The organism is Azospirillum soli (assembly GCF_017876165.1).
GTDB classification, from domain to species: Bacteria; Pseudomonadota; Alphaproteobacteria; order Azospirillales; family Azospirillaceae; genus Azospirillum; species Azospirillum soli.
The window spans coordinates 1-55,380 of record NZ_JAGINQ010000003.1; the positions used below are offsets into that span (position 1 = coordinate 1).

The following is a 55,380-nucleotide window of genomic DNA, read 5'->3' on the forward strand; positions in this document are numbered from 1 at the left end:
GAGCAACGGTTCAATCAGTGCCCACAGGGCGTCGGAAACGAGAGGAGCTGCCATGCCCCTCCCAACAGCCAAATCCCGGTTTCGTTAGGCGCTCTAAGGGAGAGGACAATGGCGAGAACGATGAAGGCTGCTGTGGTACGCCAGTTCAGAGAGCCGCTGTCGATCGAAGAGGTTCCGGTGCCGGAGGTCGGCCCAGGCCAGATCCTGGTCAAGATTGCGGCTTCGGGGGTCTGCCACACCGACCTGCACGCGGCGGACGGCGACTGGCCGGTCAAACCGAGTCCACCCTTCATTCCAGGCCATGAGGGCGTCGGCACCGTCGCCGCGGTGGGCGCCGGCGTGACCGCCGTGAAGGAGGGCGACCGGGTCGGCGTTCCCTGGCTGCACACGGCGTGCGGGCACTGCCGGCATTGTCTCGCCGGTTGGGAAACCTTGTGCGACTTGCAGCAGAACACCGGCTATTCGGTCAACGGCGGCTTCGCGGAGTACACCCTCGCGGATCCCAACTATGTCGGCCACCTGCCGGACAAGCTTGACTGGGAAATGGCCGCACCGATCCTGTGCGCCGGCGTGACCGTCTACAAGGGGCTGAAGGAAACCGACACCAAGCCCGGCGACACGGTCGTGATCTCCGGCATCGGCGGGCTCGGCCACATTGCCGTGCAGTACGCGAAGGCCATGGGGCTCGACGTCATCGCCGTCGATATTTCCGACGAAAAGCTGGCGCTAGCCCGTGACATGGGCGCGGACGCCGTGATCAACGCGAAGACGACCGATCCGGTCGCCGAGGTTAAGGCGCTGTGCGGAGGCGCTCAGGGCGTGCTCGTCACCGCCGTTTCTCCGCATGCCTTCAACCAGGCGCTCGGCATGCTCGCCAAGCGCGGCACCATGTCCCTCGTCGGCTTGCCGCCCGGTTCGTTCGAACTGGACATTTTCAGCACGGTCCTGATGCGAAAAACGATCCGCGGATCGATCGTCGGCACCCGGCTGGACCTCGCCGAATGCCTCCAGTTCGCCGGTGATGGCAAGGTGAAGGTTCACTATTCGATCGAGCAGCTGGAAAACATCAACGACGTGTTTGGCCGGATGCGCAACAATAAGATCGATGGGCGCGTGGTCATGAGGATTTAAGGCACTGTCAACGCTTGCCGACATCGCTCTTTTCGCCGGCCGATGGCGAAAAGGGCGGTCGGTATTGTCACGGCAAGGGTGGCGATTTTCCGGTCGCGCCGGTATCGTATCCGCATGTCGCCGATTTCTTGAATCCGCCACCGTGGTGCATTGACACGAGCGATGCTGCTGGCGAGTTCTCCGACTGGTTGGCACTCGGGAGCAGGTTGCTGTCCGAATGGGAGTGGTCTGCCGCTGTTGTCGCCGGAATTTCCAATGGAGACTTCCATGTCGACGCACCCAAAAGAGATCATCCCGTCTCCCGAAGAGACCGCCGAATCGCTCGGGTGGCCAGCCATGACATTCGAGCGCTCTGGCCCCGGCAGCTAAAATGTTCTGATGAACGCCCACGTGTGCGGCAGATGATGCCGCGTCCGGTATATGGATGCTTTGCAGCCTATAGCTCTCATTATGGTTTGTCGCGATGGTCGCGACTTGTGATCGGAAGCTTCCAGATGCGCGACAAAAGCTCGCGCCTTCAGGAAGAGTTCAAGATCTCGTTGCGGCCAATCCGGAGCGGATCGCCCAGGCCGTCTCGCCCGCGGCAAAATCTCATTAAGAAGCTGCGGATTTCGAGTGTATACTATGGAATAAGCTGAACTATGCGCCTCCTTGATTTCGCTTCTGCTCCATAGAGGATTTTTGCGCCTTGCCTCACGTAGTATCGCGCATGCATCCTCCAACGATCTCCGCTTCCGTGTTCTTCTTCGCCAATCAGAGCTCTCATTCTCGCTGTTTTTCTTCAACTGCTCCGCCCATTCTGGTCGGGCGATCCCAAGCCGGACAGCTTCCCTCATCATGGTGCTTTTTGAAATTTTAAAGCATTTTGTTAATTTTTCAATTCCATATCCGTGATCAATGATACACTTGATGAACTCCTTGTCCCAAATTTCTCCAAAGTTGGTTGCCCATGACATCTTGCTCGTCCCGGCTACCCACTCCCTTGTATGGCTGCACAGCGGACATTTTGCGATGACCCATTCACCAGGATTTCTACCTTTATCAATTTTCTTTTTGAACTCTGCTTCGTAATGTCGACATCCGGGATTTGCGCACGGGTACTCTATGGTCACTATGAGCCTCTCCGCAGGTGGCACCTTCTTTTTGATCGGCTTTCTTGTTATTGGCCGCCGCGCAAAACGATCTCCAAAAAACTCTTGTGCATCAATGCGCAAAAACGACAATACCACAAGGTATTTTAGTGTCGGACTGCTTGTTCCTGGGGTCGGCCTATATAGAGTTGCCGGCCATTGATTCCGCGTCCATTTTTCTTCTGGGCGACAATCGAGTAATTCCAACACATCGTCGCCAACCCACCGCCTCAAAGATGCATAAAGCTCTGCGATACGCACGATGCTATTACTAGACCAACCTGCTTCATTCAAAGCGGATACCATGCGGTTTGCTAGTTCAACGGATGTGCATTTCGGCACTTCGTGCGTTAACAGCCAATGACTTTCCTTCGCAATGTGGTAAAGGCAATCATTTGAGCAATCACCACTCAAAACGTCCAGTTCTGGCAACATGGCATCATCGATCTCATAAAAAATTCGGCTCGAATCAGAATGCGTTAATGACGCCTCTGTATTGATCAGGTGAACTTGGTGCTGTGGGCAGATAAATACCCCTGGGAGCTGATGGACTCTTCGCCATGCATAGCGCCCCCGAATTTCCATATCCTCCAATGCACAAGCGGGACATACCCGTAGAGCCCGAGCGCGACAGTGGCGCAACCTCGTATTCATCAATTGAGAGAGCCTTGTAGTCTCTCCGTCAAGCATTGTGGATCTTAGAATATTGGCATCCGATGATGCCATGAAGGCGCTATGATACCTAAAAGCTGTATGATGGTACAAAAGGTGCTCGGGCGTGTATAGTGGCGACCCTAATCCTTCCGATAGCTTACGAACACCACATGGAAGATCAACGAACATCGTGCTATAGCGTGTTCCCATAAAATCGTTTAGAATCGCCCGGCTGTCAGGGCGTCCCATTATGCGCCACAAGTGCGCAAGCGCGCCATATAGAGGCTCTTCCTCAATGAGGGTTGGGAAATATCCTATCATAGACTTACCTTTTCCAAATCTCTTCGATGTTTCCGTTGCAGGGCCCTATATCGACAAACGCCTTAGAATGCCTTTCGACAGAGGCGATATAACATAATTACTTCAAATTTATATGGGGTAAATTTTAATTCGCCAGTCATCTCTGATTTGTAACTGATTATTTTAACTATGCACTAAGCACAGACTCGAAAAAATGGCTGCACACAGCCTACCACACCGGGATAACTCTTACTGAGTGTCTGGTCATACTATCTACCCATTCATCGGACATGAAGCACCAGAACCTGACAAACTTTTTTTTGCACGGGAAATTGGATAAGGCTGCACTCTCCCGTTCTAAGTTTTTCCGTAACGGGCTATATTTTTTCGACTGCGCTATGTTTTCTCATGGCTCAAAAGAGTTGATTTGCCTCAGTGTGACTTCATCACAGAAGGCTTATAAAAGAGGAACTAGGCTGGTTGACGCCGCGCATTCGCAAGGTGGTATGCCATGTCCCTCGCTTCCCATGTTCCCGCTGCCGATGCTGACGAGCCGGGAAAACGCCTGTTCGTTCAGCGCCCCAAAGTCTATCCCGCCGACATTCACGGCCGCTTCCGACGGCTGAAGTGGCTGGCGCTGATCGTCCTGCTGGGCATCTACTACGTCACGCCCTGGATCCGGTGGGAACGCGGGCCGGGCATCCCCGATCAGGCCGTGCTGGTCGATATGGTGGGCCGGCGCGCCTACTTCTTCTGGATCGAGATCTGGCCGCAGGAGGTCTATTACCTGACCGGCCTGCTGATCATCGGGGCGTTCGGCATCTTCTTCGCGACGACTCTGCTGGGACGGGTGTGGTGCGGCTATGCCTGCCCGCAGACCGTCTGGACCGATCTGTACCTGTGGGTCGAGCGCAAGATCGAAGGCGCGCGGACGGAGCGGATACGGCTCGACAAGGCGCCGATGAGCGCGGCGAAGCTGGGGAAAAAGGCGGCCAAGCACGCGGTCTGGCTGCTGATCGCCGTGGCGACGGGCGGGGCCTGGATCTTCTACTTCAACGACGCGCCGACACTGACGCGGGAGATCGTGACCGGCGAGGTGTCGTGGAAGGTGCTGGCCTTCGCCGGGCTGTTCGCCGGCACGACCTACTTCTTCGCCGGCTGGGCGCGCGAGCAGATCTGCATCTACGTCTGCCCCTGGCGCAGCTTCCAGGCCGCCATGGTGGACGAGGACACCCACGTCGTCACCTATCAGGACTGGCGCGGCGAGGGCCGCGCGCCGTTGCGCAAGTCGCAGAGCTGGGAGGAACGGACGGCCCAGGGCCTCGGCGACTGCATCGACTGCAAGCTGTGCGTCCACGTCTGCCCGACCGGTACGGACATTCGGAAAGGTCAGCAGATCTCCTGCATCGGCTGCGGCCTGTGCGTCGATGCCTGCAACGAGGTGATGGCGCAGATCGGCCGGCCGGGCGATCTGGTGTTGTTCGACACGCGCTCCAATCAGGTCGCGCGGGCCGAGGGCAAGAGCGCGCCGGTCCGCCTGCTGCGGCCGCGCACCGTGGTCTATGCGCTGATCATGCTGGTCGTGGCCGGGATGATGGTGGTCTCGCTGATGCTGCGGCCAACCCTGGACGTGAGCGTGTTGCGGGACCGGGCGCCGCTGTTCGTGACGCTGTCCAACGGCGACGTGCAGAACGCCTACACGGTGAAGATCCTCAACAAGACTCACACGGCGCGAGACTACCGCGTGACGGTCGAGGGACTGGGGAATGCGGAACTGTCGGTGGTGGGCGAAGAAGGCCGGAAGGGCACAGCGCTGACCCTGTCGGCCGAAGCGGACTCGGTGGCGACCTACCGCCTGTTCCTGCGGGTGCCGGGCGGCGCCGTGAAGAGCGGCTCCACCGACGTGGTGGTTCTGGCCGAGGATACTGTGACCGGGGAAGTGGGCAAGCACCAGAGCGTGTTCATGGCCCCGTGAGGTGGTTTCCACCCCTCTCCCAGCACCGCTGGGAGAGGGGAAACTTCGCTCAGTGCATGGAATGACCACCGGCAGCGGCGCCGGACAGGATGGTCGGGTCCAGCATGCCGAAGATCATGGCGACGTGGGCGACGATCAGGAAAACGCCCTGCGCGTTATAGTTAGAAAAATCCTTATCTACCGAGTCTGGGGGCATGTGCGGATGGCCGCGTTTCTCCCCAGGCCAGCCCCCAGCGCCCCCCGGCCACCAAGGGCCCCTACCCCCGCACAACGTCACGCACCGCATTCTTTGGTCGGCAACGAGCGGGGCTTGCGCGGCACGATCCGCCGCCGGACTGCCGGGTCCGGCACCAGCTGCCGCCTGGAGCGCCACCACGGGCGCACCGGCGGCGGGCCATACCCCCGAACACTGCGGTCGGGTGAATAGCGCCACACACCGGACACCAACCTTGTCCGAGACAGCTTCATGCCCCCCATTCAATGAAAGGCCGCCCGCAAAAGACTCGGCTGGTCCATTGAGGATCTGGCGCACCCTACAACCGCTTGAATCTACCTCGCTGCGGTTCGCCTCGCTGAGTTCCAGCAACCGCTTTTCGGATCGCCGCTCCGCTCGTGGTTTACCCAGTCAAGGACGTGTCATCACCGGTCAATCAGGTTAGCCAGAACTTGATGCCGAGGCTGACCGCTCCGGTCGTGCCGACGCCCGCGGCCCAGAGGCCGATGAACCACAGCCATCGTTTAAGGGTGGAGCCCGGTTTGAATTCGTCAGTCATCAATGATATCCCTCGTGACCCGTCTTGCCGCGGAACACCCAGTACGAATACGCGGTGTAGGCGAGGATGATCGGGATCAGCACGCTAGCGCCGACCAGCATGAACAGCAGGCTCGACTCGGGCGCTGCGGCCTCATGGATGGTAACGGCGTTCGGCACCACATGCGGGAACATGCTGACGCCCAAGCCGAGGAGGCAGAGGGCGAACAGCCCCAACGTCAGCAGGAACGGCCAATACTCCCAGCGGCGCCTCAAGCTTATCAGCAGAGCCACGGAGCAGAACCCGACGAGCAGCGGCACCTGGGCCGTGAACAGAACTTGCGGCCAGGCGAACCAGCGTTCGTAATAGGCGCCGCTCAGGAACGGGGTCGCCGCGCTAACCAAGCCGATGCAGGCAATCAATGCGATCGCCAGTCGCCCCGCGAAACGGAAGCTATGGTCCTGAACCGGGCCCTCGGTCTTCATGACAAGCCAGGTCGCGCCAAGCAGGGCATATCCGATCACGAGGCTGACTCCGACCAACAGGCTGAATGGCGTGAGCCAGTCCCACCAGCCGCCGGCGTAGGAGCGTCCCTCGACCGCGATACCCTGAAGCAGGGCGCCGAGTGTGATGCCCTGTGCCAGCGTCGCCACCACCGAGCCGGTGGTGAAAGCGAAGTCCCAGTAGCGACGGTGGCCGGGATCGCGCCAGCGAAACTCGAAGGCGACACCGCGGAAGATCAGGGCCAGCACCATGGCGATGATCGGCGCGTAGAGGGCCGGCAGGATGATGGCGTAGGCGAGCGGGAAGGCCGCCATCAGGCCGCCGCCGCCCAGCACCAGCCACGTCTCGTTGCCGTCCCAGACCGGGGCGACCGAGTTCATGGCGCTGTCGCGCTCGGGTCCCGGTGCGAAGAACGGGAAAAGGATGCCGATGCCGAGATCGAAGCCGTCCATCACCACGTAGGCGAAGACCGCGAAGGCGATGACGAAGGCCCAGAGGGTGGGCAGATCGAGAAGGGTTGTCATGGTTTACACCTCCGCGCCGAGGGTGCGGGCCGGATCGACCGAGGGAGCGGGCGTGATGCCGGCGGAGCGGATGGGATGGCTGGGCCCGGCATCCGGGCCGGTCTCGCCCTGATGAGGCGGCTTGCCCATCAGCTTGAGGATGTACCCGGCACCCGCCCCGAACACGATGAAGTAAACGACGATGAAGGTCAGCAGAGACGCGGCCACCGCCGGAGCTTCGAGCGGCGAAGCCGACATGGCGGTCCTGAGCAGGCCGTAGACGGTGTAAGGCTGCCGCCCGACCTCGGTGGTGACCCACCCCGCGATCACGGCAACGAAGCCCGTGGGTCCCATGGCGAGTGCCAGCCAGTGCAGCGGGCGCCATTCGTAGAGCGTGCCGCGCCACCGGGCGACGAGGCTCAGCGCCCCGAGCCCCAGCATGAGAAAGCCGAGGCCTACCATGATGCGGAACGACCAGAACACCACGGGCACGTAGGGCCAGTTGGCGCGGTCGATCGTATCGAGCCCGTCCAGGGGCGCGTTCAGGTCATGCTTGAGGATGAGCGAGGATGCCTTCGGAATCTCCACGGCGTGACGAACCGTGCCGGCTTCCTGGTTCGGGATGCCGAACAGAATCAGGGGGGCGCCGTCCGGATGGCTCTGGAAGTGACCTTCCATCGCCATGACCTTGGCGGGTTGGTGCTCGAGGGTGTTAAGGCCGTGCATGTCGCCGGCAAAGATCTGGAGCGGGGCGACGACCGCCACCAGTCCCATGGCCATCGAGAACATCACGCGGGCGCCCTTGTTGGTGCGGTCGCGCAGGAGATGCCACGCGCCGACACCACCGACGACCAAGGCCGTGGTGAGGTAGGCCGCCATCACCGTGTGCACCAGGCGGTAGGGGAAGGACGGGTTGAACACGATGGCCCACCAGTCCTCGGGCGCGAACTGCCCCGCCTCGTTGACGGCGTAGCCGACCGGGGTCTGCATCCACGAGTTGGCGGACAGGATCCAGAAGGCCGAGATGAAGGTACCGATGGCAACCGCGAGCGTGGCGGCGAAGTGCAGCCGCCGGCCGACCCGGCCCATGCCGAACAGCATGATGCCAAGGAAGCCTGCTTCCAGGAAGAAAGCGGTCATGACCTCGTAGGCCATCAACGGCCCGATGATCGGTCCAGCCTTGTCGGAGAACACGGCCCAGTTGGTGCCGAACTGATAGGACATGACGATGCCCGAGACCACGCCCATGGCAAACGCAAGGGCGAAGATCTTGAGCCAGTACTTGAACAGGTTGAGGAAGACCTCGCGCCCGGTCCACAGCCATAGCCCTTCGAGCACGGCCAGATAGCTCGCCAGCCCGATCGAGAACGATGGGAAGATGAAGTGGAAGGAAACCGTGAAGGCGAACTGGAAGCGCGCCAGGAGCAGGGCGTCGAACTGGTCAAACATGGAATTCCCCTCCGGACAGGGCGACGGCCGACTGGACCTGCTCGTTGACATGGAGGCGGAAGACGTCGGGGCGGGAATAGTGGCCAGCGACGTCGAAGTCGTACTTACCGCGGGCGATGTCACCACGGTCGAGTTCGGCGACCTGGATCAACTCGCCACCGAAGTTCGGCTTGACCAGCACGTTGCCAAGCGGGCCGACGATGCAGGAGCCACCGCGGATCAGCACGGTGGCCGGATCGTCGCCCTGGATGGCGCGGTAGTCCTCCGGGCAATCCGCACGCGTCAAATACTGGCACGCCGAGATGACAAAGCAGCGCCCCTCCAGAGCGATCGTTTGCATGGTGGGAAGCCACGTATCACGGTCGTCCACGGTTGGTGCGCAGTAGAGCTGGATCCCCTTGGCATACATCGCCATGCGCAGCAGTGGCATGTAGTTCTCCCAACAGATCACGCTGCCGAGCCGTCCCAGGGGCGTTTCCACCACGGCGAGGGTGGAGCCGTCACCGAAGCCCCAGACCAAGCGTTCCATCGCCGTGGGCATCAGCTTGCGGTGTTTGGCAAGGAGCCTGCCGTCCGGGCCGAACATCAGCGCGGTGCAATGGAGCGTTCCGCCATCACGCTCGATCACGCCGACGACAAGGTGCACGGACGCTGCACGGGCTGCGGCCCCAATCGCTTCCGTGGCGGGGCCGGGAACATCGATGGCGCTCTCAAAGTAGCGTCGGAAGTCCTCCCGCCCTTCGGGAAGGCGGAGGCCGAGCCGGGCACCAAAATCAAGCCCCTTCGGATAGCCTCCGACAAACGCTTCCGGGAACACGAGCAGGTTCGCCCCGCGTCCGGCGGCGTCGCTCGTCAAAGCGGCCAATTTGTCGAGCGTCCGGTTCGTGTCGAACAGAACGGGGCTCGCCTGAATCACAGCCGCGGTCACGGAGGGGAGCGTCATCGTATGTCTCCAAGCGTCTTGCGCTGAAAGTGAGTGATGAGCCGGCGACCGTCGCAAAAATCCTGGCGCCGGGCCCGGTGATGGGACGTCGGATTGAGCCGTGGCTGTCGAAGGTTACGGCGCGGGCATCCTTGCCACCGCTTCGCGGGCCAGGCGCTCAATGTCGTCCCAGCGCCGGGACAGAACCTCGCGCACGTTCCCGGCCGTCAGGCCGCCGGGCGGGCAAGTTTGCGGCCAGGGGCGTTGGGCTCGGGACGTGTCGGTGTCGACAAGTTCGACGGCTACTCGTCGGCGACGTCGAGGCGTTTCCATTCGGCAACGAGGTCGCGCGCCACGGCGCCCACGTCGTGGGCCGTACGTCCCGGTTTGTAAAGGGTGGTGCCGAACCCGAAGCCATCGGCTCCGGCAGAACGGTACTCGGCCATGTCGTTGAGGCCGATCCCACCGAATGCCAGAAGCCGGCTTCCCAGCGGCAGCACCGCTCGGACATCTTTGAGATAGGCGGCGCCAAGGCGGGCCGCCGGAAAGATTTTCAGCACGCGCGCGCCGTGGCGCGAGGCGACCAGCGCTTCCGTGGGCGTCAAGCAGCCGATCACCGGGACGCGGTCGGCTCGGACGGCGGCATCGATCACCGCGGGCTCGGTGTTCGGGGTGACGATCATCTCGCCACCAACCGCGTTTACGCGCTCTACGTCCGCAGCGGTCAAAACGGTGCCCGCTCCGATGCACACCCCGGGAGACCGCCGGGCGGCAAGTTTGCCGATGCTGGTCAGGGCATCGGGTGAGTTGAGCGGAATCTCGATAAGCGTGACCCCGGCCTCGACCACAGCGTCGAACACCGGTTCCGCTTCCTCAGGCGTTATGCCCCGCAGCACGGCGATCAGCGGCATCGCCTTGAAAGCCTGTTCAAACGCTTGCGCGGTGTCGCTCATGATCTTGTCGCTCATGATCTTGTCGCTCATGATCTTCATCACTCCCAAAAAGCCGCGTCGATTTCGCCGGTCTGAACCCGCGAGTTTCCACGCAGCGGTCGCGGTGCCGCTTCAAATGACCACACCGGCCAGAGCCGGACTTTGGTCGAGCGCTTCCGCAAGGATGTCCAAGACACGTTGCGTGTCGGCGCGGTTGGTCGGCGCCCCCAAGCAGATGCGCAGCGCCTCTGGAACCGGCTCGGCAACGGCAAAGGTGTCGCTGACCACGGCCGCGATGCCGCGGGTGCGCAGGTGTGTCGCAAACTCGCCACGCGTCCACGTCGCGGGCAGGTTGAGCCACAGATGGAAGCCTTCGGGGTGCGCCGCGTAGCTTCCTGGCGGAAGCGTAGCCTGTGCCATACGCTGACGGGCCGCCGCTTCCGATCGAATGGCGCCGAGCAGCCGGTCAGCGGTTCCATCGCCGATCCACTGTGTGGCAATCGCGGCCAGCAGGGGCGGCGTGGCCAGCATCGTCGCCCGTTGCGCTCCAATCACCCGCATCGCTTGCCGGGCGTCGGGAGCGGCGACGTAGCTGATGCGCAGCCCGGGGGCGACGCATTTGGCAAGCCCGGCAACGTGGTAGGTCAATTCGGGCGCGAGGGCGGCGATGGGCGGAACGCCTGTCTCCGGAAGAACACCGTAGATGTCATCCTCGATGATCGGCACACCGTGCTCACGCGCAATGGCCACGATCGCCCGCCGCCGTTCCAAAGACATCGTTGCTGTGGTCGGATTGTGCAGCGTCGGCGTGCAGTACAGGGCTTTGGGGGCATGCGCGGAAAACGCCGCTTTCAGCGCATCCGGGTCGAGGCCGTGAGCGTCCATGGCCACGCCAACCACCCGCAGGCCAAGCTGCTGCGCGAGCGCCTTGAAGCCCGGGTACGTCAAAGCTTCCGCGCATACGGTGTCGCCGGAGCGGGCCAGCGCGGTCAACAGGGAGAGCAGCGCGCTCTGCGTGCCGGGGCAAAGGACGACGCGCTCCGCAGACAGATCAGGCAAACGCCGGCCAAGCCATTGCACCCCGGCACCGCGATCCCTGAGACTCGCCCCCACGTCGGGATAGCGCAAGACGGTGCGTGGGTCGGTTTGCAAGACCGCCTCGGCCATGCTCTGGCGAACGCGCTCCAACAGCTCCGGCGAGTCCGGCAACGGCGGCTGGTTCATCGTCATGTCGACGAAGGCGCCAAAGGCGTCGCCGCTGCGTTCGGCACGCGCCGGCGCGGGCGCCGGCAGACGGACAAAGGTTCCCAGTCCGACGCGGGCGTCGAGCAAGCCGCGCTGCCCTGCCTCCTTGTAGGCGCGGGTGACGGTGGTCAAGTCAAGGTCCAAACGCTCGGCAAGCACACGCTGTGGCGGCAACCGCTGGCCGGGCGCGAGGCGTCCGCTGCGAATGTCGTCCGCGATCGTGTCGGCGATGGCCAGGTAGACAGGTTTGTCCTTGCTCCCGATTTCGGGGACCCAATCCTTTTGTTCCGCGTGCATGATCTTCCTTATGGGCCGTGTGGCGGACAGCTCTGACATCCAGTTGCACCCTATGACGGTCGAGCGAAGGCCACGCAAGGGGGCTTCCAATTGGCCCAGGGGAACGGGGCGCGGGGCTCCATGCGCAAGCGGTGCGGCACCTGGGCCCCAGTCACGCACAGGCGGAACGATGCACATTGGGCCGTGATGACGCGAGCCCCCCTTATCGGGTCAGGCGCACCAGGATCGCCAAGTTGATCCATGACGCGACCACGATGATGAAGACGGCCACATCCGGGCTTGCGAGCATAACGCCGACGTACCCGACCACACTCACAAGCAAAAGGACAAGCGCCCGGAGTGTTACCCGGTGATCTTCCATGACTGTGTCTCCACTATACGTTTGATGATTGCCCCAGGAAACGGGGCTGCACGGTGGGTTTGTCCGCTAACGGACGCTGACGTTCTGCCGCATCCGGATCATTGTTCCTTGGCTTGCACCAGGCGTCCTTCTTCGGCTTTGTGCACGTATTGAGAACTTACGATCCATCCCTTGAGTGGCCGCAAAAGGGCCAAACAGCCTCCCAACAACATTGGCAGGGAGGTGATGAGGTGGACCCAAATCGGCGGTTGGTGCTGGATTTCGAGCCAGCCCGCGAACGCCACCACGGGAAAGCTGACAATCGACATGACGAAGAACGCCGGGCCGTCCGCCGGGTCAGCGAAGGACAGGTCAAGCCCACACACGGTGCAGCGCGGGGCCAGATTCAGGTAGCCCTGGAAAATGCTGCCCTGCCCACAGCCCGGACACCGCCCGCGGATGCCTGTCTTGATGGGCGATAGAACGGGATAATGTTGCTCGGTCATTGCGGTTCTCCTTGCCGGCGTCCGATGATCCGCCAAGCGCTTCCGACCACCATCGGGATGAGCGGGGGCGCGACCGGGACTCCGTCCCCGCTCGACGACGCGGGTCACGCCGCACGCTGGCGCACCTGCAGGTCCAGGCGGCTCCACACGTCGAGCATGGCGTCGACGAGGCGGGCCATGTCGGCGTCGCTGTGCAGCGGGGTTGGGGTAAGGCGCAGCCGTTCCAGACCGCGTGGCACGGTCGGGTAGTTGATCGGCTGCACATAGATGTTGTGCCGCTCCAGCAACTCGTCCGAGGCGCGCTTGCAGCGGTGGGCGTCGCCGACCATCACCGGAACGATGTGGCTGGCGCTGGGCATCACCGGCAGGCCAGCCTCGGCCATCAGGCGCTTCAGCGTGGCGGCGCGCTCCTGGTGGCGGTCGCGCTCGGTCTGGCTCTGCTTCAGGTAGCGGATGCTGGCCAGCGCGCCGGCCGCGAGCACCGGCGACAGCGAGGTCGAGAAGATGAAGCCCGCCGCGAAGCTGCGGATGCAGTCCACCAGCGCGGTCGAGCCGGTGATGTAGCCGCCCTGCACGCCGAAGGCCTTGCCCAGCGTGCCCTCAATGATGGTCAGGCGGTCCATGGCGCCGTCGCGCTCGGCCACGCCGGCGCCGCGCGGGCCGTACATGCCGACCGCGTGCACCTCGTCCAGGTAGGTCATCGCGCCGTACTTGTCGGCGACGTCGCACAGGTCATGGATCGGGGCGATGTCGCCGTCCATGGAATAGACGCTCTCGAACGCCACGACCTTGGGCCGGTCCGGGGCGATCTGCGACAGCAGCTCGTCCAGGTGCTTGGGGTCGTTGTGGCGGAAGATGTGCTTCTCGGCGCCGGAATTGCGGATGCCGGTGATCATCGAATTGTGATTCAGCGCGTCGGACAGGATGACGCAGTTCGGCAGCAGCTTGCCCAGCGTGCCCAGCGTCGCGTCGTTCGACACGTAGCCCGAGGTGAACAGCAGCGCCGCTTCCTTGCCGTGCAGGTCGGCCAGCTCACGCTCCAGCAGCACATGGTAGTGGTTGGTGCCGGAGATGTTGCGCGTGCCGCCGGCCCCCGCGCCGACGCCGTCGATGGCGTCGTGCATGGCCTTCAGGACGGCCGGGTTCTGGCCCATGCCGAGATAGTCGTTGGAGCACCAGACCGTGACCTCCCGCTCCTTGCCGGAGGCGTCGCGGTAGGTCGCCTTCGGAAAGTTCCCCGCGTGGCGTTCCAGGTCGGCGAAGACCCGGTAACGGCCATCCTGCTTGAGGGTCGCGATCTGGGTGCGGAAGAAGCTTTCGTACGGCATTGGAGGTCTATCCTTGCCAAGGAGAACGAAGAAGGTTCAGCGCGAGAGGCACCGTGTCGTGACGGGCGGCGGGGCGGTAGGTCTTAAGGGCCCCCGACGGCGAGACACCGACATGGGCGCGATCGTTTCCAACGCTGTTGGCGCGGGCCGATGGATTGACGTTTCAGCGGCCCTTCGTGGCGGCTTGAAACGCCTCACGGACATCGCTTGCCAACAAGCATCCTATTTGTATGGCATCAATAAGCGGATTGCAAGGGTATTGTACGGATTATTGTCTGCGGTCAGGGTGGTGGGAGAAGGGAGTCCAGGGCATTCAGCAGGTGGATGTTTTGATCCGGCCGACCGACCGTCACCCGGAGGGCGTCGCGAAGCCGGTCCTCGTCGAAGTGACGGACCAGGACGCCCTGGGCCTTCAGCCCAGCGTGAAGAGCCGCCGCTCCTCCGTCGATGTGGCTTGGCACATGGCCGAGCAAAAAATTGCCCTGCGAGGGGGGAGAGGGGATGCCGCGCTCCGCGAGTGCGGCGCACAACCGGTCGCGTTCCCCGCGCACCAGCGCCCACGTGGTGGCGGCATCCGCACGGCTTTCCAACGCCGCCGTCGCCAAGCGCTGTGCGATTGCGTCGGTGTTGTAGCTGTCCTTTGTTTTGGTCAGCAAAGGCGCGATCAACGATGCGGCCCCGATGCCATAAGCAAAACGAAGCCCCGCCAGCGAGTAGCCCTTGCTCAGCGTGCGCAGGAGCAGAACGTTGTCGTTGCGGGAGATCAGCGGAAGGCTGTCGTGACACAGGGCGGGATCGACGAAATCAACGTAGGCTTCATCGACCAGCAGCACACCACGGAAGGCGCGGGCGATCACCTCCAGCCGGCCCACGTCGGTCAAGCGACCGCTTGGCGCGTGCGGGTTCACCAGGATGGCCAGCCGTGCATTCGACGAGCACAGGTCCTGGAGAAAGCGGTCCGGCAGCGCCCAATCATCGTCGAGGGGAATGCGCAGTGTGGAACAGCCGTGAATGCCGGCCAGAACCGGATACAGGGAATAGCTTGGCTGGGCGACCGCGATCGGCGTACTTGGCTCCGCAAAGGTCGTGATCGCGAGGCGGAGCAGCTCATCGCCGCCGTTGGTGGCCACGATGTTGTCCGGCTCGACCTTGTGCACGGCCGCGGCGGCATGCCGGAAGGCGCGCGCGGTCGGGTCGGGATACCGTCGGAGCGCGTCGGCGTCGATGCCACGCATCGCCTCGAGCACGGCGGTGCTGGGAGGATAAGGGTTTTCGTTCGTGTTCAGCTTGGCGAACACCGGCGTGTCCGGCTGCTCCCCCGGCACATACGGGGCGAGCTGCCGAATGTTGGCTCGTTCGTAAAACATGGCTGATTCCCGAAGACAATTTCAAACCTGACTCCCAGCCTTGCGCGCACCTGTCACGAGCGCGCGCTGTGAAAGGCCCAATCGAGCCAGGGAAGCAGCGCCTCCATGTCGTCGTTCTCCACCGTGGCACCCGCCCACAGGCGCAGGCCCGGAGGCGCGTCGCGGTAGGAGCCGACGTCGAACGCCGCCCCCTCCTTCTCCAGCAGCGCCGCCAGCGTCTTGGCGAAGTCGGCCTGCGCGGCGGGCGAAAGCCCGTTCACCTCCGGATCGGTGAAGCGCAGGCAGATCGCCGTGCAGGAGCGGATCGCCGGATCGGTGGCCAGGAAGCCGGCCCAGTCGCTTGTCTCCACCCACTCCGCGACGATGCGCAGGTTCTGCTCCGACCGGCGGATCAGGTTCGGCAGGCCGCCGGCCGACAGGGCCCAGCGCAGGCCGTCGATGGCGTCCTCCACGCACAGCATGGACGGGGTGTTGATGGTGTCGCCCTCGAAGATGCCGTCGATCAGCTTGCCGCCCTTGGTCAGGCGGAAGATCTTCGGCAGCGGCCGGTCGGGCTGGAAGGTCTCCAGCCGTTCCACGGCGCGCGGGCTCAGCACCAGCATGCCGTGCGCGGCCTCGCCGCCCAGCACCTTCTGCCAGGACCAGGTCGCCACGTCGATCTTGTGCCACGGAAGGTCCATGGCGAAGGCGGCGGAGGTCGCGTCGCAGATCGACAGGCCCTGCCGGTCGTCCGGGATCCAGTCGGCGTTCGGCACCCGCACGCCCGAGGTCGTGCCGTTCCAGGTGAAGACCACGTCGTGGCTGAAATCGACCTGGGTCAGGTCCGGCAGCTCGCCGTAGGAGGCGGTGAGGATGCGGGCGTTCGCCAGCTTCAGCTGCTTGGTGACGTCGGTCACCCACTCCTTGCCGAAGCTCTCCCAGGCCAGCATGTCGACGCCGCGGGCGCCCAGCATCGACCACAGCGCCATCTCCACGGCGCCGGTGTCCGACGCGGGCACGATGCCGATGCGGTAGTCGCCGGGGATGGCCAGCACGGCGCGGGTCAGGTCGATGACCTCGCGCAGCTTCGCCTTGCCGGGCTTGGAGCGGTGCGAGCGGCCGAGCAGCGCGCCCTCCAGCGCGTCCAGCGACCAGCCGGGCCGCTTGGCGCAGGGGCCGGAGGAAAACAGCGGGTTCGACGGCCGGCGGGCGGGTTTTTGAAGTGCGGAACGCATGGAGCCGATCCTTCCGATGATCGCCAAAGCGCGATGAAGGTTGCGTCGGGGCTGCTGCCTGCCCGATGCCACAGGACCGCCATACGCTGGCTCTGCCCATGGGCACGCTTGTATGGGACAGCGACGACATACACAAGCGGATTGTTCGGCCTTGTATGGATTATTCGCCTCACAAAAATTCCAAAAAACATCATGGTCTCTCGATGATCGCAGGGCCGACCATGACCAATGCGGGAGATGCAAACGCATCAGAATATCCATACACATAAAGCGGTTGCGCGCAAAGTTCTTGGTTTGTATGGTTGTTTCTCCATACAAAGGGCCTGCAATAAGCACGGCGCCCGGCTGTTGAACGCCCGCAAAGGATATCAGCATGCCAGTTCGGCCAAACTTTTCCCCAGTGATGGCGGCGCTCGCGCGGTCGGAAGTGGCGCCATGAGCGCCCTTCAGCCGCTTGCTCTGCTGCTCGTCTGCCAATTAGGGGGCGAACTGATCGTCCGCATCTTGGCCGCGCCTTTGCCCGGCGCGGTGGTCGGCTGCGCCATGCTGTTCGCTCTCCTGCTCGTTCGGGGACGCATGCCCCGTGGCCTGAAGACGATCGCCGAGGGGCTGCTCCGATACCTGCCGGTGATGTTCGTTCCGGCGGGTGTCGGCGTGATGAGCGATGCGCAGCACCTGCGGGACGAGTGGGGAGCGCTTCTCGTCACCTTGGTGCTCAGCACCGCGATCACGATCGCCGCCACGGTTTGGAGCTTCGGCGCCGTCGCCCGCTTGGTGTCGCAACCGCACGAGACGGACCATGAGGCACGCTGACGTCTGGGGCGCTCTGCTCGCCTCCCCGCTGCCATGGCTTACCGCCACTGTCGCTGCTTTTCTGCTGGCCCAAGAGTTCCACAAGCGCTGTGGGGGGCATCCGCTGACCCAGCCAGTCGCGGTGGCGGCGGTGATGCTCGTCGTTTTCCTTCTGGCCACCGGATTTCCCGTGGAAGCCTACACGCAAGGAACGGCTCCTTTGCGCTTCCTGCTGGGCCCGGCGACCGTGGCATTGGCCATTCCGCTCTACGAGCGGCGGCGCCTCATTGCCCACACTTGGCTGCCGCTCGGCGCCTCGCTGGTCGTCGGATGCCTCGTCGCGGTGGTGTCTGTCGTGTGCTTGGCCCGGCTGTTTGGGCTCAGCAACACCATGATCCTGTCGCTGGCGCCAAAGTCGGCCACCATGCCGATCGCCATGGAGGTTTCCCAACAGACGGGGGGCTTGCCGTCGCTGACCATGGTGTTCGTCATGGCAACCGGCGTCGTCGGAACCGCCCTCCTTGGTCCGCTTCACCGCCGTCTGCCTCGTGCCGATTACCGTGGCCTGGGCTTTGCGTTGGGGCTGGCGGCGCATGGCATCGGGGTTGGGCGAGCCTTCCAGATGAACCCCGTGGCGGGCGTCTTCGCCGGGCTTGCGATGGCTCTCAATGGCATTGCGACCGCCGTGCTGACTCCGATGATCCTGACGCTTTTCCGCTGACCCGCGCCGGTGGCACCCCACTCGCCGTCCGCTTCACACCATCCTTTCGCCGTCGGCGAATTGGAGGTTCCGCAGGATGTCCTGGGAATCCGTGTCGACGTCGTCGCCAAGGGCGCGTGGGTGGACGCTTCTCGCTTTGACCGTCGTCCGGGTGGGCATGCCGGTCCTCCATCCGCGCGCCACGGCGCAAGTGTCGCACCGCACCGGTGGGAGCCCGCCGGGCGTTGCGCGATCGATGGGCCTATTTGGCCGGCTTCAGCGAGTCGATCAGGTACATGCCCTTGGCGTCCTTGCCGACCGTGAAGGCGACGGTGTCGCCGGGCTTGATGGCGCCGAGGTCGATCGTCGGGGCGACGCCGAAGTCCATGGTCATCGCCGGCCAACTGAGCGCCGGAATGGGGCCGTGCGTCAGGTTGATGACGTGCTTGTGAGGGTCGACGCTGTTGACCTTGCCCGTGGTGCCGGCTGACGGCTCCGCCGTCTTCGCCGCGGGCACCGGAGCCGCGCCATGGTTGTGCATCTGCGCCTGCGCGGTGCCGACGATTCCCGCAGCGATGGCGGTGGTCGCGATCAGGGTGAGGGTGCGACGCATCGTCCGGTTCCTTCCGTTTCGGTGTGTGAGGGAATGAGGTCGCGATGGGGAGGCTGCGGCGGGGTGTTCGCCTTCCCCACCTCGCGCGCCTTGACCAAGGCGTAGATGGCCGGGATGACCAGCAGGGTGAGCACGGTCGAGGAGATCATGCCGCCGATCATCGGCACGGCGATGCGCTGCATCACCTCCGAACCGGTGCCGGTGCTCCACATGATCGGCAGCAAGCCTGCCATGATGGCGACCACGGTCATCATCTTCGGGCGGACGCGCTCGACGGCGCCCTCCATGATGGCGTCGTAGAGGTCCGCCTTGGTCATGGCCCGGCCCTCGGCGGCCCGTGTGCGTTTCACCGCCTCGAGCGCGTGGTCGAGATAGATGAGCATCACCACGCCGGTCTCGGCCGCCACACCGGCGAGCGCGACGAAACCGACCGCCACCGCGACCGACAGGTTGAAGTCCAGGAACGCCATGTACCAGATGCCGCCGACCAGCGCGAACGGCAGCGACAGCATGACGATCGGCGTCTCGGTGATGCGGCGGAAGTTCAGGTACATCAGCAGGAAGATGATCGCGATGGTCACCGGGATGACGATCTTCAGCTTCTCCGCCGCGCGCTCCATGTACTCGAACTGGCCGCTCCAGGTGACGTAGTAGCCAGCCGGCATCGCCACCTGCTCGGCAACCGCCTTGCGGGCGTCGGCGACGTAGCCGCCGATGTCGCGGTCGCGGATGTCCACGTAGATGTAGGCCGACAGCAGCGCGTTCTCGGTGCGCACCGTCGCCGGCCCCTTGGTCAGCCGCACCGCGGCGAGCTGGCCGAGCGGCACCGCACCCCCCATCTCCGGATGCAGCAGGATGCGGCTGGCGATGGCGTCGGGATCGCTGCGCAGATCGCGCGGGTAGCGGACGTTGACCGAGAAGCGCTCGCGCCCTTCCACGGTGGTCGTCACCATCTCGCCGCCGAGCGCGGTGAGAATGGTGTCCTGCAGATCGCCCACGGTCAGGCCGTAGCGGGCGAGCTGCTCGCGGTTGGGATCGATCTCCAGGTAATAGCCGCCGACGATGCGCTCGGCGTAGGCGCTGGTGGTGCCGGGCACCGCCTTGACCACGGTTTCGATTTCGCGCGCCAGGCGCTCCATCTCCTCCAGGTCCTTGCCGAACACCTTGATGCCGATCGGCGTGCGGATGCCGGTGGACAGCATGTCGGTGCGCGCCTTCAGCGGCATCGTCCAGGCGTTGGAGATGCCGGGCATCTGCAGCGCCGAGTCCATCTCCGCCACCAGCTTGTCGAAGGTCATGCCGTCGCGCCACTGGTCCTTGGGCTTCAGGTTGATGACCGTCTCGAACATCTCGGTCGGCGCCGGGTCGGTGGCGGTGGCGGCGCGGCCGGCCTTGCCGTAGACCGACTCGACCTCCGGGAAGCTCTTGATGATGCGGTCCTGCAGTTGGAGCAGTTCGGCCGCCTTGGTGATCGACAGGCCGGGCAGCGTGCTCGGCATGTAGAGGATCGTGCCCTCGTTGATCGTCGGCATGAACTCGCTGCCCAGCTTGCTCGCCGGCACTACCGACCAGCCCAGCAAACCGACGGCCACCAGAATCGTCAGAATCTTGGCCCGCAGCACCAGCTTGATGAGCGGCCGGTAAGCCCAGATCAGGAAGCGGTTCACCGGGTTCTTGCGCTCGGGGATGATGCGGCCGCGCACGAACAGCAGCATCAGCACCGGCACCAGGGTGATCGACAGGAACGCAGCACCCGCCATGGCGAAGGTTTTGGTGAAGGCCAGCGGCTTGAACAGCCGTCCCTCCTGCGCCTCCAGCGTAAAGACCGGCAGAAACGAGACGGTGATGACCAGCAGGCTGAAGAACAGCGCCGGCCCGACCTCCACCGCCGCGTCGATCAACACCTGGGTGCCCGAGGCCTCGGGCGGCGCGTGCTCAAGGCGCTTGTGAGCGTTCTCGATCATCACGATGGAGGCGTCCACCATGGCGCCGACGGCAATGGCGATGCCGCCCAGGCTCATGATGTTCGAGGTCATGCCCATCCAGTCCATCACGATGATGGCGATGAGCACGCCGACCGGCAGCGTGACGATGGCGACCAGCGCGCTGCGGATGTGCAGCAGGAAGACGATGCAGACGAGCGCGACGATGACGCTTTCCTCGATCAGCGTCACCTTGAGGTTATCGACCGCCCGCTGGATCAGGGTGGAGCGGTCATAGACGCTTTCCACCGTCACGCCGTCCGGCAGCCCGGCCTTCAATTCGCTCAGCTTGTCCTTGACGTTGCGGATCACGTCGAGCGCGTTCTGGCCATAGCGCTGCAGCACGATGCCGCTGACCACCTCGCCCTCGCCGTTCAGTTCGGTGAGGCCGCGCCGCTCGTCCGGGCCAAGCTCGACCCGCGCCACGTCGCGCAGCAGGATCGGCGTGCCGCGGTCGACCTTGAGGACGATCTCCTCGATGTCCGTGGTGCCGCGCAGGTAGCCACGGCCGCGCACCACGTACTCAGTCTCGGCCATCTCGACGACGCGGCCGCCAACGTCCTGGTTGCTCGTGCGGATCGCCTGAGCGACCTTGGTCAGCGGCACGCCGTAGGCCTGGAGCTTCTGCGGGTCGACGACGACCTGATACTGCTGGACGAAACCGCCGACGCTGGCCACCTCGGCCACGCCCTCGGCCTTGGTCAGCTGGTAGCGCAGGTACCAGTCCTGCAGCGTGCGCAACTCCGCCAGGGTGCGGTCCTTGGCGAGCACGACGTACTGGTAGACCCAGCCCACCCCGGTGGCGTCCGGCCCGAGCGTCGGGGTGACGCCGTTGGGCAGCCGCTTGGCGGCGAAGTTCAGGTACTCCAGGACGCGCGAGCGCGCCCAGTAGATGTCGGTGCCGTCCTCGAAGATGATGTAGACGAAGGACGCCCCGAAGAACGAGAAGCCGCGCACCACCTTGGACTTCGGCACGCTGAGCATGGCGGTGGTGAGCGGATAGGTGACCTGGTCCTCGACCACCTGCGGCGCCTGGCCGGGGTAGTCGGTGTAGAGAATGACCTGGACGTCGGAGAGGTCGGGCAGCGCGTCCAGCGGGATGCGCGACACGGAATAGGCGCCGGCCCCGATCAGGAACAGCGTGCTGAGCAGGACCAGCGCGACGTTGCGCGCGGACCAGCGGATGATGGCGGCGATCATGGTGACGGAACTCCCGCCGCTACTGGTGCTGGTGCTGGTGCTGGTCGCCGCCGAAGGCGCCCAGGGCCGCACGCAGGTTGCTTTCCGAATCGATCAGGAAGTTGGCGCGCACGACGACGCGCTCGCCCTCCTGGACCCCGGCTTGGACCTGCACCCAGCCGTCGGCGCGGGCCCCAGCCTTGACCTCGCGCGGCTCGTAGCGGCCCTCGCCGACCTCGACCAGCACGGCCTGCCGCCTGCCGGTGTCGAGCAGCGCCGACTCCGGCACGGCCAGCTCCGCCACGGCGCCGAGGTCAGCGGTCAGCCGCACCGTCGCGTAGAGGTTGGGCTTCAGCAGGCCATCGGCGTTGGGCAGCTCAATGCGCACCTTGCCGGTGCGGCTCTCGGCGGTCAGCGTCGGGTAGACGAAGCTGACCGTGCCGGTGAACGCCTTGCCCGGAAGCGAGTTGACCGTGACCGAGGCCTCCTGGCCCGGCTTGACGAAGCCGAGATCCTGCTCGAACACGTCGGCGATCAGCCAGACGGTGGACAGGTCGGCGACACGGTACAGCGCCTCGCCGGGCATGAAGCGCATGCCCTTCACCGCCCCTTTCTCCAGCACCACGCCGTTGGCCGCCGCGCGGTAGGTGAGCGTCCGCGACGCCTTGCCGGTCTTGCGCAGCCGGTCGATCTCCTCCTCGGGAACGTCAAGGTTGCGCAGGCGCTGCAGCGACGCCTCGGCCAGCCCATCGCCGCCGCCGGCGCGGCGCGCCACCAGATACTCCTGCTGCGCCAGCACCAGCTCGGGGCTGTAGACCTCCATCAACGGCTGGCCCTTGCGCACCGTGGCGCCGGTGGTGTCGACCAGCAGGGTCTCGATCCAGGCCTCGAACTTCGGCGCCACGACGAACAGGCGACGCTCGTCGACCTGAACCGTGCCGACCGCGCGCACCGGCCGGGTGATCGCGCGCCGGCTCACCGCGTCGGTGCGCACGCCCAGCTTCTGCACCTTGTCCGGGCTGATGGTGACGGTCCCGGACAAGGTGTCCTCACCCTCGTAGACGGGGACATAGTCCATCCCCATCGGGTCCTTCTTCGGCACCGGCGAGGTGTCGGGCAGGCCCATGGGGTTGCGGTAGTAGAGGATCTTGCGCGGGCCGGCGGGCTTCGCCGATGCCGGTGCCGCCGCCGGTGCCGGGGCTGGCTGGGCCGCGGGCGGGGCACCATGCCCGGCATGACCGGACTGCGCCCACGCGGGCGTTCCGGCGGCGACGGCGCCGGCCAGCAGAACGGTGAGAAGGGGGATGGCGCGGGTCACAGGTCACCTCCGATCAGGCGCTCGATCTCGGCAAGCCGGATCTGCTCCTCGAACGTCACGTTCACGACTTCGACGATGGCGCGGCGCAGGGTCTGTTCGGCGAGCAGCACGCCGGCAAACTCGTCGCGCGCCAACTCATAGCCGCGCATGGCCGCCTCCAGACCGATCCGCGCCTGCGGCAACGTCGTGCCGCGCAGGAGCCGCTTGCGCTCGGACAGGGCCATCAGAAGGGCGTGCGCCTCGTGCAGTTCGGTGGCCACCTCCAGACGCACCTGATCGAGCTTGGCGCGCGCCGCCCCGGCCATGGACGAAGCCTCGCTCTGCTCGGCCCGCCGCCGCTCGGCGTAAAGCGGGATGTTGACCTCGACCATTGCCTGGTAGGCCTCGAAGCGTCCTTCGCGGCGGATGGCGCCCACCCCCAGCTCAACGTCCGGGTACCAGCTGCGGTCGACGAGCTGGCGGGTCTTATCGGCGGACTCGATCTGGGCCTGGGCGGCGCGGACGGCGGGATAGTCGGCGCGCGCCCGCTCCACCAGGGCCTCCACCGGCAGGGTCTCCAGGGGCGGCACCGGGCGCGGCTGCGGGGCGGCCGGCAGCGGCGTCTCGGGGACGCGGGCGAGCAGGCCGTTGAGGCGCACCTGGGCGCGGTGGCGGTCGGCCTCCATGCGCGCCAGCTCGGCGGTCAGCGTGGCGCGTTCGGCTTCGGCGCCGGTCGCCTCCTGCTGCTTGCCGGGCCCCTGCGCGTAGCGGGCGCGCGACAGGTCGGCCAGCCGCCGCAGCGTGCCGAGCAGCTTGCGGGTCTCGTCGGCCGCCAGATGCGCGGCGTGGTACTCGGCGTAGGCGACCTTGACCCGGTAGGCGAGCTGGTTCTCGATGTCGGCCTGCAGGGCGCGGGCCTTGCGACTGTCCGATTCCGCGATCGCCCGCTTCAGGTCGCGCTTGCCCCACAGCGGGAACATCTGGCGGACTTCATACAGCTCCTCCTCGGCGCGGCGGTTCGGCCAGTAACCGGGCATCCGGCGCGGGAACATGACCTCGGCCTTGAGCTTTGGGTCGTCCAGCGCGCCGGCGGACCCGCCCCGCGCCGTGGCGGCGTCCGCCTCCAACGCCATGGCCTGGGCCTCCGGATTGAGGCGCCGGGCGGCGTCGATGAAGTGGCTGATGGTGCCCTCGCGGTCGGCCGCCAAGGCCACCGCGGGTGTGGCCAGCAGCAGGGCCGCCGCGATGACTGCGGCGAGGGGCTGCGCTGGTGAGCGTTGAGAGTTCATGTCCGAGCCTTGTCGCTGCCCGCCCGCGCGTGGCGCGGGGGTCGGGCAGGTCTTTTCGAGTCACGAGGGAGAGCGAAGCCGCCGGCCGGCGTGCGGCGCGACCGGGTGGCGCGCGGTCACGCCGAAGGCTTCGGAGGGGGAGGCTCAGGGGCGATGAGGCGGGTGCCGGGGCAGTGGGTGTTTCGTCGATCCCATGCCACACGGAGCCCGGCCGGCGCGCGGGTCGCCTCGGCGCGGGCCGGGGCCATCAGACCCGAGCAGCACGGGGCGGCCATGAGCGTCCTGGGGTCGTCCGCGCGTTCGGGGCACGGGGCGCCGGGGACCGCGGTCCGGTCATGGTCGGCAGCCGGGTCGTGGTCGGCGACCAAGGCCGGAAGAGCGGTGGCCGGGCTGGACGCTTGGTGGTCGGCCATGACGGCATGTGCCACCGCACCGCCCACCACGCCAAGCAGCACGGCGAGGGTCAGCGTCAGAACCGTCATCATACGGCGGAACACCCGCATTCCGTCTTCCACGCACCGCGGGACGCCAGGATGGAGCGCCGGGACTGCGACGCATCGCAGAAAAGGTCCGGCGTGCCGGCGTTGATCGAGGTCAACCGCCCCGTCCGGATGCGCCCATCGCCGATCGGCGGGGCTTTGCGATCACCGGCGGTGCTGGTCGCGCATCCAGGCCTCATATTCGAGGTGCGCGTGCGGCGTCCGGGTGCTGGGCGGTTCCTTGGACATCCGCATGTGGGTCGCTGAGTCGTGGATGTGGCAGTCGCTCGTTTTGATCACCTCGGGCGTGCACGCCGGCAGGTCGGGCTTGTCCTTGGTGTCGATCTGCGCTCGGGCGAACGCGGTGCCGCTGAACGCGAGCATGGCAACGCCGGCGGCGGCCAGCATCAGACGATGTGTGGTGTGCATGAGCTGTCTCCTGCGATGGCGGGCGCGGCCGGCGCTTGGACAGCGGGGCTCTGCCGATGCTATCGGTGTACGCCCGGGTCTGTTGCAGAGATGGGGTCGAAATGTAACAAACTGTTACAGCCGCGGTGTCGGCAGGCGCTTTACTGAACCACCGTCAATGCAGAGTCCGTCAAACGCGCCAAAATGCTTTGTCAATGCCTCGCCCGAGCCAAGTCCCCGCGTAGTTTCTCCAACGCCTGCGACGCCATGCCGCGCAATGACTTGGCAATCGCACACCAAAACCTGTCGATGACCACGCATGCCGCAACCGGCGGCCAAGAGGGCTGGACAGGCGGACGATCACCGGCCCGCGCCGACACGGCGGCCTGGGCGTTCGACGGCGTCCTGCCACGACATTGACCTGGCCGGCCGAAGCGACGAGGCGAACAGATGGGCACCGTCCCCGGTTCCTGGGGGCCCCCATCGCCGGCAGCAGGCGGAACAACCCGCCGGAGCGATCTCCTGATCGGCCCGACCGATCCACCAAGCGCGCGGATGACGATTGCGATGGCTGCTATGACCTGCGGCACCTGCGAACATTGAGCAGGCACTTGCCAGTGTGGTGGGGCCGGCGCGCAGACCTTTTCCGCCAAAGCCGCGTCATGAATTGACTGGCGCTTGAAATCTCTCCCTCACGGAACGCGTCGGTGACGGCCTGGAGCTCGGCGATGTCGCGCCAGCGGCGCAAACGCTTTCGGGCAGCTTGGCAAAGAAGCCACACCCTCCACGATGGTCCGCCAAGTCAAACCGTGTGCAAGCTTCTGTTGGCTTTTGGAAGGGTGCCGGTACGGGCGCCCACGAGTTCACCGTCGGAGGTTCACGGTGCACGCCCGTGACATGATCAGCACCCATCCGCCGGTCCGCGGCGACACCAACGACGCGCTGATCCGCGCCATGCTCGACGCCTGCGCCACGCCTCCCGGCTGTGCGCGGGGGAATGCGAGACCCACGCCGCGATGCACGACCACTGCCGCATCCGCGCCGAGGCCGGCCGGAGCTGTGAGGACCCCCGCCGCAAGGCAATGCAGAGCATGAGCCCCTGAGTGGAGAGGGGGCTCAGGCGGCAGGGGAGCACCAAGGGTTGAAGCCCATTGAAGAACCATCACCCCGACCGCAGCGCAGGCGTTCGGCCGCGCTGCGATCGCCACGGTTCGTCCGCGCGGTTACCGGATCGGGTTGTAGAAATCCGGGGTGAAGGCCTGGACGGCACCCACCGACGCGCCGCCCTGGACGGGCTGCCCCATGGCACCGCGTGCAATGTTCAGGTAGGCCTGCGCCTGATCCACTTGGCCCTGCTTAAGCAGTTGCTCGGCAATCACTAGGTTCTGGTCGGCGATCAGGTGCTCCTCGCGGCCGGCGCCACCGTACAGGACCGACCAGTGGGTCGCCTTGGCCTCGCTCACTTGGGCACCCAGAGCCGTCTGGGGATTGGCGAGGGCCGCCCCGGTTCCGAACACCGTGGTCGCAAGCACAGAGATCACCGCAACTTTCCGAATAGACATGATATCCTCCATAACTATTTCCACATCCTGTGGAAGTAGACTTCCCAGACCGGCGCTCGAAACTGCACGCGCCGCCGGTCGATAGGTGGATTTCACCACGCCAAGTTTTCTGTATTGTTGGGAGATGCGTAACGTTTTGTTGCGGCCACACGCGGCACCAATCAACGTTGCCGACAAAGCAATCAGCTTCCTCAGCGATGCACCGCCAAACAACGGTCTTACCGAGAGAGCGCCGCTGCGGGAACCGCGTGATGTCCGAGCGACTGGGGGCTATGGCTATGATGAGGTGCGCTCCTCGCCATGGGGCGGAGATCTGCCGCATAACGGTTTGCCCCAGGGGGCGACGCCGCGGCACGCCGGGCTTGTCCCGTCATCAAAACACAACCGAAAGACTTGGCCTGGGCGGTCACGCCCACGAGCATTGCAGCATCACTCGCATCGCGCCGCTTTGTTCTTGAAAAGAACGCGTCCACGCCATGTTTCAGGATCTTATCGGCTATATTTCGATTTGTAACGGGATCGGACGCGATTTCGCTTATCGGTTTACTCGGCGTTGCGGCGGCGCCATCATGCCGCCGACCGGACCGGCGGCCGCGCGGCAGTCCACCAGCCCCTTTCCGAACGCCATGGACCCCATGCCTCACATCCTCGTCGTCGACGACAACAAGGAAATCCGCGACCTGTTGGGCCGCTTTCTGCGCAAGCACGACCTCAAAGTCACCACCGCGCGCGACGGCTACGAAATGCGCGAGTGCCTGCGCAATGGTCCGGTCGACCTCATCGTCCTGGATCTCATGCTGCCGGGTGATGACGGGCTGAAACTGTGCCGGGAGTTGCGGTCGGAATCGGCCGTTCCGATCATCATGCTGACCGCCATGGGCGAGGAGACGGACCGCATCGTCGGCCTGGAAATGGGCGCCGACGATTACCTCACCAAGCCGTTCAACCCGCGCGAGCTGCTGGCCCGCATCAAGGCGGTGCTGCGCCGTACGACAACGGCGGGCGAGCGCCTGGATCAGCCCAACACCGGCGGCCGCATCCTGCGCTTTGCCGACTGGACGCTCGACCTGGTGCGGCGCGAGTTGCGCTCGCCCGATGGCGCCCTGGTCGAGCTGACGACCGGCGAATACGACCTGCTTGTCGCGTTCGTCGGGAACCCGCAGCGCATCCTCACGCGCGACCACCTGCTCGACGTCACCCGCAGCCGCGCCGCCTCAGCGTTCGATCGCGCGATCGACGTGCAGGTGAGCCGGCTGCGCCGCAAGATCGAGACGGAACCGGAGCAGAGCATGATCAAGACCGTGCGGGGCGCCGGCTACGTCTTCACGGTACCGGTCGAGCGGCTGTGATGCGCTGGCGCCTCCTGCCCGACAGCCTAGCCGGGCGCACCATCGCCGTGATGGTGGCCGGCTTGACGCTCTCGCACGTGGCCAGCATCGGCGCCTATCGCCTCGACCTGCTCAGCCAGTTCGACACGTCGATCGAGCATGAGGCGGTGGAGCGGATCGCCGCGGCGCGCTCGGCCGTGCTCAAGGCGACGCCCGACGAACGCGAACGGACCGCGCATCTGGTGTCCGGACGCCGGCTCGACGTCCATTGGAGCCGCCTCCCCCTGGTCGAAACCACCAGCCCCGACGACCCGACACTCCTGACCTTGCGCGCGCACCTGCACGAGGCCACCCCCGATCAGCGCGATCGGCCGCTCCAACTCGCCTTCGCCGCCGACCCCGATCACCCCGACAAGGCCCACCACATGCTGCTGGTCTCCGCGCAGCTGCCCGACGGGGATTGGCTCAACCTGCGCTACATTCTGGTCGAGCCGGCGCCGAGCACCCCACACGGCCTGCTGCTGTCGACGGCGTTGATGGCCGTGGCCGTGTTCGGGCTGTCCATCCTGCTCATCCGCTCCTCGACCGCCCCCTTGCGCGCCATGGCCCGGGCCGCCGAGCGCCTCGGCGTCGATGTCACCGCCCCGCCGCTTCCGGAGACCGGTCCCAGCGAGGTGCGCCAGGCCGCGCACGCCTTCAACGAGATGCAAAAGTGCATCAAGCGGCTGTTGGCCGACCGCACGCAGATGTTCGCGGCGCTCTCCCACGATCTGCGCACGCTGCTCACCGTGTTGCGCTTGCGCGCCGAGTTCATTGAGGACGAGGAACAGCACGGCAGGATGCTGGCGGACATCGCCGAGATGGAGACGATGATCGCCGCCACCCTGGCCTTTCTGCGCGACGACGGCGTCCAGGAGGAAACCGGGGTGATCGATCTGGCGGTCACGCTGGCCACGATCTGCGACGCGCTGACCGATGCCGGTGGTCACGCGACCTATGCCGGCGCCCGGCACGTGCCGCTGCGCTGCCGCCCGACCACCCTCAAGCGCGCCTTCATGAATCTCGTCGACAACGCCGTCAAATACGGCGCGCGGGCGCGCGTGGTCCTGAGCGCATCCGCCGGCCGCATCCGCGTGGACATCACCGACGAGGGGCCCGGCATTCCGGACGCCGAGATGGACCAGGTGTTCCAGCCGTTCTACCGCGTCGAGCGCTCGCGCAATCGGGAAACGGGCGGGTTCGGCCTCGGACTAACCCTCGCCCGGGGGGCGATCCGTGCGCACGGCGGCGACCTTGAGCTGGCCAACCGCCCCGAAGGCGGGTTGCGGGTGACCGTCGCGCTGCCCTGGGCGGATCATTGAGCCAGCCGGTGGCCGGCTTGGTTTGCGCCGTACGCACCGTTGTGCCCCGTCACGCCAATATCCTGCGGCCAGGGCGACGGCCCACAGCCGCCCCGGCCAGCCAGGGGACACCGCCGCGTCGGCGCCGGCGTCCCGTGCCGTCCTCGGGGGAACGGCGCTGTTGCCTGCGCCGGACCGGGGCGCCGCGAACCGGCCGGTCGCCGGGGCGACCGACCGGTGTGCTCTCAGAACCAAAAACGGACCCCGGCGACAAAGGCCAGATCGCTGGGATCCTCGCCGTGCTGACGCGCGATGTCGGCCGTCTCGCCAAGCTTGCGCTCCCACGTCACGCCGACATAGGGGGCGAACTCCTTGACGACCTCGTACCGCAGCCGCAAGCCGAGTTCGATGTCGTTGATGCCGCGGCCAAGGTGAAGCTCCCGCACGCGCTGCGCGGAAACACTGATCTCGGCCAGGGGCTGGATGACCAGCTTCTGCGTGATGAGCACGTCGTATTCGACCTCGAACCGGGCGCTGACGTTCGCATCCTCGCTCAGGAACGCCTGCGCGGTCACGTCGAAGTAATACGGCGCAACGCCCTTGAACCCGGCCACCGCGTAGGTGGTCTGCGGCTGCGGACGCACGTCATGCCGGACACCGGCCTGGATATCCCAGAATTCGGACACCATACGGCTGTAGAGGAATTGGAACTCCGCCTCCTCCACGGCTCCCTTGACGGGTTTGCTGCCGCGTGAGCTGAACCAGAACTTGTTGGTGTCGCCGCCGACCCAGCCCTCCAGTTCCCAGTCGACCGAGTTTTCGCCGTCCCGCCAGCGGTGCTCGAACTGGTCGACCAGGAGTGTGGCCAGAAGCGGCGGCTCCTCATGGAACTGTTGGGCGTCAGGCGCCTCGGCGGCGCGGGCGGAGCCGGCCGACAGCGCCAGCGAGAGCGCCCCCGCCAGGAACATGGCCTTGTGCAGGCTCATTCTTATCAGTCGCATTCGGTGCTCCGGATCAAAGGCTTGCCGTGCGGCGCTCGACGATGAACCGCGTCATCATGCCCGAGGCCATGTGATAGAGAAGGTGGCAGTGGAACGGCCACTCGCCGGGTTCGTCGGCGGTCAGCTGCACCGACATGGTCTTGCCCGGCGGCACAAGAACGACGTGCTTCCTGGGCAGCCGATCCTTCTGGCCGTTTTCGAGTTCCATGAACATCCCATGCAGGTGCATGGGGTGGGCCATCATGGTCTCGTTCACGAAGCGGATGCGGACACGGTCGCCGTAGGCCACCCGGATCGGATCGCCTTCGTCGAACTTCCGGCCGTTCAGGGTCCAGATGTAGCGCGACATCATCCCGGTCAGGCGCACCTCGATCTCGTGCGCCGGCTCGCGCAGATCCTTGGCCTTCGTCAATGACTTCAGATCGGCGTAGGACAGCGCTTTCGCTCCGGGTGGGGTGCCCGCGTCGGCCCATCCGGTTGCCTGGTCCTTGCTCCCCATCCCGCCAGGATTGTTCATACCCGGCATGGAGCCGTGGTCCATCCCGGCCATGCTGCTGTGATCCATACCCGGCATCGCGCCGTGGTTCATGCCGGCCATGGCGCCGTGGTCCATGCCCGCCATCGCCCCATGATCCATGCCGCCGTGCGCCATGCCACCGTGCGCCATGCCCATGTCGGCCATGGTCAGGACGGCCCGGGGGCGGCGTTCGGGAATCGCGCCTTCCAGGCCATCGCGGACCGCGAGCGTCGCCCGGGCAAAGCCCGTGCGGTCAATCGGTTCGGCGAAGACGGTGAAGGGCTTATCCCCCTGCGGGATCACGACGACGTCGTAGGTCTCACCAACCCCCATGCGGAATTCGTCAACCTTCACCGGCGCGACGTTCTGTCCGTCCGCCGCCACCACGGTCATCGCAAGACCAGGGATGCGGACATCGAAGATCGTCATCGCCGACCCGTTGATGATGCGCAGCCGCACCCGCTCGCCCGGCTTGTAGAGCGCGGTCCAGTTGTCCCGCGGCCCCTTGCCGTTGACCAGGAACTGGTAGCCGGTCACGTCGGCCAAGTCCGTGGCGTCCATGCGCATCTCGGCCCAGTCGAGGCGGTCCGTGACGGTGGCGCCCAAGCCATCCCGCTGGGCATCCCGGAAGAAGTCGACCAGGGTGCGCTTGTTGTTGTTGTAGTAGCCCTCGCTGACCTTGAGCTTGCGCAGCACGGCGTCGGGAGACTCGGTCGTGTGGTCGGAGAGCAGCATGACGTAGTCTTGGTCGGCCCGCACGGGATCGCGCTCGGCTGGCTCGATCACGATGGCGCCGTACATGCCCTCCTGCTCCTGCCCGGCGGAATGGCTGTGGTACCAGTAGGTGCCCGCCTGGCGCAGCTTGAAGTGGTACGTGTAGGTCTCGCCCGGGTGGATCGGGGCGAAGCCGTTGAAGCCGGGGGCGCCGTCCATGACGCCCTGCAGCAGCAGGCCGTGCCAGTGGATCGAGGTCGGCTCGTTCAACCGGTTGGTCACGTGAATGACCACCTCCTGCCCCTCGCGCCAGCGGAGGGTCGGCGCCGGGATCGACCCGCCGATCGCGATCCCGCGGCTCGTGTGGCCGTCGATGGTGATGCGGGTGCGCTCGATCGCGAGGTCGAGCGTCTGGTCGGTGGCGGCAAAACTGATGCGCCCGGGGTAAGCCGTGACGAGGCCCGCCACGCCCGCCGCGCCGGCGAGCTTGAGAGCGTCACGACGGGAGAAGCCGCGCGATGTGGGGTGCATGGTGCCGTTCCTCAGCGCTTGACGTCGATCGTGCCGACCATGCCGGACTCGTAGTGCCCCGGTATGTTGCAGGCGAATTCCAGGGCGGCGTCCTTGGTGAACTTCCAGGTCAGCTCCTTGGTCTCGCCCGGGCCGACCAGCACGCTGTTCGGGTCGTCGTGCTTCATGGAATGGCCCATCCCCGGCATTTTGGAATGGTCCATGTTCATCATCTTCTGGTTCACGCCGGTCGCGGTCAGCATGCCGTGCTCCATCATCATGGCCATCTGCCTTTGATGTTCGGCGTGCATCGCGGCGGTCCCGATGTTGAACTCGTGCAGGAACTCGCCCTTGTTCTTGACGACGAAGCGCACCGTCTCGCCGGCCTTCACCGGGATCGACTCCGGCTTGTAGAAATTATCGCCCATCTCGACCTGCACGGTCCGCTTGGCGGCCGACGCCTTGGCGGGCTCGCCGATCGCGGCGGTGTTGTGGCCATGGCCCGACTCGCCGGCCCCGGCCAGGGCGGCTCCCGAAAACGACAGCAGGCTGGCGCCGGTCAAAAGGGCGGCGGCGATGTTCAGAGTGCGGGTGTTCAGACGCATCGTGAAAGTCCTTGTGTGGCGGCGCGCGATGGCGCCAACGGCGGCCGGGCGCGGCGGGGCGCGCGGCGGTCGGCCGAACGGAAACTGGGAGGTGGTGGGCACCGGCGAACCGACCCGGCCGCCGTGAGGCCGTGGCTCGCCCCACGCGGTGGCGGGGCGGCGACGCGCCCCCGTGACGGTCACTGCCCGCAAGACGCGGACAGCTCGTCTTCGGTCACTGCGTGGTGCTGGTTTTTCGGTCGCCGGTCGTGGCTGTCCGCCCACAGCGGGCGAGACAGCGCAGGACGCCGCACCCCGTGTGAATCACGGGGGCGTCGATGTCACGCGGCGGTTCTGGGGGGACGCCGGAGCGGGGCAACGGCGCGCTCGCGGAGCGGATCATGGGCGACGAGCCGGGCGCCGACGGACGTCCACGCCATAGGGGCCATCTGCGGTGCGGTCGGCTCCACCGCCGTGACGCTGCAGGCCATCGCGCAGCACCCCGTTGCAGGGTGCTTGGTGTGGTCGTGCTGGCCACCGCCGGCAGCGCGTCCCTCTTGGTCGTCACAGGCCACCGCGTCGGCAAAGGCCGCGTCGTGCGCGAACGCCTTCGGGGCAACAGGGGTGGCGAGGCCTCCCCAGGTCAGGAGGAGGCCAATCAACACCGACGCTATGACGCGCGCGAGGCGCATGCCCACCTTCTGCTCCATTGCCCGTCGCTCCGAGGGGCGACCGCCGGAAACATATGGCACCCGCTCTGGCGGCGGCAAGTCAGACTGCGTTTCAAAGTGTAACACCCGCCGGGGGCGCCGCGCGGCGCCGTTCGGTCCGGTGGGCCCGCTGCCCCCGAGCCGCCGCCAACGGCCATCCCGCGCGGCGGGGGTGGCGGCGATGACGCCGCCGGCTGATCCCTCGGTCCGAGCGGCGGTACGCGAGCAGGACAGCGTTATCGGCTCCGACGCGCGCCCAACACGCTCTGGCCGATGCGCGGGCAGCAATTCGTCGCGGTTGGCCACGGCCGCGCACGGAAAGGCCGCCCGCTTGATTGATGAAGATCAATGCGCTTGGCGCGAGGCGGCCTACCGTTGTAAAGGCGCTTCCGCAGACCCAGGTCAAGGAACACCGGATGCCGCACGGGCGTGATCGAGTGCGGCCGCTCGCGGGACGACCAGAACGACGAGGCGATCACCATGTGGCGCGGGGCGGATTTGGCGGTGAGGAGGGTGGTGGTGAGCCTGCTGATGCTGGCCACCCTGCTCGTCTCGGCCGCGCCGGGCCACGCCAGCCTGAAGCCTCACCAGCCTGCCATTGCACCATACGAACACGCTCTGATCGACACGCACGATGACGCCGCCGTGACCAACCCTGGGCATGCGCCGGATCGCTGCACGGATTTTGGCCCGCTCGGCGCTGCCTGCTGCAGTGTGGCTCAATGCGCCACCATGCACGGTGGCCTTCCCGCGACCATGGTCGCGGCGTTCATTCCGCGCCTGGACACCGTCATCCATCTGCCGGCCCTGGCCACGCCGGACGGCATCGGCATCGACCCGGCACTCCGCCCCCCGCTCTGATCCTGTGACGCCACGAGTCCGCCCGCGCCCGTCCTGAGCCCTGGCTCTGTGAAGGACGCCGGTCCCGGCCCTCGTGCGCTTGGCTTTTGCGTCCCCGGCGCTCCCGCGTGGAGTTCGTCCGGGATGGCTCGAACCAGATGATCAGACGGAGGACGCCATGTCGTCTCTCACCCGCACGACACTCCCGGCTTTTGCGCTCGCCGCCATGATGTCGGTGGCCCAGGCCCAGACCACCACCGATCAGGACCACAACGCTCACCATCCTGGTGGCACCGCACCGACGACGCAGGCCCAGCCCGCTCCGGCGCCCGCGCCTCAGGCTCAGCCCAGCAAACCCGGCGCGCCGATGATCGGCCAAGGCATGGGCAGCGGCGCCATCGTCCAGTCCGGCACCCAGGCGCAGAGCGGTCAGCCCGACATGATGATGACCATGGACCAGATGCGCTCGATGATGGGCAGCATGATGGGCCAGCAGGACGGGCAGTCCGGGATGATGGGCCCCGGCATGATGTCCATGATGCGTCCGATGATGATGGGCCAGCAGGGCGCCATGGGCCTGCCCTTCGAGCACGTCGAGGGCCGGATCGCATTCCTGAAGGCCGAACTCAAGATCACCGACGCCCAGGCGCCGCAGTGGAACGCCTTCGCCGATACCCTGCGGGCGAACGCCAAGGCCCATCAGGCCATGCACGAGCAGATGACCAAGGGCGGCCTGCCGTCCGCGTGGCCCGACCGCCTGACGCTTCAGCAGAAGGCGTTGTCCACCCGTCTCGAAGCCCTGAAGGCCCTCGAGACGGCCGCCAAGCCCCTCTACGCCGTGCTGACCGATGAGCAGAAGACGCTCGCCGACCGGCTGCTCACCGGCCCCATGGGCATGATGTGAGGAGGCGGCCATGACGCACCACGAACACACCCATCGCACCCCCGAGCCGCAGAATCATACGCCCTGGTACCGGACCTGGACCGGCTTGGCCGGACTCGGCGCGGCCGCGCTGGCGGCCGTTTACCTGTCGCTCTTCCATGTCGACCATGTGCGCGACGCGCTTCCGCTTCTCGTCCTGCTCCTGTGCCCGCTGATGCACCTGTTCATGCACGGCGGGCACGGACATGGTGGTCACGGACATGGCGGGCACGGTGGCGGGGGCAATGATGCCGATCGCCCGACCAAGGGAGGCTCGCCATGACGCACGAAGCCTCGGCCTATGGCCTGTGGGTGCTGGTCGCCCTCAACTCGGCCATCTTCATCATCTTCGCCTTCAGCTTCGGCAAGCCGCAGTCGCCGCGGGACTGGCGCTCCTTCGGGGCGTTCAGCGCCTTCATCGTGGCGCTGTTCACCGAGATGTACGGCTTCCCGCTGACCATCTACCTGCTTTCGGGCTGGCTTCAGACCCGCTACCCGGGCCTCGACCTGCTGTCGCACGACGCCGGGCACCTCTGGTCGACCATCGTCGGCCTGGAGGGCAACCCGCACTTCAACGTTCTGCACATCCTCAGCAACGTGCTGATCCTGGCGGGCTTCGTCCTGCTCGCGGCGGCCTGGAAGGTGCTCCACGCCGCCCAGAAGCAGCATCGGCTCGCCACGACGGGGGGTCTACGCCCACGTCCGGCACCCGCAGTACATCGCCTTCCTCGGCATCCTGTTCGGCTTCCTGCTCCAGTGGCCGACCATCCTGACACTGGCGATGTTCCCGCTGCTGGTCCTCATGTACGTGCGCTTGGCGCGATCCGAGGAGCGGGACGCTCTCCGGGCGTTCGGGACCGAGTACGAACGCTACGCCACCATCACCCCCGCCTGGGTCCCCCGGTTCGGACGGCACAACGTCCCCGGACCGAGGCACGGCGGGGCGGCCGGTGCGTGAGACCAGGACCGGGGCGGCCTGCGGTGGTCGCGGCTGTCCGGCCGCCGTTGCGGCGTGACACCGTCCAGCGGCCCTGGCGGCGGGCCCCGGAGATCACGCGCCTGGAGGCCGAAGGGCCGTGGCATGCCCGCCCCGGCCCGCTTCGCGAGACCCACGCCGGCCCATCAAGGTCGGGCCCACGGAGATTGAGAAGGGCAGCGGAGGTTTTCCTCGCGCCGCCCCGCAGACAAGGAGACGCGCGATGAGCGCCAAGAAGACACTGATGCTGATGGCCGCAACCGCCATGGTGGTCAGCTCTATGGTCGCCGGTCCGGCCCGCGCAGCGGAAACCCTGGCGCTGTCCGAGGTATCGCACCTGCACGGGATCGCGGTCGACCCAACCGACCCGTCGCAACTGTATCTGGCCTCGCACCGCGGCGTGTGGCGGACCAACCCGGACGGCACGGCCACGCGGCTTTCGGACAACCGGAACGACTTCATGGGATTCACGCCGAACCCGGCGCAGCCCGGCGCCTTCTTCGCCAGCGGCCATCCGGAGGCGGGCGGGAACCTCGGCGTCCTCGTCTCGACCGACGGCGCCAAGACCTGGAAGGCGATTTCGGCAGGGGTCAACGGGCCCGTGGACTTCCACGCGATGGACGTCAGCCCGGCCGACCCGACGGTGCTGTACGGACAGTACGGCAGCGTCCAGGTCAGCCGCGACGCCGGGAAGACCTGGGAGGTCACCGGCAAGCCGCCCGCCGGCCTGTTCGACCTGGCGGCCTCCGCCAAGGCCCCGAACACCGTCTATGCCGCCACACGGAACGGGCTGATGATCAGCCGCGACGCGGGCAAGTCCTGGCAGGCGGCGCACATCGTGCAGCGTCCGGCGACCATGGTCGCCACCACCCGGGACGGCGTCGCCTACGCCTTCCAGGTCGGGATGGGGTTGTTGAAGACCACCGAGCCGAGCTTGGCCTGGCAGGCGGTCAGCAACGGCTTCGGCGACGCCGTTCTGCTGCACCTTGCGGTCGACCCGACCAACCCGGAGCGGCTCTACGCCGTGACCGACAAGAGCGCCATCCTGGCCAGCCAGGACGGCGGCAAGACCTGGAAGCCATTCCGGTCGTGATGTGCCGGGGGATGTGGTGATGAAGGTGATGACGACTGGCGTTGGCTTGGCGCTGGGTGCGTCGATCGCGGTGGCTGGCGTCGTCCTGTTCGCCGGCCCCAAGACGGGCGCCGATCCAACCGACACGATGCAGGTCGCCGGGACCGGGCGGTCTACACAACGCGCTTGACCTTCCAGTGATTGGAAGGTGAAGCCTTGGTTTCACGGATGCCATCGCACACCGGTGCCGGGAGGCGCGAACGAACGCGGGGGCACCGACGCCGGGCATGCGAAGGGAGAGGCGAGCATGAATGACCAGCACCGCAGCCACGCACACCATCATGACCACCACGGTCAAGATGGGCATGACCACCATGCCGAACACGGCGACCATGCCACGGTAAAGGACCCCGTGTGCGGGATGATGGTCGATCCCGAGCGGACCGAGCACCACGCCGAGCACGGCGGCCAGACCTTCCACTTCTGCTCGGCGCGCTGTCACGATAAGTTCGTTGCGGCCCCCGAACAGCACCTGAAGCCGGAGGCCAAGCCCGCCGCGCCCGAGAAGGCCGCGCAGGCATCGCCGCAGAAGGGCGTGATCTACACCTGCCCGATGCACCCGGAAATCCGCCAGGAGGGGCCGGGTAACTGCCCGATCTGCGGCATGGCCCTCGAACCGGTCGGCGCCACCCTCGAAGAGGGTCCCAACCCGGAGTTGGTCGACATGACACGGCGGTTCTGGATCGGCACTGCCCTGACGGTGCCGCTCGTGCTGCTGGAGCTGGGCGCCCACCTTCCGGGCCTCGGGCTCCACAGCCTGATCTCCCCGCAGGCCTCCCTTTGGCTCCAAGTCCTGCTAGCCACGCCGGTGGTCCTGTGGGCGGGGTGGCCGTTGCTGGAGCGGGGCTGGCGGTCGTTCGTGAATCGCAGCCTGAACATGTTCTCGCTGATCGCCTTGGGCGTCGGCGTCGCCTACCTGTTCAGCCTCGTCGCGACCGTCCTGCCCGGTCTCTTCCCCGCGGGCTTCCGCAATGCCGAGGGACTGGTTGCGGTCTACTACGAGGCCGCCGCGGTCATCACGGTGTTGGTGCTGCTCGGGCAAGTGCTTGAGCTGCGGGCCCGCGAGCAGACCGGCGGCGCCATCCGCGCGCTGCTGAACCTCGCGCCGAAGACGGCGCGCCGTATCCGGGAGAACGGCGAGGACGAGGAGGTGACGCTCGACGCCGTGCACGTCGGTGACCGCTTGCGCATCCGCCCCGGCGACGGCGTGCCGGTGGACGGCGAGGTGCTCGAGGGCCGCAGCGCCGTGGACGAGTCCATGGTGACCGGTGAATCCATGCCGGTCGGCAAGGAACCCGGTTCCAAGGTGATCGGCGGAACGGTGAACCAGACCGGTGCCTTGGTGATGCGCGCCGAGAAGGTTGGGTCCGACACCATGCTGTCGCGCATCGTGACCATGGTGGCCGAGGCCCAGCGCAGCCGCGCGCCCATCCAGCGCATGGCCGACGTGGTGTCCGGTTACTTCGTCCCGGCCGTCATCGTCATCGCGCTCCTGTCGTTCGCGGCATGGATGATTTGGGGACCGTCTCCGGCCTTCTCATACGCGCTGATCGCGGCCGTCTCGGTGCTCATCATCGCCTGTCCGTGTGCGCTGGGGCTGGCGACGCCCATGTCGATCATGGTCGGCGTCGGCAAGGGAGCGACGACCGGCGTTCTGATCAAGGACGCGGCCTCCCTGGAACGGTTCGAAAAGGTGGACACGCTGGTCGTCGACAAGACCGGCACGCTGACCGAGGGCAAGCCGCGGGTGACCGCCGTGGTTGCGGCGCCGGGTGTCGACGAAGGGGAACTTCTGGCCTTGGCGGCGAGCCTGGAGCGGTCGAGCGAGCACCCGCTGGCCGCCGCCATCGTCGCCGCCGCCACGGAGCGGGGGCTGCCGCTGCGGGACGTCGCCGACTTCGACTCGGTAACCGGCAAAGGCGTGCTCGGCGGGGTAGGCAGCCATCTGATCGCGCTGGGCAACGCCGCGATGATGCGGGAGCAAGGCGTCGCCCTGGGCGACCTGGAGGCGCGCGCCGATGAACTACGGCGTGACGGCGCCACCGCCTTGTTCGCCGCGGTGGACGGCCAGGCCGGGGGCGTCATTGCGGTCGCCGACCCTATCAAGGCGAGCACGCCGCAGGCGTTGGAGACGCTCCGGGCCGATGGGGTGCGGATCGTCATGCTGACCGGCGATAACCGGACCACGGCGGAAGCGGTGGCGCGGCGGCTCGGCATCGACGAGGTCGCGGCCGAGGTGCTGCCCGAGGACAAGAACCAAGTGGTCAAGCGGCTGAAGGCGCAGGGCCGGGTGGTGGCGATGGCCGGGGATGGCGTGAACGACGCCCCGGCCCTGGCCGAGGCGGACATCGGCGTGGCCATGGGCACCGGAACGGAGGTGGCGATCCAAAGCGCCGGAGTGACGCTGGTGAAGGGCGACTTGGCGGGCATCGCGCGGGCGCGCACGCTGAGCCGGGCAACGATGCGCAACATTCGGCAAAACCTGTTCCTGGCCTTCGTCTACAACGCGCTCGGCGTGCCGGTCGCGGCGGGCGTCTTCTACCCGCTGTTCGGCTGGACCCTGTCGCCGATCATCGCCGCCGCGGCGATGGCCTTGAGTTCGGTTTCGGTGATCGGCAACGCGTTGCGTCTGCGGTGAGCGCAGCTGTGAGCCGGCGAAAGCCAGGAACGCCTGCGTGTCCCGCGATGATATCCATCGGAAACTCTGCCGCCGCCGCTTAGTGCCCCTAACAAGAGGTGCGGATCGCCATTGAGGAGGGCATGGCCGCCTCTCTTCTTCCCGACCGCCTGTGGTCGATCATCAAACCGTTGCTCCTCCGGAGAAGCCCAAGGGGAACCGCGGCCGTCCACCGGTGGGCAACCGTGAGGCGCTCACCGGCATTCTGTTCGTGCTGAAGGCCGGCCTTCCTTGGAAGCCCCCGCCCGTGGAGATGGTCTGTGGCTCGGGGACGAGCACCGCGCCGACAGCCATCAGGCCTTCTCAACCTTGGCCTGCGCCATCATTGCCTTCAAACAGATCCAGCGTTTCTGTTAGGCGCTCACCCCAACACCGCTCACGAGGCCATGACCTTCGTCAAGGTCTCCGGATCGACGTTGCGGCCGGACAGGACGGCGACGGTGCGGCCGTGGGCCGGGACCTTGCCGACGAGGAGAGCGGCCACGGCGGCGGCACCCGCCCCTTCCGCCACGACACCGAAGGATGCGTGCAAGGCGCGCATGGCGGCGGCGACCTCGCCTTCCTCGACCTCCACCAGGGCATCCACGAGGGTGGGAAGGACGGCTTGGGGAAGCTTGCCCAGGGCGTCCACGGCAATGCCGTCGGCCAGGGTCGGACCACATCGTCGGGCGAGGCGCACGCCGACGACGGTGATGGAGGGCTTCAGGGCCTTGGCTGCCGCGGCCATGCCGGCGAGCAGCCCGCCGCCGCCAACGGGCACGACGAGCATTTCGGCGTCGGGGCGGTCGGCCAGGACTTCCAGGCCGACGGTGCCCTGCCCCGCGATCACGTCAGGGTCGTCGTAGGGATGGACGAAGGTCAGGCGGCGCTCGGCGGCCAGTTCCAGGGCGCGGGCCTTGGCCTCCCCCACGCTGGACCCGGAGAGGACGACTTCCGCGCCGAGGGCCGATGTGCGCTCCACCTTGCAGCGGGGGGCGGTCACCGGCATGACGATGGTGGTGGGTATGCCGAGCCGGCGGGCGTGCAGGGCCAGACCGGCGGCGTGATTGCCGGCGGACATGGCGACGACTCCGTTCGCCCGCTCCGGCCGGGATAGGCGCAGCAGGCGGTTCAGCGCGCCGCGCTCCTTGAAGGCGCCGGTCGTCTGAAAGGTCTCGGCCTTCAGCCACACGTCGCGGCCGAGAAAGGGCGCGGGGAGAAGCGGCGTGCGGACGACATGGCCGCGCAGGCGCTCCGCCGCGTCGTCTATCGCGGACAGAGGGAGCCAGGGCGGAAGGCGGTCTTCGGGTTCGATGTGGAGACAAGACGGACGCAGGGCTTCGGCGTGCGCGGGCAGCATCGCGGGGACTCCTCGGGCGGAGGGAGGAAACGAACGGGTGCGGGAAAAGGCAGCGTGACCCGGTCCGCGTCAGCGGACCGGGCGGCTAATTCGCGCAAAGCCCGGCATTCGCTCCGCCAGCCGCCCTGGAAGCCGATGCCCAATGGGGGCATGGGCGACGGCCGTCCTGGAGAAGGGACGGGTGAGGAGATCGTTGCTGTGAGAAACCGGATTGCGGGTTCCGGAAGACCCAAGGTGCAGCGTCACGCCACACACTCCACACCGTGATTCGAAGACGAACGGACCTGTCTCCGGCGCTTTTCAGAGCGCCGGGGCGGTAATTCGCATTCGGATCAGTCGGGTGGTCGTCAGCATGGACGGCATCGTGACGCAGGTGGGCGGTGGAGGTCAAGCCCCGTCGTGGCAGGGTCTTACCGCCCTTCCCTCTTTGCGAGGAAAGCCAGGCGTTCCAGCAGGTGCACGTCCTGCTCGTTCTTTAGCAGCGCGCCGCACAGCGGCGGGATCAGGGTGCGGGCGTCCTTGGCGCGCAGCGTCTCGGGGTCCACGTCCTCGACCATCAGCAGCTTGATCCAGTCCAGCAGTTCGGAGGTCGAAGGCTTCTTCTTCAGGCCGGGCACCTCGCGCAGGCTGTAGAAGAGAGTCATCGCCTCGCGCAGCAGGGCCGGCTTCAGACCGGGATAGTGGACGTCCACGATCCGCTCCATGGTGTCGCGGTCGGGGAAACGGATGTAGTGGAAGAAGCAGCGGCGCAGGAAGGCGTCCGGCAGTTCCTTCTCGTTGTTGGAGGTGATGATGACGATGGGACGCTGGGCCGCCTTGATGGTCTGGCGCGTCTCGTAGACGTGGAATTCCATTCGGTCGAGTTCGAGGAGGAGATCGTTCGGGAACTCGATGTCGGCCTTGTCGATCTCGTCAATCAGCAGGACCGGGGCGTTCGGCGTCTCGAACGCCTCCCACAGCTTGCCGCGCACGATGTAGTTGGAAATGTCGTGCACGCGCTCCTCGCCCAGCTGGCTGTCGCGCAGGCGGCTGACCGCGTCGTATTCGTAGAGGCCCTGCTGCGCCTTGGTGGTGGACTTGATGTGCCACTGGAGCAGCGGCTTGTTCAGGGCGCGGGCGACCTCCTGGGCCAGGACGGTCTTGCCGGTGCCGGGCTCCCCCTTCACCAGAAGCGGGCGTTGCAGCGTGATGGCGGCGTTGACGGCGACCATCAGATCTTCGGTGGCGACGTAGGAGTCGGTGCCGGTGAAGCGCATGCCTGTCGTTTCCGGTTGGTGGGACATCGGTGCCCGCATCCTTCCAGCATGGCGGGCGCTGTGCAAGACGGAACCGGCGACGGGCGCCCGGCGTTCCCGGAAACAGGAGGTCGTCATGGCCAACACCAAGCAAACCGATCCGAATTTCTGGCCCGGCTATCTGGAGCAGCACCGGCATCCGGTGAACCGGGCTCTGCACGTCACGGGCACGCTGGCGGCGACGGCGCTGCTGGTTGTGGGGGTGGCGCGGCGGGACCGGCGGGCGCTGCTGGCCGCACCGCTGGTGGGGTACGGGATGGCGTGGCTGGGCCACTTGTTGGTGGAGGGGAACCGGCCGAAGACGCTGGACGCGCCGCTGGCGTCCCTGGCCGCGGACTACCGCATGCTGGGGCTGGCGCTGACCGGACGGCTGGGGCGGGAGTTCCGGGAGTACGGGATACCGGACCGGCCCACCCTCAATGTGCGGGGTGATTCCCCACGATATAGGGCGTGAGCTTAGTGTCCACCATGACGATGTGGTGCACCAGCCAGTCGGCGGTGAAGTCGTAGATACGCTCGGCCGCCTGCTTGGTCGGATGCTGCATGAACTCCGCGCTGATGTCGTGCAGCGCCTTCTTGGCGGTGTCGTGCAGCTTCTTGTGGTCTTCGTAGCCCGGATAATCGACGGCGAGCATCAGCTTTTCCTCGCGGTCGAAATGGGTCTTTGTGTACTCGAACAGATGCAGCAGAGTCCTGGCGACCAGCTTTGGGTCGTAGCGGGCGTGGTTGATCGCCAAATCCAAGTCGTTCAGGTGGCGGATCAGCTGTTTGTGGTCTTCATCGATCCGCTCGACCCCGACGCTCATCCTGGTGCGCCAGATGATGTGCGGCATGGCACGCTCCGTGGCCGGGCATTTCCCCCATCGTCAGGGTACGTATCCCGGCCACGGACGTTCAAGCGGTTGCGGCCGCAAACGGTTGCGACACGACGAAGCAGCCGAACGGCTTAAGACGCGGCCTTCGCGGCGATGGCCTTTTCGATGGCCTCCACCGCCGTCGGGGCGAGAGAGGCATCCGGACCGCCGGCCTGGGCCATGTCGGGACGGCCACCGCCGCCCTTGCCGCCCAGAGCCTCCGCGCCCACGCGGACCAGATCGACGGCGCTGAGCTTAGCGGTCAGATCGTCGGTGACACCGACAACGATGGAGGCCTTGCCCTCGTTCGAGGCGATCAGGACGACCACGCCGGTGCCAACCTGCTTCTTCAGCTCGTCGGCCATCGGCTTCAGGTCCTTGGCCGGCAGGCCGTCCACCACGCGGGCGGCGAACTTCACCCCGGCGATGTCCTTGGTCTCGCCACCGCCGTCCGCCTTGGCGCCGCCACCCATGGCGACCTGACGACGCAGCTCGGCCAGCTCGCGCTCCATCTTTTTGCGCTCCTCGACGAGGGAGGCCACGCGGGCCGGAACCTCCTCGGGGCGGACCTTGAGGGCGGAGGCCGCCTCGGTCAGCAGATGGTCGCGCTCCGACAGCCACGCCTTGGCGCCGGTGCCGGTCAGCGCCTCGATGCGGCGGACGCCAGCCGCGACCGCGCCCTCGGCGACGATCTTGAACAGGCCGATGTCGCCGGTGCGGCGGACGTGCGTGCCGCCGCACAGCTCCACCGAGTAGTCACGGTCGATCTCGCCGTGCGGGCCGCCCATGGAGACGACGCGGACCTCGTCGCCGTACTTCTCGCCGAACAGGGCCATGGCGCCGGCGGCCTTGGCCTCGTCCGGGGACATCAGGCGGGTAATGACCTCGCTGTTGGCGAGGATGCGGCGGTTCACCTCGTCCTCGACGGCCGCGATGTCGTCCTGCGACAGACCGGTCGGCTGGCTGATGTCGAAGCGCAGACGCTCGGGTGCGACCAGCGAGCCCTTCTGCGTGACGTGCTCGCCCAGGCGGTGGCGCAGGGCCTCATGCAGCAGGTGGGTGGCCGAGTGGTTGGCGCGGATGGCCGAGCGGCGCTCCGTGTCCACGCGCAGTTCCACCACGTCGCCGACCTTCAGCGTGCCCTTGGTGATCGTGCCGACGTGCGCCCAGACGGCGCCGAGCTTCTTCTGGGTGTCGGAGACGGCGAATTCGGCGCCGGTGGCCGAGAAGATGACTCCCTGGTCACCGACCTGACCGCCGGATTCGCCGTAGAAGGGGGTCTGGTTGACGATGACGAGAACCTCATCGCCCAGCGACGCCTGATCGACGCGGGCGTCGCCCTTGACGATGGCGGTCACCTTGCCTTCAGCGACTTCGGTGTCGTAGCCGAAGAATTCCGTGGCGCCCAGTTCGTCCTTCAGCTCGTACCAGAGCTTCTCGGTCGTCGCCTCGCCCGAGCCGGCCCAGGACTCGCGGGCCTTGCGGCGCTGCTCGTCCATGGCCGCCTTGAAGCCGTCCTCGTCCACCGGACGGCCCTGGGTGCGCAGCACGTCCTGGGTCAGGTCGAGCGGGAAGCCGTAGGTGTCGTAGAGCTTGAAGGCCACGTCGCCCGGCAGGGGCTGGCCCTCGCCCAGACGGCCGACCTCGTCCTCCAGCAGGCGCAGGCCGCGCTCCAGCGTCTGCTTGAAGCGGGTCTCCTCCAGCTTCAGCGTCTCGACGATCAGGGCGCGGGCGCGGTTCAGTTCGGGGTAGGCGTCGCCCATCTGCTGGACCAGCGCCGGGACGAGGCGGTGCATCAGCGGGTCGCGCGCGCCGATCATGTGGGCGTGGCGCATGGCGCGGCGCATGATGCGGCGGAGCACGTAGCCGCGCCCCTCGTTCGACGGCAGCACGCCGTCGGCGATCAGGAAGGAGCAGGAGCGCAGGTGGTCGGCGATGACCCGGTGCGAGACGGCGTGCGCGCCGTCCGGCGCGGTCTTCGTGGCCTCGGCCGACGCGACGATCAGCGCGCGCATCAGGTCGATGTCATAGTTGTCGTGCTTGCCCTGGAGGACGGCGGCGAGGCGCTCAAGGCCCATGCCGGTGTCAATGGAGGGCTTCGGCAGCGCGATCAGGTCGTCCGGCCCACGCTGCTCATACTGCATGAACACGAGGTTCCAGATCTCGATGAAGCGGTCGCCGTCCTGGTCGGGCGAGCCCGGAGGACCGCCGGCGATGTGCGGGCCGTGGTCGAAGAAGATCTCCGAGCATGGACCGCAGGGGCCGGTGTCGCCCATGCGCCAGAAATTGTCGTCGGTCGGGATGCGGATAATCTTGTCGTCCGACAGGCCGGCGACCTTGCGCCAGATGCCCGCCGCTTCCTCATCCGAGGTGTGGACGGTAACCAGCAGCTTGTCCGCCGGAAGCCCGAACTCCTTCGTGACGAGGTTCCAGGCGAACGCGATGGCGTCGTCCTTGAAGTAGTCGCCGAACGAGAAGTTGCCCAGCATCTCGAAGAAGGTGTGGTGGCGCGCGGTGTAGCCGACGTTGTCCAGGTCGTTGTGCTTGCCGCCCGCGCGCACGCACTTCTGCGAGGTGACCGCGCGCTTGTAGGGCCGCTGCTCCGCCCCCGTAAAGACGTTCTTGAACTGCACCATGCCGGCGTTCGTGAACATCAGGGTCGGGTCGTTGCGCGGAACCAGCGGCGACGAGTCCACGACCTGATGGCCATTCTTGGCGAAATAGTCCAGGAACGTGCGGCGGATGTCGTTGGCGGTCTGCATAGGGCGGGTCCAGGCTCCGGAAACTCGTCAGCACGGCCTTCGCGCGGCCGAACCGTGCTTTTAGCGTGACTTGGTGTGGCTGTCCACAGAACGCCAGCGGTGCGGGGTTTGGCGGCTTTTCCGCAGGGGCCGCGCGGCGGATGAAACGCCGTGCGACGCTAGAAACGGGGCGACCATCACGGGCTGAGCGGCGACTTCGTTCTTAAGTACAAATTCGACCAAAGAACTATATTGTCACCATAAATCTTGTTGCGGCGCACATAACATGCAATCAATGACTTAGCGTGGCGAATCGAGGCAAATCATACTTCCGTACAACGCAGCTGTTATTAATCTCTATATCAGGACAACAACCCGTTTGATTTCAGAACCATCCGCACAATACCAACGTCGAGCGCCCTCAAAAAAGAGCGATCGTCACCCAATCATGGGCGATTGAAGCGGATGGAAACGGCACTCCACTTCGCAAGCGCGGGATGACGCATGGCGAATAAAAGGCGAATTGCGCGACGATAGTCGCATTGTTCGTACACCTCCTTCCGTTCGTATTACGCCACGGCGCATTGAGGCGCCGGAATGGCGATTACCGCCGGCCTCTCCGCACGGACATTTGAGCTGTGAATGAGCGCCAAAGGATTTGGCGGAGCGGCGTTCGATTTGGGGGAAGAACGGAAAAGATGCTAAAGCAGCTTGGCACCAAGGCGCGTGAATCTATTGGCAAGTTGGCCCTGAAGAGCAGCGTGGCCGTCGCGGCCTGCGTGGCGGCGTTCTGCGCGACGCCGGCCTCGGCCGGGTCGGTGACGCAGCCCGGCGAGACCATCGGTCTGGCCGTCGGCGCGCCCCTGCCGGAGGGCGTGTATTTCGTCGACACCTTCGACTGGGGCGTCCGCCGTGGGGAGAACGGCAATCCGGACGTGACGCTGGGCGTGAACATCCCGGTGCTGGCGTGGTCCACGCCGGCCAAGCTGCTCGGCGCGCGGGTTCAACTGCTGGCCGCCCTGCCCGCCCTGGAGGTCGGCATCGAGGACGCCGACCACGAGAACGGCATGTACAACCCGTTCCTGGCCGGACAGCTGGCCTGGGATCTGGGGAACGGGCTGGGCGTCAGCTACCTGCTGGGCGTCTATTTGCCGGTGGGCAACCGCCTGGGGTTCGATTCGACCTCGATCAACCAGCGGCTCGGCATCAGCTACACCGCCGATGACTGGAACCTCACGGCCAACACCATCTACGGCATCAACACACGGTCGGTGTCGAAGACGGTCAACCCGGACTTCCTAAACATCGACCTCACCGCGACGAAGAATTTCGGCAAGTGGACGGTCGGTCCAGTTGGCTTCGCGTCGTGGGACCTGAACAAGCCGACGGCCAATTACGCCAAGCAGGAGCAGATCGCGCTGGGTGCGCTTGTCGGCTACAACTTCGAAAAGATCATCCTGCAGGGCTATCTGACCCGCACGGTGCATGAGAAGAACTACGGCGGCGACGACACCCGCGCCTGGGGCCGCGTCATCATTCCGTTCTGAGTTTTCCAAAGAAAAAGCCCCTCTCCGGTGGAGAGGGGCTTCGTTCGTCAGCGGAGGCCGCCGCGACTTACTCCGGAGAGGCAGCGTCGCCGTCGGTTTCCGGGGTGCCCATCATGGCGTCGGCGACAAGGCCGGCGTTGCCGCGGATCTTCGCCTCGATGGCGTTGGCCATGTCGGGGTTGTTCCGCAGGTAGTTCTTGGCGTTCTCGCGGCCCTGGCCGATGCGGGTGCCGTCGTAGGAGAACCACGCGCCGGACTTCTCCACCACGCCGGCCTGGATGCCGAGGTCGAGAAGCTCGCCCACCTTGGAGACGCCCTCGCCGTACATGATGTCGAACTCGACCACGCGGAACGGCGGGGCCATCTTGTTCTTCACCACCTTCACGCGGGTCTGGTTGCCCACCACCGTCTCGCGGTCCTTGATGGAGCCGATGCGGCGGATGTCCAGACGGACCGAGGCGTAGAACTTCAGCGCGTTGCCGCCCGTCGTCGTCTCCGGGTTGCCGAACATCACGCCGATCTTCAGGCGGATCTGGTTGATGAAGATCACCAGGCAGTTCGACTTGGCGATCGAGCCGGTCAGCTTGCGCAACGCCTGGCTCATCAGGCGGGCGTGCAGGCCGACGTGGCTGTCGCCCATCTCGCCTTCCAGTTCGGCGCGCGGCACCAGCGCGGCGACCGAGTCGACCACCAGCACGTCGATGGCGCCGGAGCGCACCAGCGTGTCGGCGATCTCCAGCGCCTGCTCACCGGCGTCGGGCTGAGAGATCAGCAACTCGTCGATGTTCACGCCGAGCTTGCGGGCATAGGCCGGGTCGAGCGCGTGCTCCGCGTCCACGAAGGCGCAGGTGCCGCCGGCCTTCTGGGCCTGGGCGATGGCGTGCAGCGCCAGCGTCGTCTTGCCCGAGCTTTCCGGACCGTAAATCTCGACGATACGGCCGCGCGGCAGGCCACCGATGCCCAGCGCGATGTCGAGGCCGAGCGAGCCGGTGGAAACGACCTCCGTCTCGACCGTGTTCTCGCGGGCGCCGAGCTTCATGATCGAGCCTTTGCCGAAGGCGCGCTCGATCTGGCTCAGCGCGGCGTCCAGGGCCTTCTGCTTATCCATGGAATCCTTCTCGACCAAACGAAGCTGTGCGGACGACATGCCCGTCTCCCTCTCTTAGATCACACGGCCGAAGCTCTTGCAACGGGGCACATCGTACCAGTTTCGTTCTCTTCGGCAAAGGCAAAAAGTTCACTGTATGTTCTCATTTTTAGGCCTGTTGTTCAGGCAGGTTGCCACCGATGCGCGGGCGGCATGGAGTTGGTGCTGGGTTAGGGTTGGGGACCGTCGCGGAGGATCGCATGAGGCCCCTGAAATCCACGCTCGACCGCATGATCGACCGGCTAACGGCGCAGCGCGTGGCGCTGGGCTGGGCGGCGGGTTGTGTCGCGGGAACCCATGGTATGGTGATGGAAGTCGGCCTCGGCAAGGGCCGGACCTACGATCATTTGCGCACCCTGTTTCCGGCGCGGGACATCCTGGTGTTCGACATGTGGCTGAGGGTGCCGACTGCGTTGGTGCCCGATGAGGACCGGCTGTTCCTGGGGGATTTCCGGGACACCTTGCCCAAGGCGGCCGAACGGTTCGGGCGGTCGGTCAGGCTGGTGCACGCCGATGTGGGAAGCGCGCGGGAAGAGGACGAGGACGGGATTAGCGGGTGGGTCGGCGGGTTGATCGAACCGTTCCTGGCGCCGGGGGCGCTGGTGCTGTCGGACCGACGGGTTGGGCTGTCTGGGTGGGAGGAAGTGGAGGTGCCGGGGACGGAGGCTTGGCCGTATTTCGGGTGGCGGGTTGGGCCGTTGTCGTTATTGCCCCCTCCCTAACCCTCCCCCGCTTTGCAGGGGAGGGAATTTACTTCCCTTCCCGGATGACCTCTTTGACCTTGGAGGCGAGCTGCTTCAGGGAAAAGGGTTTGGGGAGGAAGTGGGCGACTTCGACGCCGTCGATCTCGCCGAGGCGGTCCTCGGCGTAGCCGGAGATGAAGATCACCTTCATTTCCGGGCGCATCTTGCGAACGTGGCGGGCCAGCGTCGGGCCGTCCATCTGCGGCATGACGACGTCGGTTATCAGAAGGTCGATGCGGCTGCCGTCGGTGCCGATCTGCTGCATCGCGGCCTCGCCGTTCTTCGCCTCCAGGACCTGATAGCCTTTGTTGCGCAGAGCGCGGGCGGAGAAGACGCGGACGGCGTCCTCGTCCTCCACCAGCAGGATGGTGCCGGAGCCGGTCAGGTCGCTGCCGCGCCGCTCGCGCGGTTCGCCATGGTCCACGGGCTTCACCTCGCCTTGGTGGCGGGGCAGCAGGAGGGTGAAGGTCGTCCCCTCCCCCACCACCGAATCGACCAGAACGAAGCCGCCGGTCTGGCGCACGATGCCATAGACGGTGGACAGACCGAGGCCGGTGCCGGAGCCGACCTCCTTGGTGGAGAAGAACGGCTCGAAGATGCGTTGCAGGTTCTCCTTGGGGATGCCGCAGCCGGTGTCGATGACCTCCACGGAGATGTATTCGCCGGCCGGAATGGTCTCGTGCTCGCGGCGCTGGGGGTGCGTGACGGTGTGATTGGAGGTGACGATGGTCAGCCGCCCACCGCCGGCCATGGCGTCGCGGGCGTTGACCACGAGGTTGATGATGACCTGCTCCAGCTGGTTCTGGTCCACCTTGATGAGGCCGAGGTCGCGGCCGTGGATCATCTTCAGCTCGATGTTCTCGCCGATCAGGCGACGCATCAGGTTCGCGAGTTCGGCCAGGACGTCGGTGACGCTGAGGATGCGCGGCTGTAGCGTCTGCTGGCGCGAGAAGGCCAGAAGCTGGCGCACGAGGTTGGCCGCGCGGTTGGCGTTCTGCTTGATCTGCATAATGTCGCTGAAGGACTGGTCGCCCGGCTTGTGCCGGAGCAGAAGCAGGTCGCAGAAGCCGATCATCGCGGTCAGCAGGTTGTTGAAGTCGTGGGCCACGCCGCCGGCCAGCTGGCCGACCGCCTGCATCTTCTGCGACTGGGCGAACTGGGCCTCCAGGCTCTTGCGCTCGGTCATATCGATGAAGTGCAGGATCAGGCCCGCCCCACCCTCCGCCCCGACGCCGCCGAGGCGGCGGGCGTAGAGCTGGGCCACCAGTTCGCGCCCGCCGGACAGGCGTACCTCCAGCGGAGCGGCCGGGTCGGCGCCGCCCTGCACGGCGGTCAGACGCTCGGCCACCATGGTGCGCTCGGCCGGCACGATCAGGTCGGCCATGGGACGGCCGATGACGCTCATCGATTCGCTTTCGATCAGGGTCAGGAAGGCCTGGTTGCATTCGGCCAGACGCCCGCCCTCGTCCACCAGAGCGATGCCGATGGGCGCGTCCTCGAAGAAGCGCTGGAAGCGCTGTTCGGACAGGCGCAGGGCCTCCTGCCATTCGCGCTCCGGGGTCAGGTCGCGGACGACGGAGCGGGTGTGGACGGTGTGGCCGTCCTCCGCCTTCACCACGGTCTGTGCGATCGACGCCTGGAAGCGGCGGCCCTGGAGCCCGCGCATGGCGACCTCGCCGCGCTGCTCCACCCCGCCGCCCTCCAGAAGGTCGTAGGGGGCGGCGTTGACGGGCGGGTGGGCCAGCACCTCGTGCAGGCGCCGGCTGCTCTCCATAAGGTCGCGGGGCGCGCAGCCCAGCCACTTCGCCAGTGTGGCGTTCACGAACAGGAAATGGCCGTCCTGATCGACGGAGAAGAAGCCGACCGGCGCGTGGTCCATGAAGTCCACGAGCTTTGCCTGCTCGCGCAGCATCACCTGGTCAAGCTCGCGCCGGGCGGTGATGTCCTCCACCCGCCAGAGCGCGGCGCCGGGATGGCCGTCGATGGGCTGGGCCTGGATGCGCCGCCATTCGGTCGGCCGCCCGTCGCGCAGAACCGCCAGCTCGGCCGTGGCGGAGACGCCGCCGCGCACGCGCTCGTGCAGGCGGCGGAACTCGGCGGCGCTGTCGGGGTCGGCGGCGAACTGGCGCTCCAGCGCGCGGAGCGGCGGCTCGCCCTCGCTCCAGCCGATCAGGGTGCGGAAGGCGGTGTTGACGAAGACGACATGGCCCGAGCCGTCGCAGACGAGCTGGCCGGTGGGCAGCCCCTCCAGCGCGCCGCCGAGCAGGACGCCGGTGTGGGTCAGGCGCCGCCGCGTCATGCTGAGCCGGATTGCCAGAACGGTCGCGCCGGTCGCGGCGACGGCGATGCCGATCCAGGCCAGAACATCGTGGTCGAGCACGAGGCCCGCCGCCATCACCGCCAGCCCGATGACGGCCAGCGCCGACAGCGCCACGGCGGCCATCGCCCGGCCGGACCGATCCGACGCGGCGCCGGTCATGCCGCCCATGGATCCGGCCGGAAGACCGGCGCGGGCGCCGTCGACGAAGGATGAGGTTGCGTCGTCCACCGAAACTCCGAAAAGCCGTTCGCCACCGGGAGGGGGCGCGCGACGCCGATCAGTTCCGCGCCGAACGCCCCTTCAGCTTGAAAACATAGGTAATGACTTCCGCGACCGCGCGATAGTGCTCGGACGGCACTTCTTCGTCGATGTCGCATGTGGCGTAGAGCGCGCGGGCGAGCGGCGGGTTCTCCATCACCGGGACGTCGTTCGCCTCGGCGATCTCGCGGATTTTGAAGGCGATCTGATCGGCGCCCTTGGCAACCACCATGGGCGCGCCCATCGTCTGCGAGTCGTATTTCAGCGCGACGGCGAAGTGGGTCGGGTTCGTCACCACCACGTCGGCGCTGGGCACGGCGGCCATCATGCGTTTGCGCGCGCGTTCGAAGCGGAGCTGCCGGATGCGGCCCTTCACATGGGGGTCGCCTTCGGCCTGCTTGTGCTCGTCCTTCACCTCCTGCTTCGTCATCTTCATCTTTTTGTTGTAGCTGTGACGCTGCCAGAACAGGTCGGCGGCGGCGATCACCGTGAGGATCGCCAGCACGCCGGCCAGCAGGCGGAAGGTGAGGCTGTCCATCTCGCGGACCAGCAGCATCATGTCGATGCCGATGAAATGCTCGATGCCGGTCATCATCGGCTGCAACGCCATGTAGGCGACGACACCGACCACCGCCAGCTTGGCCAGGCTTTTGCCGAGTTCGACGAGTTTCTCGACCGTGAACATGTTCTTCAGGCCGGGCAGCGGATTCAGCTTCTCGAATTTCGGCGCGATCAGCGACCAGGAGACGTTGAACCCCTTCTGCCCGACCGTTCCGATCACGCCCGCAAAGCCCAGCAGCAGAAGCGGCAGCCACAACGCCCACAGTGTGTCCTTCAGCAGGCGCATCAAAACCATCCCGACCGATGCCTGATCCATGGGGATCTGGTCGAAATTGGCGAAGTAGTAATTCAGGCGCGGGACCATCCCCTTCATGGTGCCCGGCAGGATTGACACCAGAATGACGAGGGCGGCCGCCACCATCAGCCAGTTGCCGATTTCCTGGGTGAGCGCGTAGCGACCTTCCTTATGGGCCTCGTCGAGCTTCTTTTGTGTCGGCTCTTCTGTTTTGGATGACTCGTCCGCGTCTTCGGACACCGGCTTTCCTCCCCGATCAGGTCGGTTTCAGGAAATCGACGAAGGCCGCCTCGAAATGGGTCAGCCAGAACATCATCATCGCCGCCAGCGTCAGCGCGAACATGAACAGCCCGAGCGCCACCTGTATCGACGTGAACAGGAAGAAGACCTGGATCTGCGGCGCCAGCTTGTTCAGCAGGCCCAGCGCCAGCGCGAACAGCATGCCCGAGATGAGGAACGGCGCCGACATCTGGACGCCTAGCAGAAAGCTTTTCGACACCAGCTGGCCGACCACGTTGGCCATGTCGTCGATGGGGATCGGCGCGCCGGGCACGAAGGTGGCGTAGCTGTCCACCACCGCCATGATCAGCAGATGGTGCAGGTTGGTGATGAAGATCAGCAACAGCCCCAGCCAGCCCATAAGCGCGCCCGGCAGCGAACCCTGGGAAGCCATGGCCGGGTTGAACATCTGCGCGTTGGCAAGGCCGGTCTGCAGCGCGATGATGGTGCCCGCCACCTCCAGCGCGCCCATCAGCAGGCGCGCCACGGTGCCCAGGAAGATGCCCACCGCCATTTCCCCCACCATGAGCACGAGGAGGCTGAAGACGTTGGACGGCATCGCCGGCATGCGGTCGGTCAGAATCGGGGCGACCAGGACGCTGACGGCTAGCGAGAAGAGGAGGCGCGTACGCGCGGAAACGAAAGCGTCGCCGATGGTCGGCATCACGCTGAAGGCGGTGCCGACCCGCGTGAAGACCAGCAGCCAGACGAACAGCTGCTCCCCCAGAAGCTGCTGAAGGACGTTCATCCGCCGGCGCCGGGCACGCCGTTCGATCCGGTCCCGATGGCGACGATGCGGTCGGCGATCTCGTGCTGGAAGAACTCCCGCAATTCACCCAGCATGAAGGGCATCAGCAGGATCGACAGACCAAAGACCACCAGCACCTTCGGCACCATGGCGAGCGTCTGCTCGTTGATCTGGGTCACAGCCTGAAAGACCGAGATGACCGTGCCGACCGCCATCATGATGACGAGGATCGGCCCCATCACGAAGACCAACGTGACGATGGAGGTGCGGCAGATCTCGATGACTTCGGTTTCGTTCATGGCGGGAGGACCAGAGAAAGCGCGCCGTCGGATCGGCCCATCAGATCGGCATGCGCAGGATTTCCTGATAGGCGCTCAGCACCTTGTCGCGCACGGTGGTGACAGTCTGCAGCGTCACCTCGGCGTTGGTGACGGCCTGCACCACGTCGGTCAGGTCGGCCTGCCCGACGGCGGCCAGCGCGGTCATCTTTTCACCCTGCTTCAGGGTGCCGATGCCGTCCTTGGCGGCCTGTTCCAGCACGTCGCCGAAGGACACGCCGTCACGCGGCCCCATGCCGGGACCGGTCGTCCGGGCGGCGGTGGAGGCGTAGGCCGCGGCGGCGTTGATGGGGTTGACCATGGGACGGGTTTCCTTCCTTCAGGCGGCCGGATCAGGTGCGGAGGGTATCGCCCAGCACCGTCAGGTGCGGAGAATATCAATCGTGCGGGTCAGCATCTGACGCGCGCTGTCAATGGCGGACAGGTTGGCTTCGTAGGAGCGCTGGGCCTCGCGCATGTCCATCGCCTCGATGATCGAGCTGACGTTGGGCATCAGCACGTAGCCGTCGGCGTCGGCCGAGGGGTGCGACGGGTCGTAGCGCCGTTCGAAATCCTTCTTGTCCACGTCGATCTTGGCGACGCGGACCGTCTCCACCCCCATCTGGCGGTCGAGCGCGTTCTGGAAGGTGATGACCTTGCGCCGGTACGGCAGATCGCCCGGCGTTTCGGCCGTGGTGTTGGCGTTCGCCAAGTTTTCCGCGATGACCTTCAGGCGCGTGCCCTGCACCTTCATGCCGGAGGCGGAAACCGCCATTGCCTTGTAGAGGTCCATGCCGTGTCTCCCCTACCCCTCCTCAGCCGCCGCCGCTGCGCA

Annotated in this window: 54 protein-coding genes (1 of these 54 only partly in view); 17 read left to right on the plus strand and 37 right to left on the minus strand. The window is 66.2% G+C overall.

The window, feature by feature from the left end:
* Window positions 1-108 precede the first annotated feature (108 nt).
* A complete protein-coding gene (gene adhP / locus J2852_RS05425; protein WP_209872146.1) occupies window positions 109-1,131 on the plus strand; it encodes an alcohol dehydrogenase AdhP in 1,023 nt (340 codons plus the stop codon).
* Between the two features lie 365 nt (window positions 1,132-1,496).
* On the opposite strand, the gene J2852_RS05430 is transcribed toward adhP, so the two are convergent.
* Window positions 1,497-3,236, minus strand: coding sequence for a TnsD family Tn7-like transposition protein (locus J2852_RS05430; protein WP_209872149.1), 1,740 nt, complete (start codon window positions 3,234-3,236; stop codon window positions 1,497-1,499).
* A 490-nt stretch (window positions 3,237-3,726) separates the two neighbouring features.
* Between J2852_RS05430 and ccoG the strand changes: the two genes are divergently transcribed.
* Entirely contained in the window at window positions 3,727-5,190 is a 1,464-nt protein-coding gene (gene ccoG, locus J2852_RS05435) for a cytochrome c oxidase accessory protein CcoG (protein ID WP_209872152.1), read from the plus strand.
* Window positions 5,191-5,239: 49 nt separating this feature from the next.
* On the opposite strand, the gene J2852_RS05440 is transcribed toward ccoG, so the two are convergent.
* The 12 genes from J2852_RS05440 to J2852_RS05490 all read right to left on the minus strand — a co-directional run bounded on the left by J2852_RS05440 (window position 5,240) and on the right by J2852_RS05490 (window position 16,549).
* Window positions 5,240-5,386, minus strand: coding sequence for a DUF6803 family protein (locus J2852_RS05440; RefSeq protein WP_246499325.1), 147 nt, complete (start codon window positions 5,384-5,386; stop codon window positions 5,240-5,242).
* Between the two features lie 454 nt (window positions 5,387-5,840).
* Window positions 5,841-5,963 carry a hypothetical protein gene (locus J2852_RS31970; RefSeq protein WP_281418422.1) on the minus strand — a complete coding sequence of 41 codons (123 nt, stop codon included), beginning with the start codon at window positions 5,961-5,963 and terminating at the stop codon, window positions 5,841-5,843.
* Window positions 5,963-6,970: a cytochrome d ubiquinol oxidase subunit II gene (gene cydB / locus J2852_RS05445; RefSeq protein ID WP_209872155.1), complete on the minus strand. Its 1,008-nt coding sequence runs from the start codon at window positions 6,968-6,970 to the stop codon at window positions 5,963-5,965. The genes J2852_RS31970 and cydB overlap by 1 nt, the downstream gene beginning before the upstream one ends.
* Before the next feature lie 3 nt (window positions 6,971-6,973).
* Window positions 6,974-8,398: a cytochrome ubiquinol oxidase subunit I gene (locus J2852_RS05450; protein WP_209872158.1), complete on the minus strand. Its 1,425-nt coding sequence runs from the start codon at window positions 8,396-8,398 to the stop codon at window positions 6,974-6,976.
* Entirely contained in the window at window positions 8,391-9,341 is a 951-nt protein-coding gene (locus J2852_RS05455; RefSeq protein ID WP_209872160.1) for a carbon-nitrogen hydrolase family protein, read from the minus strand. The genes J2852_RS05450 and J2852_RS05455 overlap by 8 nt, the downstream gene beginning before the upstream one ends.
* Before the next feature lie 281 nt (window positions 9,342-9,622).
* Window positions 9,623-10,303 (minus strand): 2-dehydro-3-deoxy-6-phosphogalactonate aldolase, encoded by a 681-nt coding sequence (locus J2852_RS05460; RefSeq protein ID WP_246499326.1) that lies wholly within the window; start codon window positions 10,301-10,303, stop codon window positions 9,623-9,625.
* 81 nt (window positions 10,304-10,384) lie between these two features.
* A complete protein-coding gene (locus J2852_RS05465; RefSeq protein ID WP_246499327.1) occupies window positions 10,385-11,833 on the minus strand; it encodes an aminotransferase-like domain-containing protein in 1,449 nt (482 codons plus the stop codon).
* Between the two features lie 163 nt (window positions 11,834-11,996).
* Window positions 11,997-12,155, minus strand: a complete 159-nt coding sequence (locus tag J2852_RS05470; RefSeq protein ID WP_209872163.1) for a sugar tyrosine-protein kinase — start codon at window positions 12,153-12,155, stop codon at window positions 11,997-11,999.
* A gap of 98 nt (window positions 12,156-12,253) precedes the next feature.
* A complete protein-coding gene (locus J2852_RS05475) occupies window positions 12,254-12,640 on the minus strand; it encodes a DUF983 domain-containing protein (RefSeq protein WP_209872166.1) in 387 nt (128 codons plus the stop codon).
* Between the two features lie 104 nt (window positions 12,641-12,744).
* Window positions 12,745-13,968, minus strand: a complete 1,224-nt coding sequence (gene hemA, locus J2852_RS05480; RefSeq protein WP_209872169.1) for a 5-aminolevulinate synthase — start codon at window positions 13,966-13,968, stop codon at window positions 12,745-12,747.
* A gap of 281 nt (window positions 13,969-14,249) precedes the next feature.
* Complete coding sequence (locus tag J2852_RS05485; protein WP_209872172.1) at window positions 14,250-15,266, minus strand: pyridoxal phosphate-dependent aminotransferase; 1,017 nt, start codon at window positions 15,264-15,266, stop codon at window positions 14,250-14,252.
* Window positions 15,267-15,388: 122 nt separating this feature from the next.
* Window positions 15,389-16,549, minus strand: coding sequence for a phosphoserine transaminase (locus tag J2852_RS05490; RefSeq protein WP_209872175.1), 1,161 nt, complete (start codon window positions 16,547-16,549; stop codon window positions 15,389-15,391).
* 435 nt (window positions 16,550-16,984) lie between these two features.
* On the opposite strand from J2852_RS05490, the gene J2852_RS05495 reads away from it, so the two are divergent.
* Entirely contained in the window at window positions 16,985-17,362 is a 378-nt protein-coding gene (locus J2852_RS05495) for a CidA/LrgA family protein (RefSeq protein ID WP_209872178.1), read from the plus strand.
* Window positions 17,349-18,062: an LrgB family protein gene (locus tag J2852_RS05500; RefSeq protein WP_209872181.1), complete on the plus strand. Its 714-nt coding sequence runs from the start codon at window positions 17,349-17,351 to the stop codon at window positions 18,060-18,062. The genes J2852_RS05495 and J2852_RS05500 overlap by 14 nt, the downstream gene beginning before the upstream one ends.
* Window positions 18,063-18,303: 241 nt before the next feature.
* Here the strand turns inward: J2852_RS05500 and J2852_RS05505 are convergent, their stop codons facing one another.
* The 6 genes from J2852_RS05505 to J2852_RS05530 all read right to left on the minus strand — a co-directional run bounded on the left by J2852_RS05505 (window position 18,304) and on the right by J2852_RS05530 (window position 25,309).
* Window positions 18,304-18,654: a copper-binding protein gene (locus J2852_RS05505; RefSeq protein ID WP_209872184.1), complete on the minus strand. Its 351-nt coding sequence runs from the start codon at window positions 18,652-18,654 to the stop codon at window positions 18,304-18,306.
* The gene (locus J2852_RS05510) at window positions 18,633-21,836 is read right to left on the minus strand and encodes an efflux RND transporter permease subunit (protein WP_209872187.1); all 3,204 of its coding nucleotides are present in this window, start codon (window positions 21,834-21,836) and stop codon (window positions 18,633-18,635) included. Before J2852_RS05510 ends, J2852_RS05505 begins: the two co-directional genes overlap by 22 nt.
* Window positions 21,837-21,855: 19 nt before the next feature.
* On the minus strand, window positions 21,856-23,133 hold the full coding sequence (locus J2852_RS05515; protein WP_209872190.1) for an efflux RND transporter periplasmic adaptor subunit: 1,278 nt from the start codon (window positions 23,131-23,133) through the stop codon (window positions 21,856-21,858).
* Complete coding sequence (locus J2852_RS05520; protein ID WP_209872192.1) at window positions 23,130-24,401, minus strand: TolC family protein; 1,272 nt, start codon at window positions 24,399-24,401, stop codon at window positions 23,130-23,132. Before J2852_RS05520 ends, J2852_RS05515 begins: the two co-directional genes overlap by 4 nt.
* A gap of 116 nt (window positions 24,402-24,517) precedes the next feature.
* Entirely contained in the window at window positions 24,518-24,886 is a 369-nt protein-coding gene (locus J2852_RS05525) for a hypothetical protein (RefSeq protein ID WP_209872195.1), read from the minus strand.
* A gap of 159 nt (window positions 24,887-25,045) precedes the next feature.
* Complete coding sequence (locus J2852_RS05530; protein WP_209872198.1) at window positions 25,046-25,309, minus strand: hypothetical protein; 264 nt, start codon at window positions 25,307-25,309, stop codon at window positions 25,046-25,048.
* Between the two features lie 962 nt (window positions 25,310-26,271).
* On the opposite strand from J2852_RS05530, the gene J2852_RS32495 reads away from it, so the two are divergent.
* Entirely contained in the window at window positions 26,272-26,391 is a 120-nt protein-coding gene (locus J2852_RS32495) for a hypothetical protein (protein WP_484793075.1), read from the plus strand.
* Between the two features lie 120 nt (window positions 26,392-26,511).
* Here J2852_RS32495 and J2852_RS05535 read toward each other — a convergent pair whose 3' ends face one another.
* Window positions 26,512-26,850, minus strand: a complete 339-nt coding sequence (locus tag J2852_RS05535; protein WP_209872202.1) for a hypothetical protein — start codon at window positions 26,848-26,850, stop codon at window positions 26,512-26,514.
* Between the two features lie 626 nt (window positions 26,851-27,476).
* Here J2852_RS05535 and J2852_RS05540 point away from each other — a divergent pair.
* Window positions 27,477-28,199 carry a response regulator gene (locus J2852_RS05540; protein ID WP_209873292.1) on the plus strand — a complete coding sequence of 241 codons (723 nt, stop codon included), beginning with the start codon at window positions 27,477-27,479 and terminating at the stop codon, window positions 28,197-28,199.
* On the plus strand, window positions 28,199-29,539 hold the full coding sequence (locus J2852_RS05545) for an ATP-binding protein (RefSeq protein WP_209872205.1): 1,341 nt from the start codon (window positions 28,199-28,201) through the stop codon (window positions 29,537-29,539). Before J2852_RS05540 ends, J2852_RS05545 begins: the two co-directional genes overlap by 1 nt.
* Before the next feature lie 224 nt (window positions 29,540-29,763).
* Here J2852_RS05545 and J2852_RS05550 read toward each other — a convergent pair whose 3' ends face one another.
* The 4 genes from J2852_RS05550 to J2852_RS05565 form a co-directional block, all read right to left on the minus strand.
* The gene (locus J2852_RS05550) at window positions 29,764-30,519 is read right to left on the minus strand and encodes a copper resistance protein B (protein ID WP_209872208.1); all 756 of its coding nucleotides are present in this window, start codon (window positions 30,517-30,519) and stop codon (window positions 29,764-29,766) included.
* Between the two features lie 13 nt (window positions 30,520-30,532).
* A complete protein-coding gene (locus J2852_RS05555) occupies window positions 30,533-32,281 on the minus strand; it encodes a copper resistance system multicopper oxidase (RefSeq protein WP_209872211.1) in 1,749 nt (582 codons plus the stop codon).
* A gap of 11 nt (window positions 32,282-32,292) precedes the next feature.
* Window positions 32,293-32,865, minus strand: coding sequence for a cupredoxin domain-containing protein (locus J2852_RS05560; protein WP_209872214.1), 573 nt, complete (start codon window positions 32,863-32,865; stop codon window positions 32,293-32,295).
* Window positions 32,866-33,185: 320 nt separating this feature from the next.
* Window positions 33,186-33,554, minus strand: coding sequence for a hypothetical protein (locus J2852_RS05565; protein WP_209872217.1), 369 nt, complete (start codon window positions 33,552-33,554; stop codon window positions 33,186-33,188).
* 429 nt (window positions 33,555-33,983) lie between these two features.
* On the opposite strand from J2852_RS05565, the gene J2852_RS05570 reads away from it, so the two are divergent.
* The 3 genes from J2852_RS05570 to J2852_RS05580 all read left to right on the plus strand — a co-directional run bounded on the left by J2852_RS05570 (window position 33,984) and on the right by J2852_RS05580 (window position 35,599).
* The gene (locus J2852_RS05570; protein WP_209872220.1) at window positions 33,984-34,415 is read left to right on the plus strand and encodes a hypothetical protein; all 432 of its coding nucleotides are present in this window, start codon (window positions 33,984-33,986) and stop codon (window positions 34,413-34,415) included.
* A gap of 157 nt (window positions 34,416-34,572) precedes the next feature.
* On the plus strand, window positions 34,573-35,298 hold the full coding sequence (locus tag J2852_RS05575; RefSeq protein ID WP_209872223.1) for a Spy/CpxP family protein refolding chaperone: 726 nt from the start codon (window positions 34,573-34,575) through the stop codon (window positions 35,296-35,298).
* Window positions 35,299-35,308: 10 nt separating this feature from the next.
* The gene (locus J2852_RS05580) at window positions 35,309-35,599 is read left to right on the plus strand and encodes a DUF2933 domain-containing protein (protein ID WP_209872226.1); all 291 of its coding nucleotides are present in this window, start codon (window positions 35,309-35,311) and stop codon (window positions 35,597-35,599) included.
* A gap of 16 nt (window positions 35,600-35,615) precedes the next feature.
* On the opposite strand, the gene J2852_RS32300 is transcribed toward J2852_RS05580, so the two are convergent.
* Window positions 35,616-35,777 carry a hypothetical protein gene (locus J2852_RS32300; protein ID WP_246499328.1) on the minus strand — a complete coding sequence of 54 codons (162 nt, stop codon included), beginning with the start codon at window positions 35,775-35,777 and terminating at the stop codon, window positions 35,616-35,618.
* Between the two features lie 206 nt (window positions 35,778-35,983).
* On the opposite strand from J2852_RS32300, the gene J2852_RS32305 reads away from it, so the two are divergent.
* The 4 genes from J2852_RS32305 (at window position 35,984) to J2852_RS05600 (ending at window position 40,062) form a co-directional block, all read left to right on the plus strand.
* Window positions 35,984-36,274: a methyltransferase family protein gene (locus J2852_RS32305; protein WP_425514356.1), complete on the plus strand. Its 291-nt coding sequence runs from the start codon at window positions 35,984-35,986 to the stop codon at window positions 36,272-36,274.
* A 241-nt stretch (window positions 36,275-36,515) separates the two neighbouring features.
* Complete coding sequence (locus J2852_RS05590) at window positions 36,516-37,385, plus strand: WD40/YVTN/BNR-like repeat-containing protein (RefSeq protein WP_209872229.1); 870 nt, start codon at window positions 36,516-36,518, stop codon at window positions 37,383-37,385.
* Window positions 37,386-37,413: 28 nt separating this feature from the next.
* Window positions 37,414-37,554, plus strand: coding sequence for a hypothetical protein (locus J2852_RS05595; RefSeq protein ID WP_209872232.1), 141 nt, complete (start codon window positions 37,414-37,416; stop codon window positions 37,552-37,554).
* Window positions 37,555-37,785: 231 nt separating this feature from the next.
* Window positions 37,786-40,062 carry a heavy metal translocating P-type ATPase gene (locus tag J2852_RS05600; RefSeq protein WP_246499329.1) on the plus strand — a complete coding sequence of 759 codons (2,277 nt, stop codon included), beginning with the start codon at window positions 37,786-37,788 and terminating at the stop codon, window positions 40,060-40,062.
* Between the two features lie 415 nt (window positions 40,063-40,477).
* On the opposite strand, the gene J2852_RS05605 is transcribed toward J2852_RS05600, so the two are convergent.
* Both J2852_RS05605 and J2852_RS05610 read right to left on the minus strand, forming a co-directional pair.
* Window positions 40,478-41,440 carry a threonine ammonia-lyase gene (locus J2852_RS05605; RefSeq protein WP_209872238.1) on the minus strand — a complete coding sequence of 321 codons (963 nt, stop codon included), beginning with the start codon at window positions 41,438-41,440 and terminating at the stop codon, window positions 40,478-40,480.
* Window positions 41,441-41,850: 410 nt separating this feature from the next.
* Window positions 41,851-42,696 (minus strand): AAA family ATPase, encoded by an 846-nt coding sequence (locus J2852_RS05610; protein ID WP_209873296.1) that lies wholly within the window; start codon window positions 42,694-42,696, stop codon window positions 41,851-41,853.
* Window positions 42,697-42,811: 115 nt separating this feature from the next.
* On the opposite strand from J2852_RS05610, the gene J2852_RS05615 reads away from it, so the two are divergent.
* Complete coding sequence (locus J2852_RS05615) at window positions 42,812-43,189, plus strand: Mpo1-like protein (protein WP_209872241.1); 378 nt, start codon at window positions 42,812-42,814, stop codon at window positions 43,187-43,189.
* On the opposite strand, the gene J2852_RS05620 is transcribed toward J2852_RS05615, so the two are convergent.
* Entirely contained in the window at window positions 43,152-43,568 is a 417-nt protein-coding gene (locus J2852_RS05620; protein WP_209872244.1) for a bacteriohemerythrin, read from the minus strand. The genes J2852_RS05615 and J2852_RS05620 overlap by 38 nt on opposite strands.
* Window positions 43,569-43,681: 113 nt before the next feature.
* Window positions 43,682-46,351, minus strand: coding sequence for an alanine--tRNA ligase (alaS, locus tag J2852_RS05625; protein WP_209872247.1), 2,670 nt, complete (start codon window positions 46,349-46,351; stop codon window positions 43,682-43,684).
* 677 nt (window positions 46,352-47,028) lie between these two features.
* Between alaS and J2852_RS05630 the strand changes: the two genes are divergently transcribed.
* A complete protein-coding gene (locus J2852_RS05630) occupies window positions 47,029-47,877 on the plus strand; it encodes a transporter (protein WP_209872250.1) in 849 nt (282 codons plus the stop codon).
* 67 nt (window positions 47,878-47,944) lie between these two features.
* Here the strand turns inward: J2852_RS05630 and recA are convergent, their stop codons facing one another.
* Window positions 47,945-49,024 carry a recombinase RecA gene (gene recA, locus J2852_RS05635; RefSeq protein ID WP_209872253.1) on the minus strand — a complete coding sequence of 360 codons (1,080 nt, stop codon included), beginning with the start codon at window positions 49,022-49,024 and terminating at the stop codon, window positions 47,945-47,947.
* A 200-nt stretch (window positions 49,025-49,224) separates the two neighbouring features.
* Between recA and J2852_RS05640 the strand changes: the two genes are divergently transcribed.
* Window positions 49,225-49,746 carry a class I SAM-dependent methyltransferase gene (locus J2852_RS05640; protein ID WP_209872257.1) on the plus strand — a complete coding sequence of 174 codons (522 nt, stop codon included), beginning with the start codon at window positions 49,225-49,227 and terminating at the stop codon, window positions 49,744-49,746.
* Window positions 49,747-49,774: 28 nt separating this feature from the next.
* On the opposite strand, the gene J2852_RS05645 is transcribed toward J2852_RS05640, so the two are convergent.
* The 7 genes in view from J2852_RS05645 to flgB are tightly spaced (at most 60 nt apart) and all read right to left on the minus strand, a layout consistent with a single transcriptional unit that may run on beyond the window.
* A complete protein-coding gene (locus J2852_RS05645) occupies window positions 49,775-52,315 on the minus strand; it encodes a PAS domain S-box protein (protein WP_343206683.1) in 2,541 nt (846 codons plus the stop codon).
* A 49-nt stretch (window positions 52,316-52,364) separates the two neighbouring features.
* Complete coding sequence (gene flhB / locus J2852_RS05650) at window positions 52,365-53,441, minus strand: flagellar biosynthesis protein FlhB (protein ID WP_209872259.1); 1,077 nt, start codon at window positions 53,439-53,441, stop codon at window positions 52,365-52,367.
* A gap of 16 nt (window positions 53,442-53,457) precedes the next feature.
* The gene (gene fliR, locus J2852_RS05655; RefSeq protein WP_209872262.1) at window positions 53,458-54,228 is read right to left on the minus strand and encodes a flagellar biosynthetic protein FliR; all 771 of its coding nucleotides are present in this window, start codon (window positions 54,226-54,228) and stop codon (window positions 53,458-53,460) included.
* Window positions 54,225-54,527 carry a flagellar biosynthetic protein FliQ gene (locus J2852_RS05660; protein WP_209872265.1) on the minus strand — a complete coding sequence of 101 codons (303 nt, stop codon included), beginning with the start codon at window positions 54,525-54,527 and terminating at the stop codon, window positions 54,225-54,227. Before J2852_RS05660 ends, fliR begins: the two co-directional genes overlap by 4 nt.
* Before the next feature lie 40 nt (window positions 54,528-54,567).
* The gene (gene fliE / locus J2852_RS05665; RefSeq protein WP_209872268.1) at window positions 54,568-54,867 is read right to left on the minus strand and encodes a flagellar hook-basal body complex protein FliE; all 300 of its coding nucleotides are present in this window, start codon (window positions 54,865-54,867) and stop codon (window positions 54,568-54,570) included.
* Window positions 54,868-54,927: 60 nt separating this feature from the next.
* The gene (flgC, locus tag J2852_RS05670; protein WP_209872270.1) at window positions 54,928-55,338 is read right to left on the minus strand and encodes a flagellar basal body rod protein FlgC; all 411 of its coding nucleotides are present in this window, start codon (window positions 55,336-55,338) and stop codon (window positions 54,928-54,930) included.
* A 22-nt stretch (window positions 55,339-55,360) separates the two neighbouring features.
* Window positions 55,361-55,380, minus strand: the end of a protein-coding gene (gene flgB / locus J2852_RS05675) for a flagellar basal body rod protein FlgB (protein ID WP_209872274.1). Its footprint extends 388 nt past the window's final position; 20 of the gene's 408 nt are visible here — the last part of the coding sequence; its start codon lies off the right edge, out of view; it ends in the stop codon at window positions 55,361-55,363.

Bases quoted from the DNA above. Each gene is read 5' to 3' on its own strand.
- J2852_RS05630 (WP_209872250.1), top strand. From the start codon at position 47,029: ATGCTAAAGCAGCTTGGCACCAAGGCGCGTGAATCTATTGGCAAGTTG.
- J2852_RS05550 (WP_209872208.1), bottom strand. From the start codon at position 30,519: ATGCGACTGATAAGAATGAGCCTGCACAAGGCCATGTTCCTGGCGGGG.
- J2852_RS05475 (WP_209872166.1), bottom strand. From the start codon at position 12,640: ATGACCGAGCAACATTATCCCGTTCTATCGCCCATCAAGACAGGCATC.
- J2852_RS05620 (WP_209872244.1), bottom strand. From the start codon at position 43,568: ATGCCGCACATCATCTGGCGCACCAGGATGAGCGTCGGGGTCGAGCGG.
- J2852_RS05580 (WP_209872226.1), top strand. From the start codon at position 35,309: ATGACGCACCACGAACACACCCATCGCACCCCCGAGCCGCAGAATCAT.
- J2852_RS05600 (WP_246499329.1), top strand. From the start codon at position 37,786: ATGATGGTCGATCCCGAGCGGACCGAGCACCACGCCGAGCACGGCGGC.
- J2852_RS05490 (WP_209872175.1), bottom strand. From the start codon at position 16,549: ATGCGTTCCGCACTTCAAAAACCCGCCCGCCGGCCGTCGAACCCGCTG.
- J2852_RS05525 (WP_209872195.1), bottom strand. From the start codon at position 24,886: ATGATGACGGTTCTGACGCTGACCCTCGCCGTGCTGCTTGGCGTGGTG.
- J2852_RS05660 (WP_209872265.1), bottom strand. From the start codon at position 54,527: ATGAACGAAACCGAAGTCATCGAGATCTGCCGCACCTCCATCGTCACG.
- J2852_RS05495 (WP_209872178.1), top strand. From the start codon at position 16,985: ATGAGCGCCCTTCAGCCGCTTGCTCTGCTGCTCGTCTGCCAATTAGGG.
- J2852_RS05460 (WP_246499326.1), bottom strand. From the start codon at position 10,303: ATGAGCGACAAGATCATGAGCGACAAGATCATGAGCGACACCGCGCAA.
- J2852_RS05595 (WP_209872232.1), top strand. From the start codon at position 37,414: ATGACGACTGGCGTTGGCTTGGCGCTGGGTGCGTCGATCGCGGTGGCT.
- J2852_RS05535 (WP_209872202.1), bottom strand. From the start codon at position 26,850: ATGTCTATTCGGAAAGTTGCGGTGATCTCTGTGCTTGCGACCACGGTG.
- J2852_RS05440 (WP_246499325.1), bottom strand. From the start codon at position 5,386: ATGCCCCCAGACTCGGTAGATAAGGATTTTTCTAACTATAACGCGCAG.
- J2852_RS31970 (WP_281418422.1), bottom strand. From the start codon at position 5,963: ATGACTGACGAATTCAAACCGGGCTCCACCCTTAAACGATGGCTGTGG.
- recA (WP_209872253.1), bottom strand. From the start codon at position 49,024: ATGTCGTCCGCACAGCTTCGTTTGGTCGAGAAGGATTCCATGGATAAG.
- J2852_RS05575 (WP_209872223.1), top strand. From the start codon at position 34,573: ATGTCGTCTCTCACCCGCACGACACTCCCGGCTTTTGCGCTCGCCGCC.
- alaS (WP_209872247.1), bottom strand. From the start codon at position 46,351: ATGCAGACCGCCAACGACATCCGCCGCACGTTCCTGGACTATTTCGCC.
- J2852_RS05520 (WP_209872192.1), bottom strand. From the start codon at position 24,401: ATGAACTCTCAACGCTCACCAGCGCAGCCCCTCGCCGCAGTCATCGCG.
- J2852_RS05430 (WP_209872149.1), bottom strand. From the start codon at position 3,236: ATGATAGGATATTTCCCAACCCTCATTGAGGAAGAGCCTCTATATGGC.
- J2852_RS05510 (WP_209872187.1), bottom strand. From the start codon at position 21,836: ATGATCGCCGCCATCATCCGCTGGTCCGCGCGCAACGTCGCGCTGGTC.
- J2852_RS32300 (WP_246499328.1), bottom strand. From the start codon at position 35,777: ATGGTCAGCGGGAAGCCGTACATCTCGGTGAACAGCGCCACGATGAAG.
- adhP (WP_209872146.1), top strand. From the start codon at position 109: ATGGCGAGAACGATGAAGGCTGCTGTGGTACGCCAGTTCAGAGAGCCG.
- J2852_RS05500 (WP_209872181.1), top strand. From the start codon at position 17,349: ATGAGGCACGCTGACGTCTGGGGCGCTCTGCTCGCCTCCCCGCTGCCA.
- J2852_RS05555 (WP_209872211.1), bottom strand. From the start codon at position 32,281: ATGCACCCCACATCGCGCGGCTTCTCCCGTCGTGACGCTCTCAAGCTC.
- J2852_RS05540 (WP_209873292.1), top strand. From the start codon at position 27,477: ATGGACCCCATGCCTCACATCCTCGTCGTCGACGACAACAAGGAAATC.
- J2852_RS05640 (WP_209872257.1), top strand. From the start codon at position 49,225: ATGAGGCCCCTGAAATCCACGCTCGACCGCATGATCGACCGGCTAACG.
- J2852_RS05615 (WP_209872241.1), top strand. From the start codon at position 42,812: ATGGCCAACACCAAGCAAACCGATCCGAATTTCTGGCCCGGCTATCTG.
- fliE (WP_209872268.1), bottom strand. From the start codon at position 54,867: ATGGTCAACCCCATCAACGCCGCCGCGGCCTACGCCTCCACCGCCGCC.
- cydB (WP_209872155.1), bottom strand. From the start codon at position 6,970: ATGACAACCCTTCTCGATCTGCCCACCCTCTGGGCCTTCGTCATCGCC.
- ccoG (WP_209872152.1), top strand. From the start codon at position 3,727: ATGTCCCTCGCTTCCCATGTTCCCGCTGCCGATGCTGACGAGCCGGGA.
- J2852_RS05470 (WP_209872163.1), bottom strand. From the start codon at position 12,155: ATGGAAGATCACCGGGTAACACTCCGGGCGCTTGTCCTTTTGCTTGTG.
- J2852_RS05455 (WP_209872160.1), bottom strand. From the start codon at position 9,341: ATGACGCTCCCCTCCGTGACCGCGGCTGTGATTCAGGCGAGCCCCGTT.
- J2852_RS05565 (WP_209872217.1), bottom strand. From the start codon at position 33,554: ATGGAGCAGAAGGTGGGCATGCGCCTCGCGCGCGTCATAGCGTCGGTG.
- J2852_RS05560 (WP_209872214.1), bottom strand. From the start codon at position 32,865: ATGCGTCTGAACACCCGCACTCTGAACATCGCCGCCGCCCTTTTGACC.
- J2852_RS05530 (WP_209872198.1), bottom strand. From the start codon at position 25,309: ATGCACACCACACATCGTCTGATGCTGGCCGCCGCCGGCGTTGCCATG.
- flgC (WP_209872270.1), bottom strand. From the start codon at position 55,338: ATGGACCTCTACAAGGCAATGGCGGTTTCCGCCTCCGGCATGAAGGTG.
- J2852_RS05610 (WP_209873296.1), bottom strand. From the start codon at position 42,696: ATGCGCTTCACCGGCACCGACTCCTACGTCGCCACCGAAGATCTGATG.
- J2852_RS05450 (WP_209872158.1), bottom strand. From the start codon at position 8,398: ATGTTTGACCAGTTCGACGCCCTGCTCCTGGCGCGCTTCCAGTTCGCC.
- J2852_RS05545 (WP_209872205.1), top strand. From the start codon at position 28,199: ATGCGCTGGCGCCTCCTGCCCGACAGCCTAGCCGGGCGCACCATCGCC.
- fliR (WP_209872262.1), bottom strand. From the start codon at position 54,228: ATGAACGTCCTTCAGCAGCTTCTGGGGGAGCAGCTGTTCGTCTGGCTG.
- hemA (WP_209872169.1), bottom strand. From the start codon at position 13,968: ATGCCGTACGAAAGCTTCTTCCGCACCCAGATCGCGACCCTCAAGCAG.
- J2852_RS05465 (WP_246499327.1), bottom strand. From the start codon at position 11,833: ATGTCAGAGCTGTCCGCCACACGGCCCATAAGGAAGATCATGCACGCG.
- J2852_RS05605 (WP_209872238.1), bottom strand. From the start codon at position 41,440: ATGCTGCCCGCGCACGCCGAAGCCCTGCGTCCGTCTTGTCTCCACATC.
- J2852_RS05590 (WP_209872229.1), top strand. From the start codon at position 36,516: ATGAGCGCCAAGAAGACACTGATGCTGATGGCCGCAACCGCCATGGTG.
- J2852_RS05505 (WP_209872184.1), bottom strand. From the start codon at position 18,654: ATGCGTCGCACCCTCACCCTGATCGCGACCACCGCCATCGCTGCGGGA.